This is a genomic window from Rhodococcus sp. 05-2255-1e (assembly GCF_002259025.1).
Taxonomy (GTDB): Bacteria; Actinomycetota; Actinomycetes; order Mycobacteriales; family Mycobacteriaceae; genus Rhodococcoides; species Rhodococcoides fascians.
Window position 1 is genome coordinate 57,672 of sequence record NZ_NOZE01000033.1, and the last position, 57,671, is coordinate 115,342.

Annotated in this window: 53 protein-coding genes (2 of these 53 cut by a window edge); 26 read left to right on the top strand and 27 right to left on the bottom strand. The window is 65.4% G+C overall.

Annotated elements, in window-relative coordinates:
- Both CH262_RS19245 and CH262_RS19250 read right to left on the bottom strand, forming a co-directional pair.
- Positions 1-194, bottom strand: partial view of a mannitol dehydrogenase family protein gene (locus CH262_RS19245; protein WP_094718193.1) — the 5' end (the start) only. It extends 1,282 nt beyond the left edge of the window; the window shows 194 of its 1,476 coding nt (coding positions 1-194); it begins with the start codon at positions 192-194; the stop codon falls past the left edge of the window.
- Positions 191-1,225 (bottom strand): NAD(P)-dependent alcohol dehydrogenase, encoded by a 1,035-nt coding sequence (locus CH262_RS19250; RefSeq protein WP_027495334.1) that lies wholly within the window; start codon positions 1,223-1,225, stop codon positions 191-193. Before CH262_RS19250 ends, CH262_RS19245 begins: the two co-directional genes overlap by 4 nt.
- A 116-nt stretch (positions 1,226-1,341) precedes the next feature.
- Here CH262_RS19250 and CH262_RS19255 point away from each other — a divergent pair, with 116 nt between their 5' ends.
- Genes CH262_RS19255 through CH262_RS19275 form a run of 5 tightly spaced genes read left to right on the top strand, consistent with a single transcriptional unit; the run spans position 1,342 to position 6,647 of the window.
- Positions 1,342-2,367: a sugar-binding transcriptional regulator gene (locus tag CH262_RS19255; RefSeq protein ID WP_032367122.1), complete on the top strand. Its 1,026-nt coding sequence runs from the start codon at positions 1,342-1,344 to the stop codon at positions 2,365-2,367.
- Positions 2,364-3,716: an ABC transporter substrate-binding protein gene (locus CH262_RS19260; RefSeq protein ID WP_441344194.1), complete on the top strand. Its 1,353-nt coding sequence runs from the start codon at positions 2,364-2,366 to the stop codon at positions 3,714-3,716. The genes CH262_RS19255 and CH262_RS19260 overlap by 4 nt, the downstream gene beginning before the upstream one ends.
- The gene (locus tag CH262_RS19265; protein WP_032367121.1) at positions 3,713-4,663 is read left to right on the top strand and encodes a carbohydrate ABC transporter permease; all 951 of its coding nucleotides are present in this window, start codon (positions 3,713-3,715) and stop codon (positions 4,661-4,663) included. The genes CH262_RS19260 and CH262_RS19265 overlap by 4 nt, the downstream gene beginning before the upstream one ends.
- Positions 4,663-5,529 (top strand): carbohydrate ABC transporter permease, encoded by an 867-nt coding sequence (locus CH262_RS19270; RefSeq protein WP_027495337.1) that lies wholly within the window; start codon positions 4,663-4,665, stop codon positions 5,527-5,529. Before CH262_RS19265 ends, CH262_RS19270 begins: the two co-directional genes overlap by 1 nt.
- Before the next feature lie 11 nt (positions 5,530-5,540).
- Complete coding sequence (locus tag CH262_RS19275) at positions 5,541-6,647, top strand: ABC transporter ATP-binding protein (RefSeq protein ID WP_094718194.1); 1,107 nt, start codon at positions 5,541-5,543, stop codon at positions 6,645-6,647.
- Here the strand turns inward: CH262_RS19275 and CH262_RS19280 are convergent.
- Entirely contained in the window at positions 6,644-7,117 is a 474-nt protein-coding gene (locus CH262_RS19280) for a DUF3995 domain-containing protein (RefSeq protein ID WP_218829314.1), read from the bottom strand. The genes CH262_RS19275 and CH262_RS19280 overlap by 4 nt on opposite strands.
- Positions 7,118-7,194: 77 nt before the next feature.
- Here CH262_RS19280 and CH262_RS19285 point away from each other — a divergent pair, with 77 nt between their 5' ends.
- Positions 7,195-8,910: an AMP-binding protein gene (locus CH262_RS19285; protein ID WP_373453791.1), complete on the top strand. Its 1,716-nt coding sequence runs from the start codon at positions 7,195-7,197 to the stop codon at positions 8,908-8,910.
- Between the two features lie 288 nt (positions 8,911-9,198).
- Here the strand turns inward: CH262_RS19285 and CH262_RS19290 are convergent, their stop codons facing one another.
- From CH262_RS19290 to CH262_RS19300, 3 genes are all read right to left on the bottom strand, one after another.
- Positions 9,199-9,984, bottom strand: coding sequence for an alpha/beta fold hydrolase (locus CH262_RS19290; protein ID WP_094718416.1), 786 nt, complete (start codon positions 9,982-9,984; stop codon positions 9,199-9,201).
- A 64-nt stretch (positions 9,985-10,048) separates the two neighbouring features.
- Positions 10,049-11,668, bottom strand: coding sequence for an ABC-F family ATP-binding cassette domain-containing protein (locus tag CH262_RS19295; protein ID WP_094718195.1), 1,620 nt, complete (start codon positions 11,666-11,668; stop codon positions 10,049-10,051).
- Positions 11,669-11,801: 133 nt separating this feature from the next.
- Positions 11,802-12,347: a hypothetical protein gene (locus tag CH262_RS19300; RefSeq protein ID WP_032374791.1), complete on the bottom strand. Its 546-nt coding sequence runs from the start codon at positions 12,345-12,347 to the stop codon at positions 11,802-11,804.
- Positions 12,348-12,437: 90 nt separating this feature from the next.
- On the opposite strand from CH262_RS19300, the gene CH262_RS19305 reads away from it, so the two are divergent.
- From CH262_RS19305 to CH262_RS19315, 3 genes are all read left to right on the top strand, one after another.
- Entirely contained in the window at positions 12,438-14,267 is a 1,830-nt protein-coding gene (locus tag CH262_RS19305) for a penicillin-binding transpeptidase domain-containing protein (RefSeq protein ID WP_094718196.1), read from the top strand.
- Positions 14,268-14,374: 107 nt separating this feature from the next.
- Positions 14,375-16,036, top strand: coding sequence for an NTF2-like N-terminal transpeptidase domain-containing protein (locus CH262_RS19310; RefSeq protein ID WP_179275081.1), 1,662 nt, complete (start codon positions 14,375-14,377; stop codon positions 16,034-16,036).
- 33 nt (positions 16,037-16,069) lie between these two features.
- Positions 16,070-16,816 (top strand): sulfite exporter TauE/SafE family protein, encoded by a 747-nt coding sequence (locus CH262_RS19315; RefSeq protein ID WP_027495346.1) that lies wholly within the window; start codon positions 16,070-16,072, stop codon positions 16,814-16,816.
- Positions 16,817-16,891: 75 nt separating this feature from the next.
- Here the strand turns inward: CH262_RS19315 and CH262_RS19320 are convergent, their stop codons facing one another.
- The 12 genes from CH262_RS19320 to CH262_RS19375 all read right to left on the bottom strand — a co-directional run bounded on the left by CH262_RS19320 (position 16,892) and on the right by CH262_RS19375 (position 28,224).
- On the bottom strand, positions 16,892-18,214 hold the full coding sequence (locus CH262_RS19320) for an FAD-dependent oxidoreductase (protein WP_094718197.1): 1,323 nt from the start codon (positions 18,212-18,214) through the stop codon (positions 16,892-16,894).
- Positions 18,211-19,266 carry an ArsO family NAD(P)H-dependent flavin-containing monooxygenase gene (locus CH262_RS19325; protein WP_094718198.1) on the bottom strand — a complete coding sequence of 352 codons (1,056 nt, stop codon included), beginning with the start codon at positions 19,264-19,266 and terminating at the stop codon, positions 18,211-18,213. Before CH262_RS19325 ends, CH262_RS19320 begins: the two co-directional genes overlap by 4 nt.
- Positions 19,267-19,271: 5 nt before the next feature.
- Positions 19,272-19,688, bottom strand: a complete 417-nt coding sequence (locus tag CH262_RS19330; RefSeq protein ID WP_048317869.1) for an arsenate-mycothiol transferase ArsC — start codon at positions 19,686-19,688, stop codon at positions 19,272-19,274.
- A complete protein-coding gene (locus CH262_RS19335; RefSeq protein ID WP_032383195.1) occupies positions 19,685-20,107 on the bottom strand; it encodes an arsenate reductase ArsC in 423 nt (140 codons plus the stop codon). The genes CH262_RS19330 and CH262_RS19335 overlap by 4 nt, the downstream gene beginning before the upstream one ends.
- The gene (gene arsB, locus CH262_RS19340; RefSeq protein WP_032374798.1) at positions 20,107-21,195 is read right to left on the bottom strand and encodes an ACR3 family arsenite efflux transporter; all 1,089 of its coding nucleotides are present in this window, start codon (positions 21,193-21,195) and stop codon (positions 20,107-20,109) included. The genes CH262_RS19335 and arsB overlap by 1 nt, the downstream gene beginning before the upstream one ends.
- Positions 21,192-21,557, bottom strand: coding sequence for an ArsR/SmtB family transcription factor (locus tag CH262_RS19345; protein ID WP_027495352.1), 366 nt, complete (start codon positions 21,555-21,557; stop codon positions 21,192-21,194). The genes arsB and CH262_RS19345 overlap by 4 nt, the downstream gene beginning before the upstream one ends.
- 31 nt (positions 21,558-21,588) lie before the next feature.
- Positions 21,589-22,842 (bottom strand): APC family permease, encoded by a 1,254-nt coding sequence (locus CH262_RS19350; RefSeq protein WP_094718199.1) that lies wholly within the window; start codon positions 22,840-22,842, stop codon positions 21,589-21,591.
- A 79-nt stretch (positions 22,843-22,921) separates the two neighbouring features.
- Complete coding sequence (gene nhaA, locus CH262_RS19355; RefSeq protein WP_027495354.1) at positions 22,922-24,238, bottom strand: Na+/H+ antiporter NhaA; 1,317 nt, start codon at positions 24,236-24,238, stop codon at positions 22,922-22,924.
- 134 nt (positions 24,239-24,372) lie between these two features.
- Positions 24,373-24,747 (bottom strand): DUF3054 domain-containing protein, encoded by a 375-nt coding sequence (locus tag CH262_RS19360; protein WP_094718200.1) that lies wholly within the window; start codon positions 24,745-24,747, stop codon positions 24,373-24,375.
- Between the two features lie 194 nt (positions 24,748-24,941).
- Entirely contained in the window at positions 24,942-25,493 is a 552-nt protein-coding gene (locus tag CH262_RS19365) for a YceI family protein (protein ID WP_094718201.1), read from the bottom strand.
- A gap of 112 nt (positions 25,494-25,605) precedes the next feature.
- On the bottom strand, positions 25,606-26,739 hold the full coding sequence (locus tag CH262_RS19370; protein WP_032367107.1) for a lysylphosphatidylglycerol synthase transmembrane domain-containing protein: 1,134 nt from the start codon (positions 26,737-26,739) through the stop codon (positions 25,606-25,608).
- Between the two features lie 9 nt (positions 26,740-26,748).
- Positions 26,749-28,224: an adenylate/guanylate cyclase domain-containing protein gene (locus CH262_RS19375; protein ID WP_027495358.1), complete on the bottom strand. Its 1,476-nt coding sequence runs from the start codon at positions 28,222-28,224 to the stop codon at positions 26,749-26,751.
- A gap of 73 nt (positions 28,225-28,297) precedes the next feature.
- Here CH262_RS19375 and CH262_RS19380 point away from each other — a divergent pair, with 73 nt between their 5' ends.
- From CH262_RS19380 to CH262_RS19395, 4 genes are read left to right on the top strand one after another with little or no spacing between them, the layout of a single operon-like run.
- Complete coding sequence (locus CH262_RS19380) at positions 28,298-29,545, top strand: AI-2E family transporter (RefSeq protein ID WP_373453792.1); 1,248 nt, start codon at positions 28,298-28,300, stop codon at positions 29,543-29,545.
- On the top strand, positions 29,532-30,701 hold the full coding sequence (macS, locus tag CH262_RS19385) for a MacS family sensor histidine kinase (RefSeq protein WP_094718202.1): 1,170 nt from the start codon (positions 29,532-29,534) through the stop codon (positions 30,699-30,701). The genes CH262_RS19380 and macS overlap by 14 nt, the downstream gene beginning before the upstream one ends.
- 35 nt (positions 30,702-30,736) lie before the next feature.
- The gene (locus CH262_RS19390; protein ID WP_027495360.1) at positions 30,737-31,363 is read left to right on the top strand and encodes a response regulator; all 627 of its coding nucleotides are present in this window, start codon (positions 30,737-30,739) and stop codon (positions 31,361-31,363) included.
- A 37-nt stretch (positions 31,364-31,400) separates the two neighbouring features.
- Positions 31,401-31,619, top strand: a complete 219-nt coding sequence (locus tag CH262_RS19395) for a hypothetical protein (RefSeq protein ID WP_032367104.1) — start codon at positions 31,401-31,403, stop codon at positions 31,617-31,619.
- 3 nt (positions 31,620-31,622) lie between these two features.
- Here CH262_RS19395 and CH262_RS19400 read toward each other — a convergent pair whose 3' ends face one another.
- On the bottom strand, positions 31,623-32,012 hold the full coding sequence (locus CH262_RS19400) for a hypothetical protein (protein ID WP_027495362.1): 390 nt from the start codon (positions 32,010-32,012) through the stop codon (positions 31,623-31,625).
- Positions 32,013-32,122: 110 nt separating this feature from the next.
- Between CH262_RS19400 and CH262_RS19405 the strand changes: the two genes are divergently transcribed.
- The 4 genes from CH262_RS19405 (at position 32,123) to CH262_RS19415 (ending at position 35,895) form a co-directional block, all read left to right on the top strand.
- Entirely contained in the window at positions 32,123-33,235 is a 1,113-nt protein-coding gene (locus tag CH262_RS19405) for a glycosyltransferase (protein ID WP_094718203.1), read from the top strand.
- A gap of 21 nt (positions 33,236-33,256) precedes the next feature.
- Positions 33,257-33,907: a DUF1707 SHOCT-like domain-containing protein gene (locus CH262_RS19410; RefSeq protein WP_032367103.1), complete on the top strand. Its 651-nt coding sequence runs from the start codon at positions 33,257-33,259 to the stop codon at positions 33,905-33,907.
- Positions 33,908-33,982: 75 nt separating this feature from the next.
- The gene (locus CH262_RS28355; protein WP_306436789.1) at positions 33,983-34,657 is read left to right on the top strand and encodes a hypothetical protein; all 675 of its coding nucleotides are present in this window, start codon (positions 33,983-33,985) and stop codon (positions 34,655-34,657) included.
- Positions 34,540-35,895: a DUF2339 domain-containing protein gene (locus CH262_RS19415; protein WP_306436796.1), complete on the top strand. Its 1,356-nt coding sequence runs from the start codon at positions 34,540-34,542 to the stop codon at positions 35,893-35,895. Before CH262_RS28355 ends, CH262_RS19415 begins: the two co-directional genes overlap by 118 nt.
- A gap of 116 nt (positions 35,896-36,011) precedes the next feature.
- Here CH262_RS19415 and CH262_RS19420 read toward each other — a convergent pair whose 3' ends face one another.
- The 3 genes from CH262_RS19420 to trmB are packed head-to-tail and all read right to left on the bottom strand — an operon-like array spanning position 36,012 to position 40,891.
- Positions 36,012-39,413: an MMPL family transporter gene (locus tag CH262_RS19420; RefSeq protein ID WP_094718204.1), complete on the bottom strand. Its 3,402-nt coding sequence runs from the start codon at positions 39,411-39,413 to the stop codon at positions 36,012-36,014.
- Entirely contained in the window at positions 39,414-40,100 is a 687-nt protein-coding gene (locus CH262_RS19425) for an NYN domain-containing protein (RefSeq protein ID WP_228139387.1), read from the bottom strand.
- Positions 40,101-40,114: 14 nt separating this feature from the next.
- Positions 40,115-40,891, bottom strand: coding sequence for a tRNA (guanosine(46)-N7)-methyltransferase TrmB (trmB, locus tag CH262_RS19430; RefSeq protein WP_370878763.1), 777 nt, complete (start codon positions 40,889-40,891; stop codon positions 40,115-40,117).
- A gap of 229 nt (positions 40,892-41,120) precedes the next feature.
- On the opposite strand from trmB, the gene CH262_RS19435 reads away from it, so the two are divergent.
- From CH262_RS19435 to CH262_RS19450, 4 genes are all read left to right on the top strand, one after another.
- Positions 41,121-42,203 (top strand): hypothetical protein, encoded by a 1,083-nt coding sequence (locus tag CH262_RS19435; RefSeq protein ID WP_143547134.1) that lies wholly within the window; start codon positions 41,121-41,123, stop codon positions 42,201-42,203.
- Positions 42,200-43,750, top strand: a complete 1,551-nt coding sequence (locus CH262_RS19440) for a hypothetical protein (RefSeq protein WP_032387601.1) — start codon at positions 42,200-42,202, stop codon at positions 43,748-43,750. The genes CH262_RS19435 and CH262_RS19440 overlap by 4 nt, the downstream gene beginning before the upstream one ends.
- A gap of 58 nt (positions 43,751-43,808) precedes the next feature.
- Positions 43,809-44,111, top strand: a complete 303-nt coding sequence (locus CH262_RS19445) for a DUF6802 family protein (protein ID WP_052057394.1) — start codon at positions 43,809-43,811, stop codon at positions 44,109-44,111.
- Between the two features lie 308 nt (positions 44,112-44,419).
- Complete coding sequence (locus CH262_RS19450) at positions 44,420-46,249, top strand: phosphoenolpyruvate carboxykinase (GTP) (protein WP_094718205.1); 1,830 nt, start codon at positions 44,420-44,422, stop codon at positions 46,247-46,249.
- Between the two features lie 66 nt (positions 46,250-46,315).
- Here the strand turns inward: CH262_RS19450 and CH262_RS19455 are convergent, their stop codons facing one another.
- Together CH262_RS19455 and CH262_RS19460 are read right to left on the bottom strand one after the other, a co-directional pair.
- Positions 46,316-47,194 (bottom strand): ROK family protein, encoded by an 879-nt coding sequence (locus CH262_RS19455; RefSeq protein ID WP_032387603.1) that lies wholly within the window; start codon positions 47,192-47,194, stop codon positions 46,316-46,318.
- Between the two features lie 9 nt (positions 47,195-47,203).
- A complete protein-coding gene (locus CH262_RS19460) occupies positions 47,204-48,010 on the bottom strand; it encodes a class I SAM-dependent methyltransferase (protein ID WP_230591265.1) in 807 nt (268 codons plus the stop codon).
- 83 nt (positions 48,011-48,093) lie between these two features.
- Between CH262_RS19460 and CH262_RS19465 the strand changes: the two genes are divergently transcribed.
- A complete protein-coding gene (locus CH262_RS19465; protein WP_032387736.1) occupies positions 48,094-49,326 on the top strand; it encodes a glycosyltransferase family 4 protein in 1,233 nt (410 codons plus the stop codon).
- Here CH262_RS19465 and CH262_RS19470 read toward each other — a convergent pair.
- Positions 49,261-50,988 (bottom strand): hypothetical protein, encoded by a 1,728-nt coding sequence (locus CH262_RS19470; protein WP_094718206.1) that lies wholly within the window; start codon positions 50,986-50,988, stop codon positions 49,261-49,263. The two genes, CH262_RS19465 and CH262_RS19470, sit on opposite strands and share 66 nt — an antisense overlap.
- A gap of 25 nt (positions 50,989-51,013) precedes the next feature.
- Between CH262_RS19470 and CH262_RS19475 the strand changes: the two genes are divergently transcribed.
- Positions 51,014-52,240, top strand: coding sequence for a polysaccharide biosynthesis protein (locus tag CH262_RS19475; RefSeq protein WP_179275050.1), 1,227 nt, complete (start codon positions 51,014-51,016; stop codon positions 52,238-52,240).
- On the opposite strand, the gene CH262_RS19480 is transcribed toward CH262_RS19475, so the two are convergent.
- Positions 52,209-53,285 (bottom strand): substrate-binding domain-containing protein, encoded by a 1,077-nt coding sequence (locus CH262_RS19480; RefSeq protein WP_027495375.1) that lies wholly within the window; start codon positions 53,283-53,285, stop codon positions 52,209-52,211. The two genes, CH262_RS19475 and CH262_RS19480, sit on opposite strands and share 32 nt — an antisense overlap.
- Before the next feature lie 103 nt (positions 53,286-53,388).
- Here CH262_RS19480 and CH262_RS19485 point away from each other — a divergent pair, with 103 nt between their 5' ends.
- The 3 genes from CH262_RS19485 to CH262_RS19495 all read left to right on the top strand — a co-directional run bounded on the left by CH262_RS19485 (position 53,389) and on the right by CH262_RS19495 (position 57,153).
- Positions 53,389-53,826, top strand: coding sequence for a MarR family winged helix-turn-helix transcriptional regulator (locus CH262_RS19485; RefSeq protein ID WP_032387738.1), 438 nt, complete (start codon positions 53,389-53,391; stop codon positions 53,824-53,826).
- Between the two features lie 169 nt (positions 53,827-53,995).
- Positions 53,996-55,438 carry a purine-cytosine permease family protein gene (locus tag CH262_RS19490; protein WP_032387605.1) on the top strand — a complete coding sequence of 481 codons (1,443 nt, stop codon included), beginning with the start codon at positions 53,996-53,998 and terminating at the stop codon, positions 55,436-55,438.
- On the top strand, positions 55,435-57,153 hold the full coding sequence (locus CH262_RS19495) for a nitrilase-related carbon-nitrogen hydrolase (RefSeq protein WP_032387606.1): 1,719 nt from the start codon (positions 55,435-55,437) through the stop codon (positions 57,151-57,153). The genes CH262_RS19490 and CH262_RS19495 overlap by 4 nt, the downstream gene beginning before the upstream one ends.
- A 101-nt stretch (positions 57,154-57,254) precedes the next feature.
- On the opposite strand, the gene CH262_RS19500 is transcribed toward CH262_RS19495, so the two are convergent.
- Positions 57,255-57,671: the end of a DUF3068 domain-containing protein gene (locus tag CH262_RS19500; RefSeq protein WP_094718207.1), read on the bottom strand. It continues 708 nt past the right edge of the window; the window shows 417 of its 1,125 coding nt (coding positions 709-1,125); its start codon lies beyond the right edge, outside the window; it ends in the stop codon at positions 57,255-57,257.

Below are 57,671 nucleotides of genomic sequence, written 5' to 3' on the forward strand. Positions count from 1 at the left end.
ACGCCCACTCCACAGATGCCCCACTCGGACCCTTGCCCCTGTTGCAACAGCCGGTCGATGTACATCGCCTGATGTGCTCGATGGAAACCGCCGACACCGAAATGCACGATGCCCACGGTGACGTCGGAACGGTCGTAGGTGGGAACGGCCACGTCCTCGATGAAGTCGTCGAGATTGCGCGAGTTCAACTTCATACGTTCGTCTCCTTCGATGGGCTCTGGGAAAGACCGGGAATCACAACGGCTTTGATGCTGCCGGGTTGCTTGTCTGCATTCAAGGCATCCTCGACGCGATCGAGGCCGAAACGCGCGGTGACCATAGCATCGAGGTCGACGCGACCGGCCAGGACGAGCTCGCGCGCGATCGGCCACGTGTTGGCGTACCGAAAGACGCCGGTGAGAACCAGTTCTCGGTTCTGAATCAGTGAGATGGGGAGCGGGTAATCCGAACCGCCCATGCCCACCAGTACGACGGTACCCGCCGGCCGCACAGCATGAATGCCGTCGACGACGGCCCGAGCAGCACCCGATGCGTCGATGAACGCGTCCACTTCCAGCGCACGCACGTCGTCCACTGCTGGATCGAGCACCCGCGTCGCACCGAGTTTCGCGGCATTGTCACGTCTCGGTGCGTCGATGTCACTGACGATCACCTCGGTGGCACCGAAAGCACGGGCCACCTGGGCGGTGACGATGCCGACCGGGCCTGCGCCGGCGATGAGCACGCTGGATCCGGCGGTGATTCCTGCCTTCTGCGCCGACGCGATACCGACCGACAGTGGCTCGAACAGTGCTGCGGCCTCGTCGGAGATCGAGTCGGGGACGTCGTGGGCGAATACCGACTGGATCAGTACGTACTCTGCCAGCGCACCGTCGATCGGCGGCGTGGCGAAGAATTCCATGGCCGGGCACAGGTTGTAGCGGCCGGCGCGCGACTGGGCGCTGGTGGGATCGGGACGCTGCGGTTCGATGGACACCCGCTGCCCGACGCGGGCGTCGGACACATCGGAGCCGACCGCGACGATCACACCGGCCGCCTCGTGACCGAGGACCAGCGGGCCGTCGACCACGTACTCGCCGATGCGTCCCTCCCGGTAGTAATGCGCATCGGACCCGCACACGCCGACGGCGGTGACCTGGACCAGTACCTCGTCGTGGGCTGGGGTCGGCACCGGCCGGTCTTCCATTCGTATCTCGTGCACGCCGGTGAGCACGCTGGCCTGCATGGTCTGTGGCACGGGCCGCTGGATGCGAGGGGGTGTTGTGTAGATCACACCTTAATGTTAGCTTAGTGAGCAGATGAACACGAGCTGAGCATTTGCTCACTGGTCAGGGAGGCGTCATGGACGGATCGGAGCCCGGTGGGGCGAAGTCCGCGCGGTCGGGAGAAGATCTCCGGCTGGCTCTGCGCGCCGCCACGATGTACCACCTCGAAGGCGCGACGCAGGCCGAGATCGCCGTGAAACTGGGCGTCTCGCGCCCGACTGCAGGACGGTTGGTCGCGCGGGCTCGTTCCCAGGGGCTCGTGACGATCGAGATCAACGTCCCCGACGATCTGCAGGGCACCGTGCACGCGGACGTCGAGCGTGAGCTCGAAGCGAAGTTCGGACTCACCGAGGTGTTGGTCGTCTCGGACGTCATCGACGGCACGGACACCGGCTACGGATCCCTCGGCCGAGCGGCAGCGACGTTGCTCTCGCGTCGACTCAAGGATCGCGACGTCCTGGGGTTCACCTGGGGCCCCGAAACGGTGGCGGTGGCGAGCTCGCTGAAGACCCGATCCACCAAATGTGCTGCGGTGGTACAACTCGACGGCTCCATCACCTCGGCCGACTATCAGACCGGTGTCGAGTACACACTCGGACGGTGCGCTGCGTACCTGCAAGCGACACCCATCAGGCTCAACGCGCCGCTGTACGCCGATCAGGCGACAGTCGTTGCGTTGGAGCAGGATTCCGTGATCTCTCGCGCCCTCAAAGCCGGGACCGATGCCGATGTGATGATGTACGGCATCGGTCCCGTTTCCACGTCCACCACCTTGTTCGAGGGCAGCTTCATCGACCTCGACGTGCTCGAAGAATTGCGCCGCCTCGGTGCAGTCGGCGAGATCGGCGGACGGTTCTACGACGCCGACGGCATCGATACCGGAGGATCACTCCCCGGCCGAACCGTGTCGGTGGGGCTCGACGCCATCAGGGCGTGTGATCGGGCTGTGCTCGTCACCGGTGGGCAACGTAAACACGAGGCGCTCCTCGGTGCTCTGCGCGGCGGACTGGCCTCGATCCTGGTGACCGACATCGAAAGTGCACGCTGGCTCGTTGCGCAAGCTCCTGCAACGGCGACCTCCAATGGAAAGGTATTTCAGTGAGGGTTTTACCGAAAGTGGCTGTCGCGGCATCGCTTGCGACAACCTTGGTGCTGTCCGGCTGCGCCGGAGCCGGCTCGTTCGGTGGTGACGGTGACGGCAAGACGATCACCGTCGCGATCGTCTCCAATTCACAGATGTCCGACGCCATTTCGCTCGCTCCGGAGTTCGAGGCGGAGAATCCCGGCATCAATCTGAAGTTCGTGTCGCTGTCGGAGAACGAGGCGCGGGCCAAGATCACCGCCTCGGTCGCCACCGGCGGCGGCGAGTTCGACGTGGTGATGATCAGCAACTTCGAGACCCCGCAGTGGGCCGAGAACGGCTGGCTGACGAACCTGTCCGAGTATGCCGACGCAACACCGGGCTACGACGAGGACGACTTCATTCCCACCCTGAAGGAGTCGCTGTCGTACGAGGGGAGCATGTACTCGGTGCCGTTCTACGGCGAATCCTCCTTCCTGATGTACCGGAAGGACCTGATGGAGGCTGCCGGCATCACCATGCCGGAAGAGCCCACCTGGCAGGAAGTCGCCGACGCCGCCGCGAAGCTCGACAGCCCGGACGTATCGGGAATCTGTTTGCGCGGCAAACCCGGTTGGGGTGAAGTACTGGCCCCGTTGGATACCGTCATCAACGCATTCGGTGGCCGGTGGTTCGACGAGAACTGGAACGCACAGCTCAACAGCCCAGAGGTGGAACAGGCCGTTCAGTTCTACGTCGACCTGGTACGTGAGCACGGTCAGGCAGGCGCAGCGACGAGCGGTTTCAGCGAATGCGGAACGCAACTGTCGCAGGGAAATACGGCAATGTGGTACGACGCCACATCTGCAGTGTCGGTCCTCGAAGACCCGACGTCGTCGAACGTCGTCGGCAAGATCGGATACGCCAAGGCACCGTCGGCCGCCAAGGGCGACAACGGGTGGCTGTACTCCTGGGCCCTCGGAATCCCGAAGACGTCCGAGAATCCGGACGACGCCTGGAAGTTCGTCTCGTGGATGACCAGCAAGGAATACCTGAACAAGGTCGGCAACGAATTGGGTTGGGAGCGAGTGCCTCCCGGCAGCCGTCTGTCGACCTACCAGATTCCCGAATACGAGGAGGCGTCCGCTGCGTACGGTCAGGTCACCCTCGATTCGATCAACGGCGCGGATCCGAACAATCCCACTGTGGATCCGGTTCCGTACACCGGAGTGCAGTTCCTGACCATTCCCGAGTTCCAGGACCTCGGAACCCGTGTCAGTCAACAGATCAGCGCCGCAGTAGCAGGACGAATCAGCGTCCACGACGCGCTCGAACAAGCGCAGCAATACGCCGAAGTGGTCGGTAAGACGTACCAGGAGGACCAGGGATGACCACCACCGCAACACGATCGGCGCAGGCCGATTCCGAGGAGTTCGTACCGAGACCGAGGACGATCTCCAAGGCCGAAGGGTGGCGTCGCCGCGGCCCGCTGCTGCCGGCCATGGTGTTCGCCATTCTCGTCACCCAGGTTCCGTTCCTGTTCACGTTGTACTACTCGACGCAGTCGTGGAACCTCGTGCGACCGGGTTCGCAGAAGTTCAACTGGCTCAACAACTACGTCGCGGTGTTCCAGGACAGCCAGTTCCGTGAGGTCGCCCTCAACACGGTGATCATGATCGTCGGAACCGTCATCATCTCGGTGGTTCTCGGGTTGTTCCTGGCTCTGCTGTTGGACCGGAAGTTCATCGGCCGCAGCCTGATTCGCACCCTACTGATCACCCCGTTCCTCATCACCCCGGTAGCCGGCGCGTTGATCTGGAAGACCACGATGTTCGATCCCGTCTTCGGCCTGATCAACTTCGCGCTGAGCCCGTTCGGTGTCGATCAGATCGACTGGGTCTCGCGCTACCCATTGCCCGCCGTCATGGCGAACCTGATCTGGCAGTGGACCCCGTTCATGATGCTGCTGATCCTGGCCGGCCTGCAGTCGATGCCGAAGGACATCGCCGAGGCGGCACGGGTCGACGGGGCAGGGCCGGTCAAGCTCTTCCGTGAGCTGACCCTCCCGCATCTGCGCCGATTCATCGAGCTCGGCGCGGTGCTCGGGGCCATCTATCTGGTCAACACCTTCGACGCGGTCTACATGATGACCTCCGGCGGACCGGGTGTGGCGAGTGCGAACCTGCCGTTCTACATCTACCAGCGAGCGTTCCTCGGCTTCGACATCGGTCAGGCCGCGGCCATGGGCGTCGTCACCGTCGTGGCCACCATCATCGTCAGCACCCTGGCGCTGAGACTGATCTTCAAGAGCTTCAGCGGAACCGAGGAGGCTGCGTGATGAGTACCGCAACTGTGGACAAGACAACTACTTCCGCGCCGATCAAGCGCAAGAGCAAGTGGGGCCCGGGTTCCATCTGGTCCTTCGTCGCCTGGGTCGCAGGCATCGCGTTCTTCTTCCCGGTGCTGTGGATGGTCCTCACCGGTTTCAAGCAGGAGGCCGACGCCTACTCCGACCCGCCCAAGCTGTTCTTCACACCTACCCTCGATCAGTATCGAGGGGTCCTGGAGAGCGGCATCGGCACGACGTTGCTGAACTCGGCGTTCGCGACCGTCGTCTCGACGATCTTCGTTCTGCTGCTGGGTGTTCCGGCTGCCTTCGCGCTGTCGCTGCGTCCGGTCAAGAAGACGAAGGACGTGCTGTTCTTCTTCATCTCCACCAAGATGCTGCCCGTCGTCGCCGCGATCGTCCCGCTGTACGTCATCGTCGGTGACATCGGAATGCTCGACAACATCTGGACTTTGGTCGTGCTGTACACCGCGATGAATCTTCCGATCGCCGTGTGGATGATGCGATCGTTCTTCCTCGAAGTGCCGAGCGAACTGCTCGAAGCCGCGAGTATGGACGGCGCGTCACTGTGGACCTCGGTACGTGAGGTGATCCTGCCGCTGGTCTCGCCCGGCATCGCGGCCACGTCGTTGATCTGCGTCATCTTCTCGTGGAACGAGTTCTTCTTCGCGGTCAACCTCACTGCCGTTCAGGCCCAGACGATTCCGGTGTACCTCGTCGGATTCATCACCGGTCAGGGCCTGTACTGGGCCCAGCTTTCCGCAGCTGCGACGTTCGCAGCACTTCCCGTCGTCCTTGCCGGATGGTTCGCGCAGAACAAGCTCGTGCGCGGCCTGTCCTTCGGCGCAATCAAGTAGGAGAAAGTCTCATGGCTGCAATCACGTACAAGAAGGCATCCTGCGTCTACGAAGGTGCCGACAAGCTCGCCGTCGATTCACTCGACCTCGACATCCAGGACGGCGAATTCGTCGTGCTGGTCGGGCCTTCCGGCTCCGGCAAGTCCACTGCTCTGCGGATGCTCGCCGGTCTCGAGGAGATCGACGGTGGTGCCATCGAGATCGGTGGCAAGAACATGGTGGGTGTGCCGTCGAAGGACCGCGACATCGCGATGGTGTTCCAGAACTACGCCCTGTACCCCAACAAGACCGTCGGGGAGAACATGGGTTTCGCCCTGAAGATGCGTGGGGTGTCCCTCGAGGAGCGCACGAAGAAGGTGGCCGAGGCCGCAAAGATCCTTGACCTCACCGAGTACCTGGATCGCAAGCCCGGCAAGCTCTCGGGTGGTCAGCGTCAGCGAGTTGCCATGGGGCGTGCCATCGTTCGTGAGCCGCAGGTGTTCTGTATGGACGAGCCCCTGTCCAACCTCGACGCGAAACTGCGAGTCCAGACGCGAACGCAGATCGCGGCGTTGCAGCGTCGACTCGGCACCACGACGGTCTACGTCACCCACGACCAGGTCGAGGCCATGACGATGGGTGATCGCGTTGCCGTGTTGCGCGGTGGCAAACTGCAGCAGTTCGCCTCTCCCACAGATCTGTACGACAACCCCGTCAACGCATTCGTCGCCGGCTTCATCGGTTCGCCTGCAATGAACCTGATGACGGTTCCCATCGGCTCGGGTGGCGTTCAGATCGGCTCGTTCCTGCTTCCGCTCGAACGCGACGAGCTGACCAAGCTCGCGAGCCTCGGCCTCGACAACGTCACCGTCGGGCTACGCCCGGAGCAGCTCGGCATCGTGCAGGGCGGCGGCGAAGGCTTCGAGGGCAAGGTGGATCTGATCGAGGAACTCGGCAGCGAGTCCTACCTCTACGCACACCTCGACGACCCGAAGGTCAGGGGGCTCGACGGCGGGCCGGTCTCACTCGTCGCCCGCTCGGCCGTCCGAGCTCCGGCCAAGATCGGCGAGAGCATCGGGCTGACGCGACTCGACGGTGCGATCCACCTCTTCCACCCTGAGACGGGGGAGCGCATCTAACGCGGTTGGTACGGGGCTTTTCTGGACAGGATCAGTGCCGTCAGAAGCGCTGCGCCCCAGAGCAGGAAGATGCCGTCGAAGAACAGGTGACCGTACTTGACCGATCGGTTCTCGTCCGAGACGACCAATCCGATCACCGCTCCGATGAACGACGCACCGCCCCAGAGAATCAGCAGTACCGAGCCGGGCCAGGATATGCCGAAGATCAACGACGGCACCCTCGTCCGGTTCTGTGCTGCCAGGCGCGGCCGGTTCAGATAGGCGAGGGCCGGAAGAATTGCTGCGGCGAGTTTGACGAGGGCAAGCACCAGCAGTGCCGTTCGTGCCGTTGCCGGTTCGAAGTCGGCCCACTCCGTGGCGAAGGCACCGACAGTGTCGAGCATCCATCGACCACCCGCAGCCCAATAGGCGGAGAACGCGGCGTGAATGATCCCCAGTACGCACGCGATCGCAAAGAATCGGATGGCCACGGTGATCGAGGCTAGCCGAGTTGCCACCCCCGTTCAGGGGTAGCGAGGAATTGTTCATCTCCCCTACCGTGGCGGTGATGGGCATCACAGGCGCAGGAGGAAACATGGTCGACTCGGCATATACGGCATTCAGAAACGCACGCGATCTCTTGCTCGACACCTACGGCGATTACGACCGTGCGGTAGCGACTTTCGAATGGCCGTCGTTCGGCGAGACGTTCAACTGGGCCATCGACTGGTTCGACGCGATTGCCCGTGGCAACGACGGCACCGCGCTGTGGATCGTCGAAGAGGACGGCAGCGAGGCCAAATACAGTTTCGACGACATGGCGCGTCGCTCCGATCAGGTGGCTCGTTGGCTCGAACTGCAGGGAATCGGCCGCGGCGACTCGGTGATCCTGATGCTGGGCAACCAGGTGGAACTCTGGGAGTCGATGCTCGCGGTGATGAAGCTCGGAGCGGTCTTGATGCCGACGACCACGGCCATCGGGCCCGCCGACCTGACCGACCGAGTGGTGCGCGGCAATGCGCGCGCCGTGATCGTGAACCCCTCGGACACCGGCAAATTCGACGACGTGCCCGGAGACTATCTGCGAATCGCCACTACCGCCCACGACGGTTGGGTCGACTATTCGGATGCCCGCTCCGTCGAGGCCAGGCCGTTCGAGTCCGTCACCGCACCCACCGACCGCCTGCTGATGTACTTCACCTCCGGTACCACCAGCAAGCCGAAACTCGTCGAACACACTCAGATATCCTATCCCGCAGGGCATTTGAGCACGATGTACTTCCTGGGACTACGCCCGGGCGACGTGCACCTGAACATCAGCTCGCCGGGCTGGGCCAAGCATGCGTGGAGCTGCTTCTTCGCACCGTGGATCGCCGAGGCGACCATCTTCATCTACAACTACGGCAAGTTCGACGCGAAGGCATTGCTCGAGCAAATCCGCCGGGCCGAGGTGACGACATTCTGCGCGCCACCGACCGTGTGGCGCATGCTGATTCAGGCAGACCTTGCCGGCGGGGGTGGTTCACTGCGTGAGGCAATCGGTGCCGGTGAGCCGCTCAACCCAGAGGTGATCTCGCGGGTGCAGCAGGACTGGGGCCTGAACATCAGGGACGGCTTCGGCCAGACCGAAACCACTGCACTGGTTGCCAATACGCCGGGTGCGGTGCTGAAGTCCGGATCGATGGGTCGGCCACTGCCCGGCGTCCCCGTGGTGATCGTCGACCCCACCACCGGCGAACTGGCCGACGAGGGCGAAATCTGCCTCGACCTGGCGCGGCAGCCGTTCAACCTGATGACCGGCTATCTCGGCGACCCCGAACGCAACGCTGCCGTCATGGCCGACGGTTACTACCACACCGGTGACGTCGCATCGCGGGATTCCGAGGGCTACATCACCTACGTCGGCCGCACCGACGACGTGTTCAAGGCCTCGGACTACAAGATCTCCCCGTTCGAGCTCGAAAGCGTGCTGATCGAACACCCCGCGGTGGCCGAGGCGGCCGTCGTTCCGGCTCCCGACGAGACGCGGTTGGCCGTCCCCAAGGCGTATGTTGCGCTCGCAGCTGGATGGGAACCCAACGAAGACACGGCATTCGAGATCTTGAAGTACGCCCGCGAGCACCTGGCCCCGTTCCTGCGAGTTCGGCGTATCGAGTTCTTCGAGCTACCCAAAACTATTTCGGGCAAGATCCGCCGCGTGGAGTTGCGCGCCCGCGAGGACGCGGCCGTCGGACCACTGGACAGCGAGTGGCGTGACGACCAGTTCCCCGCGCTGAAGAGGTGAGGTGAGCGTCCACTTTTCGCGGTGGGAGGCGGGATCCCGATTCTGGACGGGAATTGTGGGCGCTCAGATCAGTGGTGGGTGGGGCCGGCAGGGTCGGTTGTCGTAGGTGACGTGAGCGCCCACTATTGGTTGTTGGTGGCGGGATCCCGATTCTCGACGCGAATTGTGGACACTCAGATCAGTTGTGGGTGGGGCCGGCAGGGTCGGTTGTCGTAGGTGAGGTGAGCGCCCATTATTGGCTGCTGGAGGCGGGATCCCGATTCTGGAGGCGAATTGTGGGCGTTCAGATCAGTTGCTCCAGAACCGCTCGAGGAATTCGAGCACCTCGGCCGATGCGGCCATCGTCGTCGCATGGTCGAACCCGCGAACGATGTGCAGTTCGGAGTCGGGCACCAGCGCGGCGGCGGCACGGGTGTCGCCCAGTCGGGTTCGATCCTCGCTGCCGACGTAGAACAGCGACGGTTGCGTGAAGTGCTGCAGGACGTCGTCGGGTAGGCCGGGATCGGCGTCGCATGCGCGGATGTACGCGGCCATGGCCTGAGCGTCGTTGGCGGAGAACACCGCTCGTGTTCCCGGGTCGATGGGGAACATGCGGTGCTCGTTCCACGCCTCGAGGAACCCGTCCATGCCGCTGCGCTCCAACACGTCCGCGCAGCCCGGGAAGAAGAGCCTGTCGAACGCTCCCGCCTGAGCGCCGTGACTACCGCCGCCCACCGCGAGGGAACGCACGCGTTCGGGCCTCGCCGCCATCAACGCGAGACCGGCCCGCGCACCGAACGAATAGCCGAGATAGTCGACGGTCGGAGCGCCGACCGCGTCGAGAACCGACGTCAGATCTCCGACGATATTGGCCATGGCATAGGCGTCGGGAGTATGGGGCTTCTCGCTGCGGCCATGACCGCGACTGTCGACCAGTATGAGCTGCCGAGTCCCGCGCAACGCCTTGACGTACCCGAACGTCCGCCAGATCGTGTGCGTCAGGAAACTGCCGTGCACCATCAACAACGGCGGCCCGGACCCCACCACCGTGTACGCGATCTGCGTCCCATCATCTGCATTCGAGGCGTATTCCACCTTCCGATTCTGACCCTGGAAGTCCACTCAACGTGACATTGACCCCCGAAAAGGCCACCGAACGTCACATTGACTCCTCCCGGGTGGGTGTTTCCGCGGCCGACTCGGCCGACTCGGTGGGCTGGGCGATCGGCGTCAGGTCGATGGTGCGGGTAGGGGCGATCGCGTCGAGGAACGGGCGATCGTGGCTGGCGATGATCAGTGCACCCTCGAATGTGTTCAGTGCGTCGATGAGGTGTTGGCGGCTGGTGATGTCGAGGTTGTTGGTGGGCTCGTCGAGCATCAGAAGTTTCGGTGCAGGCTCGGCCAGCAGGATTCGTGCCAGTGCGGCTCGCAGTCGTTCGCCTCCGGAGAGGGTGGAGACGACGGCGTCGGCGTCGGATCCGCGGAAGAGGAATCGTGCCAGTTGTCCACGGATCTGTTCGGCGGTGGCGTGCGGTGCCACGTCGGCGATGTTCTCGGCAACGGTGCGTGATTCGTCGAAGATGTCGAGGCGTTGCGGAAGGTATTTCCACGGCACTTCGGCCTCGGCGGTGTCGAGACTGCGCAGCAGGGTGGTCTTGCCACTTCCGTTCGGCCCGACGAGCGCGATGCGTTCGGGACCGACGATGTGAACGTCGTCATGAGTCAGAACTACCTGTCCCGGATGAACTTTCGTTGCGGGTAGGTCGACGCGTATCTCGCGGTCGTCGCGAAGAAGATCCTCGGCGGCAGACAGTGACGTTCGGGCATCGTCGACGCGATCGCCGTGGGTACCGCGTAGTTTGCCGGCCGATTCCTGCGCGGCCCGCTTGCGTCGGCCCGCAAGGACCGGCGGTACGCGCTTCTGCTCCGCCATCTTCTTGCCGTAGCGCAACCTGCGATCCAGTTTGATTTGTGTGTCGACCAATTCGCGTTCCTGCTTGCGCACGTCGTTCTTGGCGTCTCGGACGCTCGCCCGAGCGGCTTCCTGCTCGGCGTCGATCACCGATCGGTAGTGCGTGTAGTTTCCACCGAACAGGCGTACTCGAGAGGTGCCGCTGCGTTCGGCGCGGACCTCGGCGATGGTATCGACACGCTCGAGCAATTCGAGGTCGTGGCTGCAGACGACGAGCACCCCCGAGTATCCGTCCACGGCCGCATACAGTCGTTCTCGTGCAACGCGATCCAAGTTGTTCGTCGGCTCGTCCAACAGCAGTACGTCTGGTTCGGCGAGCAACTGCGCGGTGAGAGCCAGCAGCATCGCTTCGCCACCGGACAGCGTGCCGACCGGTCGATCCAGGTCGTCGAGGGTGCCGACGATGCCGCCCAGACCGAGCTTGTTCAGCAACGCCAGCGCGCGCTCCTCGACGTCCCAGGCCGATCCGACGATGGCGAAATCGTCCTCGGAAGATGTACCGGATTCGATGCGATGCAATGCCTCTCGGACCGAATCGATGGCCAGCACGCGATCCACCGGGAGCTCGGGGTCGAGTGCGATGTCCTGACGGAGATAACCCAGGACGCCGGGCATCGAGATCGAACCGCGCTGCGGTGTCAGTTCTCCGGCGAGCAATCTCAGGAGGGTCGACTTTCCGGCACCGTTCGAACCGACGAGACCTGTTGTGCCGCTGGGGAAGATGGCCGACAACGCGTCGAACACGGGGTCGCCGTCGGGCCAGGAGAACGTCAGATCGGAGACAGAGAGGGAAGATGAATGAGGCATGGATGCTCCAAAGGTGTGCGTGCGGTCGAACTGCAGGCGTCTAGAACCTTTGGAAGAGCAATGGCCTCTCCGAATCTGTGGGCAACAAGGCGATCTCCACGCTAATGCCGAACGTGGGCAATTCGCAAGCGATTTAGACCGAGGGTCCCTTCTTGCGTAGTTCGTCCACTGTCGACATGGCTCCGCGCAGTTCGTCCAACCAGTCTTGTGTGTGCTCGCCGACCAACTTCACGGCCCACGACAGAGCGTCTGCACGAGACCGCGCGACTCCGGCATCGACGAGGGTGTCGAGGACGCGTCGTTCGGGCTGACGCAGGCGGGTCATGACCGGGACGGCCAGATGGGTGAATAGGACTACCTCGGAATCGGTCCGAACGCCCCAGGCGACCTTGCGTCCGTAGCGCTTCTCGGCCTCGTCGGCAATCTGCATGCGCTCGGCCCGGGTGCCTTCTCGGAATCGGGCGATGCGGCCTTCGGTGGCGGCAGGTGAACTGCCCTCCTCGGTGGCCAACGTCCCGACCACAACGATCTCTTCGCGATCCACCTCGACCGACGCGGTGCCCTCGAACCAGCTGTCGGGCAATCTGCCGCCGAACCAGTCGCCGGCATCGGTGGCGTCGGGAACATCTGCGTGCTGCCAGCCGCCGGGGCGACCGAACGAGCGTCCATTGGGTTTCATGGTGACTCCTCTGTAGGTTCGTAATACTGATTACATGATTACACCCCATCTCGGGTTCGCGCCACCGCCGATTCGTCGGAGGCCTGGGGCATGATCGACTCCGTGCGCACAACGAGAAGACCGACGACTCTGGCCGCAATCGTGTCCGTACTGGCGCTGGTGGTCGCTGCCTGCGGAAACAGCGGGCCCGATCAGCCGCAGACGGTCGCCGAGCAGTTCGCGGCCGCCGTCAGCAGCTCGAACATCGATCAGGCAGCCGCGCTGACGACCGATCCCGCGGGCGCGAGCGCCGCTCTCACCCAGCTGTACGACGGGCTGTCCGGCGGCGGAACGGTGACGGCCACTCCCGATTTCGAGGCTGTCGACGCGAACGAGGATGCGGGCACGTTCACGCTGAACGCCGGTTGGCGCTTCTCGACCACCACCGACGGCACGGCGGAACCGGACGGCCAGCCGAAGGAGTGGAACTACACGACGTCTGCGACCGCGGCAGAGACTCCGCAAGGGTGGAAGATCACCTGGGACCCGGCCATCTTGGTCCCCGGACTGACGGCCGATTCCTCGGTCCGATTCACCCCGACCGACGCGCTGGTCGCGCCCAGGGTGTTCGATGCCAACGGCGGCGAGCTCATGTCGCAGCAGGTCGTCACCCTCGTCAACGTCGATGCGACGGCCGATCCGGTGGCCGTCGCCGCTCTCGTCGGATCCGTCGTTCCCGGGATCACCGCCCAGTCTGTTGCGTCGTCTGTTGCTGCTGCACAAGGTAATTCGGCGACCATAGTCTCGCTCCGTCAGGCGGATATCGATCCCATCGGAGCGCAGCTCGCGGCCGTTCCGGGAGTCACCCTGGCGCCGCAGACTCGCCTGCTGGCCACCGATCGCAATCTTGTCTCGCCGGTTCTCAGCGACCTGACGACGCTGTGGGAACAGGAGCAGGCGGCCAATCGAGGCTGGGCGATCCAATCGGTCGCTGCCGACAACACCGTCACCCAGCTTGCCGGTCGCGATGCCTCCACCGGTGACGACATCGCGACCACCGTCGACTCGGCGTTGCAGATCAAGGCCGAGAACGCCCTGGCGTCGGTGCCGCAGCAGGCTGCGATCGTCGCGCTTCGGCCGTCCACCGGAGAGGTTCTCGCCGTCGCACAGAACGCCGCAGCGGATGCGGAGGGCCCGATTGCTCTGACCGGTCTCTACCCGCCCGGGTCGACCTTCAAGACGGTGACCACCTCGGCTGCTCTGCAATCCGGTGCCGTCACCCCCGACACCGTGTTGCCGTGCCCGGCGACGGAAAACATCGAGGGACGTCAGATTCCCAACGACGACAACTTCGCGCTCGGCGACGTTCCACTGCACACTGCCTTCGCGAAATCGTGCAACACGACGATGGGCAGACTCGGCGTCGCCCTGCCGCCGAACGGTCTGACCGACGCGGCCGCGCAGTACGGCCTCGGCGTCGACTACGTGACCCCGGGCCTGACGACCGTCACCGGTTCGGTGCCGTCGGCCGACACCCCGGCGCAGCGCGTCGAATCCGCCATCGGCCAAGGGCAGGTGACTGCGTCACCGTTCGGTATGGCGCTGGTCGCGTCGTCGATCGCGAACAACGGATTGCTCCCGCCGACGGTCGTCTCGGGCAAGCCCGGCGTGGGAAACATGCAGCCGGCAGCGGTGAACCCACAGGTCACCGAGCAGATCAAGGCCATGATGCGCGAGACCATCACCGGTGGTACGGCCACGGCACTGAACGACATTCCGGGTCTGCTCGGCAAGACCGGAACCGCCGAATTCGGGCCGAACAACGAAGGAGCGCACGGCTGGTTCGTCGGAATCTCCGGTGATCTCGCGTTCGCGGTCTTCGTGAACAACGCGGGAAGTTCGGCACCCGCCATCGAGGCTGCAGGACGCTTTCTGAGGTAACAGCCCGAGGTAAACGGACCACTCCGTATCTCAATCGTGACCGGCTTGTATGAATCCCGTGCTTGTTACTCGTGTGACTACAGTGAATATTGTGACTCATGAGTTCTATGAGTCGTGTCCGTCGTGGCCCGCGCAAGGTCCGCGGTCGCTACCTCGTCGCAGTTGCAGCATCGGCGACGCTGTCGGTCTCGGCCGTGTTCTGGATGGTCGACCGCCCACCGAGCGAGGCCGAGGTATTGGTCTCCAAATTCGTCGACGCGCTGGACAACCGCGATGTCGCGGCGGCGGCCGCACTGACGACGTACCCGAACGCCGCGACGGCAGCTCTGAATCAGATGTTCGACGGTTTGTCGGCCGACGGTAGATCGACGGGCGACTTCGACCTGACTCAGTACATGGATCTCTCCGACGAGAGCGGATTCTTCACGCTCGCGTCTGCCTGGAATTTCGGCGAGGGCAAGGACTGGAAGTACAGCGCTCAGGGCGCAACCAAGAAGCTCAGTGTCGGCTGGCGTATCGCGTGGGATCCGGCCACGCTCGTTCCGGATCTGACCTCCGGTGGGTCGGTTCGCTACACCCGCACCGACGCCGCTCCGCCGTTGATCTTCGATTCCGCGAACAACGTGCTGATGAGTGAGCGGACCATCAACGCCATCTCTCTCGACCCCGCCCAGATCAGTGATCCGGCGGCGTCGACTCAGCAACTCGCCGATGTCATCGACGTCGTCGCGCCGCTGATCACCTCCGAATCGCTACTGAAGGAACTCGATTCGGCCCACGGAGCTCCGATCACCGCAGTGACACTGCGCGACGACGACTTCGCCGTTCTCGAAGACGATCTGCGAGCGGTGCCGGGAGTGGTGGTCGCCCCGCAGCCGAAGCTCATCGTCGACGACCGTCGAATCACCTCCCCTGTGCTCGACTCCCTGCGCGCCGCATGGCAATCCGGCCGCGACGCCACCGCAGGCTGGGCCGTCGACACCTACACCGTCGACGGAACCGGTGAACGACGCGTGGGATTCCAAGGACCGGGCGGACCGGACCTGCACGCAACGCTCGATCCGCGCGTCCAACTCGCGGCCGAGAACGCTGTGGTGATGGCGGGTACATCCGCGTCGATCGTGGCGGTGTCCACGTCGACCGGTGCGATTCTTGGTGCGGCACAGAACAGTTACGCCAACGAGCAGGGCGACGTGGTGTTCGCCGGCTCCTATCCGGCCGGCACCGCGTCGGAGTTGATCAAAGCCGTACAGGCCGACCGCGGCGACGACAGTGCGGAAGACGCGGCGGCACGCCTGGGTCTGGGAATTCACTATGCGATGCCCGGTCTCGACGCCTACACCGGCACCCCCGCCGACAGCCGGAGCGCGATCGACGGTATTCGGAACGTCTCCACCGCGTCCGGAGCCGAGGCGACGGTGACACCGTTCGGACTTGCCCAGATGGCAGCAGCGATCTCCCGCGGCAGCGCGCCCACGCCGGCCATCGTTGCCGGGCAGACTGCAGTGGCAGACCGCGCAGCCGAGCCCATGGGCCCTGACGCTGCAGCCCGCTTGCATGAGATCGTGGCCGCATCGTCGAACAGCAGTGGTCTCGATACGTTCGACGGCGTGCAGGGATTTGCCGGAGAGAGCGGCGATGATCGCTTCGTGCTCGCGACCAGCGGCGATGTTGCCTTCGCCGTCTACATCGAGGACGCCGACGGTGGGGATCAGGCAGTGCGGATGACGAGCCGCTTGCTGCAGGAGATGGCGAACCCCGTCGAATAGGGGCTCGATCGTTAGGCACGGTAGTTTTGTCCGGTGACTGTGCTCGATTTCGGACTACTGGTGGTGGCCGGGTTCTTCGCCGGCCTCATCGGGTTCGTCACCGGGCTCGCATCCCTCGTGTCCTATCCGGCGCTGTTGGCGGTAGGGCTTCCCGCGGTCTCGGCGAACGTCACCAACACCGTCGCGCTGGTTGCTGCCGGAGTGGGTGCCACTACGAGCTCGTCGGCCGAACTCGCCAAGGACGGCAAACAGCTGATTCGCTACGCCGTCTACTCGGCGCTCGGCGGGACCACCGGGGCCATCCTGTTGCTCGTCACTCCAGAGGGATCGTTCGAGGTGATCGTGCCGTTCCTGGTCGCGATGGCTGCGATTGCGCTGCTGCTGCAGCCGAAAATCCGAACGCTGTCCGGCGGCAGGCAATTTCCGACGCTGTACCCGCTGGCGTTGTTCGCCGTCGCCATCTACGGGGGCTACTTCGGAGCCGGTGCCGGGGTCATCTTCCTGGCTCTGGCGCTGATCTGTACGTCCGATACGTTCTGGCGCGCAAGCATTCTGAAGAGCTTCTTCCTCGGCATCGCCAATCTCATTGCGGCGATCATCTTCTCGTTCTCCGGCCACGTGAACTGGTGGGCCGCTCTGGCTCTCGCAATCGGCTGCTTCGTCGGCGGTGCCTGCGGGCCACCGACCGTCAAGGTGATCTCACCGATCGTGCTCCGCGTCGGCGTCGGCATTCTGGGACTCGGCCTCGCCGGCTGGTTGGGATACCAGGCATTCGGCTGACGTCGTAGGTGATCTGAGTGTCCACCATTTCAGCCGGGAGGCGCGATCCCGCTTCCGGAACGAAATAGTGGACACTCAGATCAGTTGTGCCTCAGCTTCCGGAGCCGCCGGGGCACCGCAGCATCCACCGGTCGTGGGGGCGTCGGGCTCGTCGAACAGGCCGGCCCCACCGCAGACGCCCGTGTCGGGCAACGACAGCTCCACTTTTCGCGCGCCCTCGTGATCGCCTGCCAGTTCGGCGGCGATGCTGCGCACCTGCTCGTATCCGGTCATCGCCAGGAATGTCGGCGCGCGGCCGTAGCTCTTCATGCCAACCAGGTACAGGCCGGGCTCGGGCTGAGTGAGCTCCTCGACTCCGTGTGGTGACACCGAGCCGCAGGAGTGGATGTTCGGATCCACCAGTTCGGCGACGAACTTCGGTGCCTGCAGAGTGGGATCGAGATCGAGGCGCACTTCGGACAACCACGAAAGATCCGGACGGAACCCGGTCAGTGCGACGACGCGGTCGACGTTCTCGATACGGGTGCCGCCGTCGCCCACGAGGGCGAGCCGATCACCCTGCACAGCAACGGCTTCGGTGCGAAATCCGGAGACCACGGTGAGGTAACCGTCGTCGACGGCCTTCTTCGCGCGCTGGCCGAGTGCGCCTCGCGCCGCGAGTTCGTCGGCCGCACCGCCGCCGAAGACCTCCGCGGTGACGCCTCGACGCACGGCCCAGGTGAGCGTCGTGCCGGGCTCGTCGGCGGCGAGCTCTGCGAAGGTGATGATGGCGGTCAGCGCGGAGTGGCCGCTACCGGCGATGACGGTGTGCTTGCCCGCGAACTGGGAGCGAATCGCCGGATCGGCCAGATCGGGGACTCGGTAGTCGATGCGGTCGGCGGCGGCCTTCTCGCCGATGGCCGGAAGTCCCTCGCTTCCCAACGGATTCGGCGATCCCCAGGTGCCCGACGCGTCGACCACGGCGCGAGCGAGGATGCGTTCCTCGCTGCCGTCGGAGTGGCGAACATGCACCGACAGTGGTTCGGTGTCGCGTCCGGCGTCGACGACGCGGTCGCGTCCCCGGCGGGCGACGCCGACCACTTCGGAGTCGACTCGGACGGTATCGCCGAGCACAGCAGCGAGGGGCGCGAGATAGTGCTCCACCCATTCGCGTCCGGTGGCGTAGGTGTCGCCGTCCGGCGGAGTCCAACCGGTGGGTTCGAGCAGTCGGGCGGCAGCCGGGTCGACGATCTCGGACCACGGAGAGAACAGCCGCACGTGATTCCATTCGGACACTGCCGATCCGGCCAATGGTCCACGTTCGAGAACGATGACGGCAGAACCGGTTTCGGTCAGGTGCGCCGCGGCAGCGAGACCGATGGGGCCTGCGCCGACCACCACTACGGGGTATTCGTTCATGACTGATCTACCTTTCCTCGTCGAACGAGAGTGTCCACTGCTGCGCGTGCGGTCCGGCCGACGCCGATGAGCGTCGCCGAGGCCGGGCCGGTCCAGTCGCCGTAGCCCAGGAACACCAGCGTCGGTTCACCGCGGACGTGATTGCCGTCCAACATGATTCCCGATCCTTCGGTGTGCAAATGCAGCGGCTGCAGATGCCGCAGTGCGGGTCGGAATCCTGTGCATAAGAGGATTACATCCAGTTTCTCCGTCGTTTGTCCGTCGGTGACACCGTCGGTGGTGATCGCGGTGAACATCGGCCGGGCGTGCAGCACTCCGCGATCCCTGGCCTCCCGCACCGGCGGGACCATGACGATGTCGCCCAGACCGGCGACCCCTCCGGTATCGGGCCCGCCTGCCGCCAGAGTGCGGGACCGATCGCTGGCCACATCGAACAGCACCCGACCGTCGACGTCGTCGGGCAGAAACCTCGGCTCGCGGTTGGTGAACCACAGGGTCTGCGCGACCGTGGAGATCTCGGCGAGTATCTGAGCCGCCGAGTTTCCGCCGCCGACAATTCCTACTCGCTTGCCCACGAACTGATCCGGCGTTCGGTAGTCGGCGGCATGCAGTTGCGTGCCCCCGAAATCACGCATACCCGGGTAGCTCGGCCAGAACGGCCGAGACCACGTTCCCGTCGCACTGACGACTGCTGCGGCACCGTACGACTCGCCGTCGGTGTCGACTCGATAGCCCTCGGTCGTACTATGCACGGACTTCACGTCGACGGGCCTGTGCACCGGCAAGTCGTACTTCTTCTCGTACGCCCGCAGATAGTCCACCACATGCGATGCCGGAGGAAAACCACTGTGCCACGGCGGCATCGGCCAACCGGGTAGTCGCGAGTACTCGGTTGGCGAGAACAGATGTAGCGACGGCCAGTAGTCCTGCCAGGAACCGCCGGCGTGCGTCTGGTTGTCGAGGATGACGAAGTCCAGCCCGGCTCGTCGCAGGTAGTAGCCGGCGGCCAGTCCTGCTTGACCGCCGCCGATCACCACCACCTCGGTGTTCATTCGGATCAGGTTTCCGCGCTGCGCAATCGGGATGCCAGTTCTCCGACGCGGCCTGCGATGTCGTCACGCACCAGACGCATTCGCTCGATGCCGTCGATACCGCGTTCGGACGGTTCGTCGGTGTCCCAGTTCTCGAATCCGGGGCCGTCGACCACGTCTACCTTGGCCTCACCGCCGAGGGTGACGACGTAGTCCATCCGGGCGAGCAGAGCGGGGTCGATCGGTTTCGGTACTTCACCCGACAGATCGACGCCGACTTCGAGGAGTGCCTCGGCGGACAGTGCGTTGACTGCGCTACCGGGTTCGGTTCCGGCAGAGTGCACTTCGACCGAATTGCCGACCGTCTTGCGCATCAGGCCGGCCGCCATCTGTGATTTGCCGCCGTTCTTGACGCAGACGAACAGCACGCTGGGTGTCGTCATGATGCCGAACTCTGCTTCGCTGGAACCAGTTCGGCGATCAGGTCTTCGATCCGACGCTTGATCTCGTCGCGAATCGGGCGCACTGCCTCGACGCCTTTTCCTGCCGGATCGGCCAGTGCCCAGTCGCGGTAGCTCACGCCAGGGAACACCGGGCACGCGTCGCCACAGCCCATGGTGATGACGACGTCGGACGTCTCGACGGCCTCGGTGGTCAGGATCTTCGGCGACTGCGACGAGATGTCGATACCGACCTCGGCCATGGCCTCCACCGCTGCCGAGTTGATGGTGTCCGCGGGAGCGCTACCGGCAGAACGTACCTCGACGGTATCGCCGGCAAGATGAGTCAGAAATCCGGCGGCCATCTGAGAGCGGCCGGCGTTGTGGACGCAGACGAACAGCACGCTGGGTGTCTCGGACATCAGGAATCCTTCGATGACGTGGTCGTGGAAAGGCTGGGGGAGAACCGCTTCCGCAAGGCGAGGGAGACATAGACGAGGCCGACCAGGACCGGCACCTCGATGAGCGGACCGACGACTCCGGCGAGCGCCTGCCCGGACGTTGCGCCGTAGGTGGCGATGGCGACGGCGATGGCGAGCTCGAAGTTGTTGCCCGCAGCGGTGAATGCGAGGGTGGTAGTGCGTTCGTAGCCCAGGCCCATGGCGGCCCCGAGTGCGTAACCGCCGCCCCACATCACCGCGAAGTAGACCAGCAGGGGCAGCGCGATGCGCACCACGTCCCAGGGCTGTGACGTGATCCGATCACCCTGTAGCGCAAAGAGAACGACGATGGTGAACAACAGCCCGTAGAGAGCCCACGGGGCGATCCTCGGGATGAACTTCTCCTCGTACCATGTGCGGCCCTTGGCGCGTTCACCGAAGAAGCGCGATGCAAATCCGGCTATCAGCGGGATTCCGAGGAAGATCAGCACCGATTTCGCGATCTGCCACGGCGACGCTTCGATCGTGGTCTGCTCCAGGCCGAGCCAGCCGGGCAGTACCGAGAGGTAGAACCATCCGAGGACGGCGAACATGAAGACCTGGAACACCGAGTTGATCGCCACGAGCACGGCCGCGGCCTCACGGTCTCCGCAGGCGAGGTCGTTCCAGATGATGACCATCGCGATGCATCGAGCGAGGCCGACGATGATCAGGCCGGTCCGGTACTCGGGCAGGTCCGGCAGGAAAAGCCATGCGAGAGCGAACATCAGCGCCGGTCCGAGGATCCAGTTGAGAACGAGCGATCCGATCAGCAGTCGCCTGTCCCCGGTGACGGTGTCGAGGCGGTCGTAGCGGACCTTGGCCAGTACCGGATACATCATGACGAGCAGGCCGACGGCGATCGGCAGCGACACCCCGTCGACGGAGATGGAGGACAACGCGTCGTTCAGCTCGGGGATCATGCGTCCCAGGATCAGGCCGACGACCATGGCGACACCGATCCACACCGGGAGGAACCGATCGAGCGTGGAGAGTTTGCCGACGACGGCGGTGTCCGTGGTGGTGCTCATACCGTGACCACCGTGGGGTCCGCTGCGGTGAGTACCGACGACAGTTGTTGCAAGGCAGCTGGAACGACCCAGTAGTACACCCAGGTTCCGCGTCGCTCACAGTCGAGCAGCCCGGCTTCGCGGAGCACCTTGAGGTGGTGGGAGATCGTCGGTTGCGACAGGTCGAAAGCAGGGGATATGTCACACACGCACGCTTCGCCGCCGGCATGACTGGCGACGAGGCTGAGCAACCGCAGGCGCACAGGATCGCCCAACGCCTTGAACATGCGGGCCAGATCCCCGGCCCAGTCCACGGTCAGCGGTTCGTGGACGAGCGGCGAACAGCATGCGCCGGCCGAGGAGGTCAGGTCCTGATTCGACATTGGTCTATATTGACCCTTGTCGAATCAGCCGTCAAGTGAACAGTCGCTGAACCCGGACCAGACGGTAGAGGACGCCGAGCAGTACGACAACGGTGCCGATCGCGATCGACGACAAGGGCAGCGTGGCAATGAGAACCAGGCACCCGAGCGCTCCGAGCGCCTGCAGGGGGCGCGGATAGCGTCGGTGTTCGGTGCCCTGGGTGTACGCGCTGACGTTGGCGACGAGGTAGTACAGCAGCACCCCGAAGGACGAGAAGCCGATGGCGTCACGAAGATCCACGACGAGAATTGCGGCACCGACGATCGCCGCCAGAGTGATCTCGGCCCGGTGCGGCACCGAGTAGCGAGGGTGGACCGCGGTCAGATACGACGGCAGATCATGGTGGCGGGCCATCGCCAACGACGTGCGTCCGATACCGGCGATCAAGGCCAGTAACGCTCCGAGCGCGGCCAGTCCGGCACCGATGCGCATGACGGGTGATGCCCACGAATACCCGGACGTCACAACGAGATCGACCAGCGGAGCCGACGACGAGGCCAGCAGGTCCGGGCCCAATACCGTCAACAATGTCACGGCAACCGCTGCATAGATCAGCAACGCGATGCCGAGTGCAGAGACGATGGCCCGTGGAATGGTGCGCTCGGGCCGCACCACTTCCTCGCCGAGGGTGGCGATGCGCGCGTAGCCGGCGAAGGCGAAGAACAGCAATCCCGCGGACTGCAGAATTCCGTACCAGCCGTCCCCGGTGAGGGATCCCGAAGCGCCGATGCCGTTGCCCGGCGAGCCGGCGAAGCCCAGAACCACCCCGACGACGAGGATGGCGAGCACCGCGGTGACGAGGATCTTCGTCAGGAGCGCCGTGCGAGTGATGCCGAAGTAGTTCACCACCGTCAACGCGACAATGGCAAGAATCGCAACGACTTTCGTATAGCCGGAAGGGGCGACGTAGGCCGCGAACACCATCGCCATGGCCGCCGAGCTTGCGGTCTTGCCGATGACGAAGGTCCAGCCGGCGAGGAAGCCGGGCCACTCACCGAGTTGTTCACGACCGTAGATGTACGTCCCGCCCGACGTCGGATACTGGGCGGCGAGTTGCGCGGACGACGTCGCGTTGCAGAACGCGACGACAGCCGCGATGGCGAGGCCGATCAGCAAGCCGGCACCCGCTGCGGCCGACGCGGGAGCGAACGACGCGAACACCCCCGCCCCGACCATCGAGCCGACACCGATGACGACTGCATCGACAAGGCCCAGTCGACGGGCCAGCGGCTGTGGGTCGGTCATGCCTGGACCCGGATGTCGATCACGGCGACAACTGTAGAGGCCCTACACCAGTGGCAACAGACCAGATGTCGGCCGCGGTCTACTTCTTCTGCTGATACACGTCCGGAATTCCGTCGTGGTCGTCGTCGCGTGTCTCTTCGATGTAGAAGTCGCGGTACGCCTTGTTGCGGGTACGCAGAATGATCGACGCGATGGTTGCGGCGATGATCGAACCGGTCAGCACACCGACCTTCACGTGGTCGTCGCGCTCTGTTCCTTCACCGAATGCCAGATCGCCAATCAGCAGCGACACCGTGAAACCGATACCGGCGAGCATCGCGACGCCGAAGACGTCGAGCCATTTCAAGCCGGCGTCCAACGTGGCCCGGGTGAAGCGTGAGACCAGGTAGGTGGTGCCGAAGATGCCGATGGCCTTGCCGATGACGAGGCCGGCAATGATGCCGATGGCAATCGGGTCGGTCAGGGCGCTGGCCAGGCCGGAGAAGCCGCCGACAGTCACACCGGCTGCACAGAAGGCGAACAGCGGCACAGCGATACCCGCGGAGATCGGCCGGATCTTGTGCTCGAAATGCTCGGCGAGACCGGGGCCCGCATCGGGGCCGCCGTTCGCCTTGCTCCGGATCACCGGGACGGCGAAGCCGAGCAAAACGCCTGCGACGGTGGCGTGGACACCCGACTCGTGCATGAGCACCCACGTCACCACGGCCAGGGGGATGAGCACCCACCACGAGCGGACGCGCATCTGCACGGCGACCGCAAACAGCGCGAGCGGGATCAGCGTCAGGCCGAGGGCGATGAAGTTGATGTCATCGGTGTAGAAGATCGCGATGACGCTGACGGCCAAAAGGTCGTCGACCACGGCCAGAGTCAGCAGGAAGGTTCGCAGCGCTGTCGGCAGATGCGTGCTGATCACGGCGAGAACGGCCACCGCGAACGCGATATCGGTCGCGGTGGGAATGGCCCAGCCGAGCAGAGCGCCATCCCCGGTGCCGAGGTTGAACAGCACGAAAATGACTGCGGGAACTACCATTCCGCCGACAGCAGCGGCCACCGGCAGTGCGGCGCGTGCCGGATCGCGCAGATCACCGGCAACGAACTCGCGTTTGAGTTCGAGCCCGACGACGAAGAAGAAGATGGCCAACAGCCCATCGGCGGCCCACGTCGACAGAGTCAGATCGAGATGCAGAGCCGACGGCCCGACGCGAGTGCTCATCAATGAGTCGTAGGCGGCGGACCACGGTGAGTTGGCCCACACGAGCGCGACCACGGTGGCAACGAGAAGCAATGCGCCGCCGACGGTCTCTTTGCGCAAGACCTGTGCGATGCGGTCGGCCTCGGACCAGGAACCGCGAGAGAACAGCGGCAATCTCTCTTTGGGAATCGGTGAATCAGACACGGGAACAACGCCTTTCGGTAGCAACGTCGTGCTGAGCGCGTCCGCCGAGTCGACGGACATGTGCGCAGCACAGAACAATTGCCGACCAGACTTCCCGGCGCACCGTGAATGATCCTATCGCGAAAAGGTCCCTGTCACCGAACCGAGGGAATGAATCTGGCGATCGCGCGCCAGCCGAGCAGCAGAACCGCGGTGGAGATCGTCGCAACGACGATGAACGCGGTTGCGGTTCCCTGACCTGTCGCCGTGCGCAGGATCATGCCTCCGACGACCGTGGTGACCCACACCAGAATGCCCGTCGGAACAACGAGGAACGCGTCGAACTTGTTGCGGTACAGAGCGAACGTCGCGATCCAGCCGATAGCGGCACCGACGACGAACGGCCACGCGGTGTGGAACAGGCCGGACAGCGCGGTGGCTTCGTCGTGACTGCGACGGCCGATCGCGGCGAACAGCACGATCATGACGAGATCGAGGACGGCAGCGACGGCCGGGGAACGAAACTTCACGGGCCCACTGTAGGACACCGATGCGAACGGCCCGCGCCTACGAGTGCAGGTGCGGGCCGTTCGATGCCACTGGATCCCGCCCCCCCAGGTCCGGATCACCCCTCCCCTTCCGGATCAATGCGCCTTTGTTGCAGTCCAACCGACTGAAACCCACATTGATCCGGACCTGGGGGGGCGGGAGGCGGGGGTGAAACTTACGCCTGGAGGCCGGCCTCGATGTCGAGGTTCAGTGCGATCTTGTCGCCGACGACTGCGCCGCCGCCTTCGAGGGGCATGTCGATGCTGATGCCGAAGTCCTTGCGGTTGATGGTGGTGCTGGCTTCGAAGCCTGCGACCGGTCCGTTGCCCATGCCGGCGTTGACGCCGTTGAACTCGAGCTTGAGGTCGATGGACTTGGTGACGCCGTGGAGGGTGAAGTCTCCGGTGACGACGAAGTCTCCGCCGTCGGCCTTGACCGAGGTGGACTTGAACGTCGCGGTCGGGAACTTCTCGACCTCGAAGAAGTCGGCGGTCTTGAGGTGGCCGTCGCGCTGCTCGTTGTCGGTGGTGATCGAGGTGACGTCGATCTGGGCGTCGACGGACGGGGTGCCGTCGGCGGCGACGGTGACGGTGCCGCTGAAGTTCTGGAAACGGCCGCGGACCTTGCTGACCACCAGGTGGCGGACGGTGAATCCGACGGTGGAGTGGGTGGGATCGATGGCCCAGGTGCCTGCGGTGAGCTCGGGAAGCGCGATGGCGGTGGTCATGAGGACTCCTTGTTGGGTTGAAGTTTCAAACTCATAGTACACAAGCGGACCGGGGTCCGTATATATTCCGGGTGAACGAAAAGTGACGGATGCCATACCGAACGGCACGGGGCTACGCGGTCTCCGGATCGCCTTTGGAGTCGCGATCGTGCTCGGCGGCTCGGCCGAGATCGGAGGTCTCCTGCCGCTCGAGGGCGATGTCGAATTCGAGATCGGCGTGCTGGTGCTTACGGAACAGGACGAGGAACACGATCCACCCGACGATGGCGACCAAGATGAAGCTGACCCCGCGATAGACCAGGGCCGACGCCACTGCCTGAGATGCGGTGATGGACGCGGCGCTGGTCAGGAACGCGATGAGGGTGGCGTCGACGACCACCAGGCCACCGGGTGCGAGCGGGACGGATCCGACGGCCTTGCCCGCCGCGAATGCGATGAACAGCCCGGACAGCCGTGGATCTGCGCCGACGGCGAAACATGCGAACGCCAGGCACGCGACGTCCGCGAGCCGGTGCACGGCCGACCAGGACAGTGTGAGCGCGCCGTCCCGTTTGCCGAGCTGTACGGATTGGATCTGGCCGATGACCTTGTCGATGGCCTCGGCTCCGGCGTCGAGATCGTGGTTGCGGAACGCGTTGTACTTGCGCAGACCCCAGCGGGCGAACTGTTTGATGGATTCCGGGTGGTTCGAGATGTATCGGACAGCGGCCACGATCGCGATGACGCCGATGATCGGGAGCACCACGGTGAAGGTATTGAACGAACTACCGACAACCAGTCCGCCGGCAACGCCGAGCACCGCCAACCCGGCCGCGGCGATGACGCCGGAGATGGCGAGCTGCCACGAGGCGACAACCGGACTCGCACCCCAGCGTCGGGTCTCGCGGTAGGTGAAGGCCGTCGAGAACACCTGGCCGGCGGGCAGAGTGAGCGACATTGCGGTGCTGCCGTAGATGACGGCCACGGACTTGCGTTGCCGCACCTGCACGCCGCCCGCGTCGAGCAGCTGCTTCTGGACTCGGCCGAACGCGCTGAGCGACACGGCTTGGGCAAATACGCACGCAGCCAGCCAGCCCCAATGGATTTCTCGTACTGCTGTCCAGGATTCGTGCAGCCGTGGCCACAGGTAGATTGCCTCGCCCACCAGCAGAGCGACCAGGGCAATTGCGGCGATCCACTTGACCCATCTCAGCCGGTTTCGCGGGCGCCGCGCTGCGGGTCCGCTGGTCGAGCTGGGGTCGGGCATCCTGTCAGACTAACCGTCACTCGAGGGGGAGTCGGGATACTCCACCGGCCAGGCCAGGTGGGTTGCCCGTCGTCGGCCACGCAGTTGCACCTGGTCGCCCAACTCCCACTGTTCCTGCTCCTCGTCGTCGGCGAAGTACAGGGCCGAGGTGGATGCCAGAACGCGTCCGGGCCGCAGTTTCGCCAGTTCGGTGAGCCGCGACGCCTCGTTGACCGGGTCTCCGATGACCGTGTACTCGAAGCGCTCGGACGCGCCGATGTTGCCGGCGACGGCCAGTCCCGCCGACACCCCGATGCCGATGTCGAGTCCGGTGATCTCGTCCAGAGCGAAACGCAGTTCACGCGCCGCGGCCAAGGCCGCGGTGGGAGCGTCGGGACGGTCGAGTGGTGCCCCGAAGATCGCCAGCGCCGCGTCGCCCATGAATTTGTTGACGAAGCCGTGGTGGCGTCCGACGACGTCGACGACCACCCGGAAGAACTCGTTGAGCAACACCACGACCTCACTCGGCGGGCGTTCCGACGCGGTGGCGGTGGATCCGACCATGTCGACGAACAGCACGGCGACGAATCGTGTCTCGCCACCCAGCTCGGTACCGAACTGCAGTGCTCGACGCGCCACGTCCTCGCCGACGTGCTGGCCGAACAGCTGACGCAGGACGCGTCGCTCGGCGGATTCCTCCATCATGCGGTTGAAGCCGACCTGGAGGCGACCGATCTCGCTGCCGTCGAACACGTCGACCTCGACGTCGGTCTCGCCGCGCTGCACGCGTTCGATGGCGTTGTGCAGTTGGCTGATCGGGTCGGAGATCTGGCTCGCCGTGAGCATCGACAGGACGAAGGCCTGCACGATGGCCAGCACGCTGAGCAGGATGATGGCCACGGCCAGTGCGTTCGGCGAGAACACCAGGTCGGTCGTCAGCTGGGTGGCACACAGCAAGATGATGCCGATGACGGGCATCAACGTGCCCAGGCCCCACGTCATGGCCATGCGGGTACCGACGCCGGGCGTCATCGTGCGGTCGAAGCGGCCTTCGCTCAGTGCCAGTGCTGCGACCGGGCGCAGAATGCGTTCGCCGAGCATGTAGGTGAAACCGAAGGTGACGGTGGCGGCCATGCCGACGGTGACGATGACGGCGATGGACAGCGACGGCATCTCCGCGATGGTCAGCAGCACGAAGATGATGCCGCCGATGATCCACAGAATCAGGTGCACGATGGCCTGACGCAGCGGCGCGTGCAGCGTCGTCATCTGTTCCTTGCGGGTGGGCGGGCCGCCGCGGAGCTGCCACCTGATGACCGAGCGCAGCAGTGTGTACGCGTAGATCAGGCTGACCACGAGCGCCACACCGAGGTATGCCCCGAAGATGTACACGTTGCGGACGCGGTCGGCGACGATCGATTGCGACTCCGGAATGGGCAGACCGTAGCGAACGAAGGCGAATACGAGCACGGCACCGAACACATTGGCGATGAGCATCGAGAGCATATAGAGCGGCCAGCGACTCTTCAGGGTGAGCGAGACCGCTCGGAAAGATGCCAGCACAGGTTAAATTTAGCGGGTGAGCACCGACGAGTTGCGGGCGCAAGGTACGGGGGCGTCCCCGCGCCTCACTTCGGCCGCAGATTCGGTGCATCCGCTGGTACGGGTTGGGGCGGAATGGACGTGGCGACTGCTGGTCCTGTTTGCCGGATTCATCACTTTTGCGTATGTGATCGCCAAACTGAGCACGGTGGTCATCCCGCTGGGTCTGGCGCTGCTGGCGGCCGCTCTGCTGGTGCCGATCGTCGATTGGATGCAGCGTCGAGGAGTGCCGCGTGTCGCTGCGGTGATCATCGTGATCATCGCCAGCATCGGCGTCGTCGCCGGAATCATGACGTTCATCGTCGAGCAGTTCATCGAGGGGCTGCCGCAGGTGGGCGATCAGTTCACCCAATCGATCAACAGCGTCGAGGAGTGGCTCAGCAACGGGCCGCTGCACATCAGCGAAGACCAGATTCGGCAGGCGACCGACAATCTGGTCAAGGTCATCCAGGACAACCAGGAGGCCGTCACCAGTGGGGCGTTGACCACGGCGACGGTGATCGGCGAAATTCTGACCGGGGCGTTGCTGACGCTGTTCACGCTGATCTTCTTCCTGTACGGCGGTGATCAGATCTGGCAGTTCGTCACCCGGCTCGCACCGACGACGGCGCGCAAGAAGATTCGCACAGCCGGCATCCAAGGCTTCGGGTCGCTCGTGGGATACGTTCGCGCGACGGTGGCCGTCGCCGCAGCCGACGCCGTGGGCATCGGAGCCGGGCTCGCCATTCTCGGTGTACCGCTGGCACTTCCGTTGGCCTCACTGGTGTTCATCGGTGCCTTCATTCCGATCATCGGTGCCGTGCTGACCGGATTCGTCGCAGTGTTCATCGCGCTGGTGACGAAGGGGCTCATCACCGCCGTCATCACCCTGGGCATCGTGATAGCGGTCATGCAGCTCGAAGGCCACGTGCTGCAGCCACTTCTGCTCGGCCGCGCCGTTCGGCTGCACCCACTGGCCGTCGTGCTGTCCATCACCGTCGGCATTCTGCTCGCGGGCATCGTCGGCGGCTTGCTGGCGGTCCCGATCGTCGCGGTGCTCAACACCGCCGTCCGGTCGCTGCTCGCCGACGACCCCGACGAGGTGTACGAGGAACTCGATGTCAGCGACACGCTGTACTCCGCCGAACCCAGCGACCCGGACACCCCTCCCGGTTCGTCCGAGCCCGATCGACTTGCCAAGGGGGAGCTGAACACTGCAGACCCGAAGACCGATGCGGACGACTGACCGAGTGCGGCCGACGCTGAACTCGGCCGATCCCGACAGCCCGCTGTGGCGGGCCTCGCAGGCCTTCCGCCTGGTCACTCTCGTGTACGCCGTCAGCTATCAGGCTGCGACCGTCGACAACTACACCAACCCGCGGCTGAGTTGGGCGTTGGTCGCCCTGATGGCCGTATGGTCCGGGGCTTCGGCACTCCTGCTCTCGCGGGCCACCCTGCCGCGCTGGCAGGTGGTGCTCGCAGATCAGATCATCGTGATCGCCCTGATGGCGTCGACGCGGTTGGTGGCCGACTACGATTGGTACAGCACCCGCCAGACCCTGCCCACCACCCTGTGGGCCACCAACGCCGTCATCTCCGCCGCAATTCTGTTGGGGCCCAAGGGCGGTATCGCCTCGGGTGTGGTGATGTCGTTGGTCAGTGCCCTGGTACGAGACCGGTTCGACACCGACCTGTGGTCGGACGCCACCGCCCCGGTGCTGCTGTCGGCCGGGCTCGCGTTGGGATTGGCGTCGAACACCGCCCGGCGCGCCCACGAGGAATTGCGCAGTGCGGCACGGTTGGCCGCGATCACCGAGGAGCGTGAGCGGCTGGCCCGACAGGTGCACGACGGGGTTCTGCAGGTGCTGGCCCTCGTCCGCCGTCGAGGTCTCGAAATAGGCGGGCCGGCAGCCGAACTCGCGGAGCTCGCCGGTGAGCAGGAAGTCGCTCTGCGCGTACTGATCTCCGAACAGTCGGCTCCGCGCGACGATCACACCGGATCGATCGTCGACGTGCGCGCCCTGCTGCGCACCCAGGCCGGCACGTCGATCTCGGTGTCGACTCCCGCCGACCCGGTGCTCGTCGAATCCGACGTCGCCGAGGAACTCGCTGCCGTCGTGACCACTGCCCTGTCCAACGTCGAGCTTCACGCAGGTGCCGATGCGAAGGCCTACGTACTGCTCGAAGACGTCGACGGAGAGCTGATCCTGAGCATTCGTGACGACGGCCTCGGAATACCCGCCGGACGGCTCGCCGCCGCCGAGGCCGAGGGCCGGATGGGCGTCTCGAAATCCATCCTCGGCCGGGTCGAATCTCTCGGCGGTACTGCGATACTCGACACCGGAGAGGGCGAGGGCACCGAATGGGAAATTCGGGTTCCGCGAACGAGAGGAGCGAGATGACCGGCGACGAGAATCCGAATGCCGAGATCGCGGTGATGGTCGTCGACGATCACCCCATGTGGCGTGACGGCGTCGCCCGGGATCTCGAGGCCGCCGGATTTCGGGTGGTCGCCACCGCGGACGGAGTAGCCGCGGCCGGACGCCGCGCCCGAGCGACCACTCCCGACGTCGTCCTCATGGACATGCATCTGCCCGACGGGAACGGTGCCGATGCCACCGTCGCAGTGCTCGACGCGTCCCCGAAATCCACGATTCTGGTGCTCTCGGCGTCGGCGGAACGCAGTGACGTGCTCGACGCGATCAAGGCAGGTGCGACGGGTTACCTCGTCAAGAGTGCCTCGGCGGAGGAACTGTTCGACGCCGTCCGCGCTACCGCAGCCGGACAAGCGGTGTTCACCCCGGGTCTGGCCGGTCTGGTTCTCGGCGAATTCCGGCGGATGTCGTCGTCGCCGGAGCCGGAGTCCGATACCCGCCCCACGTTGACCGAGCGCGAGACCGAGGTGCTCAGACTGGTCGCAAAAGGGCTCAGCGCCAAGCAGATTGCGACCCGTTTGACGCTCAGCCACCGGACGGTCGAGAACCACGTGCAGGCGACACTGCGAAAACTGCAGCTGGCCAACCGCGTCGAATTGACCCGGTACGCCATCGAAAAGGGTCTGTAGGGGTTTGCGACCCGGCCCGACGGGCACTCTTGACCCCATGACCGACAACGAAGCAGTGGACACGACAGTCGATCCGGCCGAGCACACGAAGGGTGTCGACGCCGACCAGGATCAGACCGGTGACGAGCGCGCCGAGGCCATCGACGAATTCGACGGCCATCTGGACGGGTCGGGCGAGGAGTCCGAGCTTCCGACGCCGGAGCCGACCGAAGTGGCCGACAAGAGCGACGAGAAGACCGTCACCCGGTCCGAGTAGCCCCTACTGGGCACACAGCCTGCCGAGCGCGAATTTGGCGATCGGCAGGTAGGGCAGAACCAGCGGCAGCGGGCCGTCGATGGTGATCCACGCCCTGGTTCCACTGGGTCGTGAGACGACTCCGTGTGTCAGATCCACGCCGATGGCTCGGTTCTGGAACCACGCCGACCACGCCCACGTCCACGAGTGTTCGTCCACCGAGTGCACCTCGAAGTCGATCGGCACCCCCAACGGCCCCAGCACTCGGCCGGAGGTATCGGAGTCGAGGCGTTCACCGCGGTATTCGACGCCCATGATCTGCGGAGCCCAGGTCTTCCAGACCGTCGGGTCCATGTAACGCTCCCAGACCTCGGGTGCCGGGGCGTCTCCGGTGGATTGCAGTGTCACTCGCATAGCCCTCACCTACCCGCTGGTAGCCGTCTCCACACGGATATTCGCCGAACGTTCGGTCACCATCCACCGCCGGGGCATCGGGTGGACGTCCGGCTGGAGAGACTGAGCAGGTGCGCATCGTTCAACTGGCGAACTTCTACGGGCCGCGGTCCGGCGGTCTGCGGACGGCCGTCGATCAGCTGGGATCGGGCTACGTGGCCGCTGGTCACGACGTCACGCTGATCGTGCCGGGTGCCCGGTGGAGTGAGACGACGCTGCAGTCGGGAGTGACGCGCGTCGAGGTGCCGGCACCGAAAGTTCCGTTCACCGGCGGCTACCGTGTGGCCGACCCGCGGCGAGTGGCCTCGATCGCGTCGGGTCTACGTCCGGACGTGATCGAAGTGTCGGACCGGCTGACCCTGCGCGGAATGGGCAGGTGGGCGTCGCGTCGCGACATCCGCAGCGTGATGATCTCTCACGAGCGCCTCGACCGTCTGTTGGCTCAGACGATGCCGATGCGATACGCCCGGCCCCTCGCCGACGCGGCCAACCGACGCACTGCCGAGTCGTACGACGCCGTCGTCTGCACCACCGAGTTCGCACAGCAGGAATTCGATCGAATCGGAACGCCCAACGTTCGTCGAGTCCCGCTCGGCGTCGATCTCGAGCTGTTCCATCCCCGACGACGCCGAGCCGGCGCGCGCTCGGCATGGCTGGGTAGCGCCGACCGGCTGCTGGTCCACTGCGGCCGACTGTCGGTGGAAAAGCATGTCGAGACCAGCATCGATTCGCTTGCCGCGCTCTGCGATTCGGGTATGCGGGCTCGGTTGGTCATCGCCGGCGACGGCCCCCGACGAGCGGGCCTGGAACGACGCGCCCGCGGGCTGCCCGTCGACTTCCTCGGCTTCGTCGACGGCAGGTCGGCCGTCGCCGAGCTGCTCGCCTCGGCAGACATCGCTCTCGCGCCGGGGCCGCACGAGACATTCGGCCTCGCGGCATTGGAATCGCTCGCCGCGGGCACGCCCGTCGTCGTCTCCGAAACCTCGGCACTGGCCCAGATCGTCACCCCGCAATGCGGTGGATCCTCGATCAACACCGCCGACGGCTTCGCAGCGGAAATCCAACGGCTGCTTCGACTTCCGGCCGACGGACGCCGGATCGCGGCGAGAGTACGCGCCGAAGAGTTCGGCTGGCCCGCATCGGTACACGGAATGTTGTCGGTTCTCCGCGGGCACGCCGCCTGAGAACTTCGCTACCCTGGGCCCATGGAGGCAAGGGATCTGCGAGTGTCCGATGCCGAACGCGAGCACGTCGGGCAGCTGCTGCAACGAGCAGTCGGCCAAGGCATGTTGTCGCTCGGTGAGTTCACCGAAAGAATGGACACCGCTCTGGCGTCGAAGACCCGGGGCGAACTGAACTCGGTACTCGCCGATCTACCGGGCATGCAGATCGCCGGCGAGCACCTCCCGTCGCCGAAACCCTTCGCCGATCCCACCCCACAACCGACGCCGCGCCGCGTCGTGCAGGAGCACTGGGGACACGGCGGCGGTACCCCGGACACGGTGCGCGGCAGCATGTCCACCATCACCCGCAAAGGCCCGTGGAACGTACCGCGCCGGTTGAACGTGGTGACGCGGCTGTCGTCGGTGACACTCGACTTCACGCAGGCCGTCATGGTCAGCCAGGTCGTCGACATCCACGTCGACGACTACTGCAGCTCCGTCACCGTGATCCTCCCGACGGAAGCCACCGCCGACGTCAACGGCGCCGAGGCCGTCGCAGGTACCGTCACCAACAAGGTGCGCACCGGCCCGCCGTACGGACCGCTGCACGTGGTGCTCACCGGGAAGGTCCGCTTCGGTTCCCTCACCGTCAAGCACCCCTTCGGTAGCTCGTTCCGTAAAATTTTCGGATAGTCGGGCTGGACTACTCGAGGGATCCGAGTAGCACTACTCAGGCTATCGAGCCGCCCGGCCCGCAGGATCTATCCCATGACTTCTTCCCAGAACTCCGGGCTGGACCCGCAACTCGTCGCGCGCCTGTCCAGCCGCTTCGATTCCTTGGGCGACCACATGCGTCAGGTGGCCGTCGACCTGCATACATTGCAGTCGCAGCTCGGTACCGCACCCACTTCCGTGCCCGTTTCGGCTCCCGCCAGGCCACAGCCGGTACCGCGGTCGTCTGCGCCGACCGTCCCTCCGCAGACGTTCTCGCCGCCCCAGATGCCTGCACCGCAGCAGCCCTATGCCGCGCGCGGCCCGGTGTCGGCACCTCCGGTCACGCCGCCTCCTGCGGTCGGCCGGTCCATGGCAGCCCCGCCGTTGCGAGGGCCGGTGGTCGCGCCGCGGCCACCCGTTCCACCTCGTGAGCCGTGGTGGCAACGGGACGGCGTCATCAGTCGCCTGCTCGCCGTTGCGGGCGCAGGTGTGACGCTCGTCGGCGTCGTGATGCTGCTGGTTCTGGCCGCACAGGCCGGGTGGTTCGGGCCGCCTCTGCGCGTCGCCGCAGGCGGGGTGTTCTCCCTCGCACTGATGGTTCCGGCGTGCGAGTGTTCGGTCGCTCCGGAGGACGCGTCGGCGGAATTGCTCTGGCCGCTACGGGTATTGCGGGTCTGTACCTCGACGTTCTGGCGACGTCCGTCCTGTACGGCTGGCTCGATCCGATGATCGGGTTGATTGCTGCATTCGGAATTGCCGCTGCGGGAACAGCTCTCGCAGTGCAGTGGAAGTCGCAGCCGATGGCGGTGTTGATCCTCGCCGGAGTCGCGGCGTGTGGCCCCGTCCTGACCGACGGTCCGACCCTGGCCCTGATCGCGTTCTTCGTCGCCACCTACATTGCGAGCTTCCCGGCTCAGATCGGCCGTGATTGGCCGCTGCTGCAGATCGTCCGAACCCTTCCCCTCGTAAGCACGGTCCTGATTGCGCTGGTCGGAACCGACCTGTCCGAACCGACCGACTATCGACTGCTTCTCGTCGTCGTCCTGGTGGCCGCGTCCGGAATGGGTATGTCTCTGGAACTGCTGCGCCGCAACGTCTCCGACGTGGTAGCCACCGTCATGACCGCTCTTGCCGCGCTACCGCTTCTGATCTCGGCGAGCGTGTTCGATCGGTGGACCACCGTGACCGTGCAGTTGGTTCTGGTGGCCGCGGCACTGGCGATCGTGCTGCTGGTGCACTGGCTGCCGGCGCATGCCCGCATCACCGTCGCGATCATCGGTGCCGTGGCAATGCTGCAGGCCGCTGTCGAATCGACGACGGTCGACGTGCGTCCGGTCGTGCTGTTCGCGGTTGCCCTGGCGCTGTTCGCCGCGGCCCACCGCACTCGCTCGTCGTTGGCGTACCTGATCGGAAGCGCGTTCGGTGTGATCGGCGCGTTGACCTTCGTCTCGATCTCCCCGCCGGAGGCTCTCCTGGACTCCGATCACGCTGCCGGGAACGCGGGCATCATCATCGGCGGAATACTGCTCGCTGCAACAGCATTCGCGTTCGCCTATGTCCTGACCGAACTGAAACTCATTGACGACGGAATGCAGACCCTCGCCATCGTCTCCGGTGTGCTCGCCCTGTACGGCCTCACCTCGGCCACAGTGAGCCTGGGAACCTCGATCGGCGGCAACACCACCGGATTCACCGCCGGGCACACCGCCGCCACGATCGAGTGGATGATCGCAGCATTCGCCCTGCTGGCCTTCGGCTTACGGAGTATTGCCCACGCTCACCTGGCACTGCTGGCCGGACTTTCGCTGACCGCCGCCTCCATCGCCAAACTGTTCCTGTTCGACCTCGTCGCCCTGGACGGCCTGTTCCGCGTCATCGCCTTCATTGCAGTCGGCTTGTTGCTGCTGATCGCGGGGACCCGATACGCCAAGGTATTCGCGGACCGAGAGGGCGCGGTCACCTCCTGACCCCCGCTGCTTCCTGACCCCCGCTGAGTGAACGGACCACTGCACACGTCTCGACGGTGCAGTGGTCCATTCACGCGTTGCGGGGGAGGGGTGGCTCCCGGCTGTGACGGCTCGCGTCAGCGTGAGCGGTTGCGCTCCCGAGCCAACAGTTCGCTGACACTGAGCACCTGGCGGTTGTCGCCGCCGCGGTGGCGGCCACTGTCGCCGCCTTCGGTGGACGGAGCGGCACGACGACCGGACGGCTTCTCCTCGCGATCCGATTCCGAACTGGCCCCGACACCGTTGCCGTTGCTTTCGGTGTCATGTCGTTCCGAGGTGCGGTGGTCGGAACCACTGCTGTTGGAGCCACTGCTGTTGGAACCACTGCTGTTGGAACCACTGCTGTCCGAACCGTTGCGGTCGATGCCGTTTCCGTTCGAGCCACGGCGTTCGGACCCGTTGTCGGCGTTGCCGTTTCGCCCGGAACCGTTGCGTCCGCCAGCTGTGCCGCCGTGGGTGCCGGTGCTCGAGCCGTTGGTGCCGTGCTTGTCGGCCCCGTTCGTGGCAGCCCCGTTGGTAGCAGCGCCGTTGGTAGCAGCCCCGTTGGTGGTCGAGCCGTTGGACGAGGACCCGTTGGCACCGGCGCTGTGACCGTTCGAGCCGTGACCATTCGAGGCGTGGCTGTCAGAGCCGTGGGAGCCGTTGGTGGGCGACTCGCTTCGCGGAGTGCTCGGCCGTGGTGCCTGCGATGCGCTCGGGGCTCGCAGATCGGCCAGCCAACTTTCGATGGATCGCGAATCCGGCTCCTCGGCCCGTCCCGCTCGCGTGCCGCGGGTGCGGCTCGGGGGTGCACTCGGCGGTTGAGGCGACTGTTCGGGTGCGGGTGCGGGTGCGGCACTCGGGGGAGCGGGTCGAACGACGTCCGCTGCCTGAGTCGGTTCGGGTTCGACGTGCGGACGCGGCGGAACTTGCTGAGCCCGAGTCGGCCCGGATACAGGTGGGCGCGGTTCGGCAGGACGCGGCGGAGTGGGACGCGCCGCGGGTGCCTGCGGCGAGTAAGCCTGCGACGGGCGAGCCTGGGGCGAGTAGGCCTGCGACGAGTACGGCTGCACCGAATCGGGCTGGGGCTCAGCCTGCTTCGGGGGAGTGGTCGGTGCCGCGCGGGTCGGCTCGGGTGGCGTCGCCGGCCGGCCGGTCACGCTTCGACGCGACTCTTCCTTCGCGGCGTGCGTGGCACGGATCGGTCCGCCTCCGTGCGGTGCCACCACCGGGATGGGTTCGGTGAGGGGCTCACCGCGGCGCGGTGTCGGACGCATCGGGGGTGCGACGGTCGACGAGGGTGCGCCGCCCGCGAGGGCGAGTTCGGGCACGTCTCCGGTGGGCAGCAGCTCGTCTTCGAGGATGGTCTCGCCGAGGCCGAGCTTGCGCTGAATGCGCTTCATCCACTGCGGAGCCCACCAGCAGTCGTCGCCGAGCAGCTTCATCGTGGCGGGCACGAGGAACATGCGAATCAGCGTCGCGTCGATGATGAGGGCGGCGATCATGCCGTAGGCGATGTACTTCATCATCACCAGATCGGAGAACGCGAACGCGCCGGTGACGACGATGAGGATCAGTGCCGCCGCGGTGATGATGCGTCCGGTATGCGAGGTTCCGATGCGGATGGCTTCGCTTGTGCTGGCACCCTTTTCGCGTGCCTCGACCATTCTGGAGAGTAGGAACACCTCGTAGTCCGTGGACAGGCCGAACACAATCGAGATGATCAGCACCAGCACCGGAGCCATGATCGGCCCCGGGGTGAAGTTCATCAGCCCCGCCCCGTGACCTTCGATGAAGATCCACGTCAGGATGCCCATGGTGGCACCGAGGCCGAGAACGGTCATGAGCACCGCCTTGATCGGCAGCACCAGCGATCCGAACGTCAGGAACATCAGCATCGTCACGATGAACACCACCAGCACGGCCATCAGTGGCAGCTTGTCGATGAGTGCGCTGATCGAGTCCTGCTCGATTGCCGGGGTACCTCCGATCATGACCGTCGCGCCGTCGGGCACGTCGATGCTGCGGAGGAAGTCGATGGCCGGTTTCGAGTCGTTGCGATCGGTCAACCCGGCCTTGAAGACGATGACGCCGTCCTTGCTGGCACCGACGGGGGTGAACTTCTCGATCAATCCGGGAGCGTTGTTCGCCTGCGTGGTGATCGCGCCGAGCGTTGGACCCTGCGCGCCCTCGATGACCATCTTGATGGGTTCGGTGCGCTGGCCGGGGAACAGGCTGTCGAACTCTCCCTGCGCGACGCGGGTGACGTTGTCCGGCGGTAGATAGGTCTCGTTGATGCCACCGAATTTGATGTTGCCGACGGGCAGCGTCAGAAGGACCAATCCGAGCACGATGGGCACGGTGACCTTGACGGGGTTGCGCATCACCCAGCGGGTGAGCTTGCCCCACATGCCGTTCTCGATCTCTTCGCTCGACTTGGTCTTGCGCATGAACTTCAGACCGAGGGCGTCGACGCGTGGGCCGAGGATGGCGAGCATCGCGGGCAGGATCGTGATGGCCGTCAGCGCTGCGAGCGCGACGGTGGCGATGGATCCGTATGCGACGGATTTCAGGAAGCCCTGCGGAAACAGCAGCAGGCCACCGAGGGAAGCGACGATCATCGTCGCGGAGAACACCACGGTGCGACCCGCCGTCATGACGGTACGGCGCACGGCCTGTGGCGTCGTATGTCCGTCACCGAGTTCCTCGCGGAATCTCGAGACGATGAAGAGTCCGTAGTCGATGGCCAACCCGAGTCCGACGAGCGAGACCACGGGCGCGACGAACGAGTTGACCTCGGTGAAGTTGGTGAACACCTTGACGATGCCGTTGGCTCCGACGACCGTCAGACCGCCGATGATCAGCGGGAGCGCCGCAGCGACGACGCCGCCGAAGATGAAGAACAGCAGGACTGCGACGGCGGGAATCGCCAGCAGTTCCATGCGGTGGATGTCGCCGGCCATCGTCGACTGCAGTGCGCCGGCCACGGCCTGAAGCCCGGTCACCTGCACGTCGACGCCGTCGATGTAGAAGGCGTCCTTGACGGCCTGGAAGTTGTTGGTCAGTTCGGTGTCGTCGGCACCCTTCATGGCGATGCTGGCGATGGCATGTTGCTTGTCGTTGGTACCGAGAGCCGCGAGGTTGGGTGCGCCGGGCACCTTGAAGTAGGTGCCGTTGACCTTCTCGATCTGGTCGGGATGGTCGACGGGGAGCGATTCGAGGCTCGAGACGACCTTCGACTGGAATTCCGGATCGTCGATCGACGACCCTTCGGGCGCGGTGTAGAGGACGATGACGTCACCCTGCTTGTCGCGTCCGAACGTCGTGTCCGCCAGACGGGCAGCCTGGGCCGATTCCGAGGTCGGATCGTCCCAACCGCTCTGACTGAGATGGCTGTTGAGATCGAGACCGTAGGCAGCGAAGCCCAACAGCCCGGCCACCATGACACCGATAACGGTGTACCGCAGGCGGTAGACGATGTCTCCCCATCTGGCGAACACTTAAGAAACTCCTTGGCGCCCGACGAGCAGGGCGGACAGCGGTCGGAAGGGCTGCAGCCACGCGCCCTCGTCGGGGAGCGAATCGAGACTCACCCGAGGCAGTGGCTCACGGAAGACGCCGGGAATGTCCTCGAGGTCGAGGAATTCCAGGATGTCCGACGTGACAGCCCAGCTTGCGTGCTCCCGGAATCCCAGTACCTGAACGGGTACTCCGGTTGCTGCGATGGCCTCCAACGGCCCCTTGAACGCCTGACCGTCGGCGGACGCGACCATGACACCGGCGAGGCCGCCGTCACGGTTGCGGAAGTCGATGTGGTCGAGCATGTCGGCGTCGACATCACTGTCTTCGTCGACCTTGGGCTTGGCGAACACCGCGAAGCCCACGTTACGCAATGCTTCGACCCAGGGGCGGACGACGTCGGCGCTGCCGGGTGCAATGTTGGTGAACACCGTTGCCTCGGGCTCGAGCGTCGCGGTGCCCGAGGTGGACAGTTCGGCGGTGCGGCTGAGCAGCCATCGGCCCAGCGCATCGAATCGTGGGCGGTAGGCAGCGGTGGGCCGGCCACCCAGGATCGCGCCGAGACCCATGTCCAGGTTGGGTGCATCCCACACGAGCAGGACTCGCTTGCTGTGGCGGGACTCACCGATCGCCCCGAGCTCGGCGGGATCGATCACGGTGTCGGGCATGTCCGTACTGACGCTCATGCTGTCTTCTTTCCCCAGATCAATTCCGTCACCGAGCTGCCCACCTGCTGGGCCTTGCCCTCGAACTTGGTCACCGGCCGCTCGTGCGTCATGGGCGACTCCCAATCGAGAACGGTCAGGCCGGGCTCGGCGTTCCCGGCCTCGGCAATCCACTCAGCGTATTCGGCGTGATCGGTGGCCACGTGCAGAACGCCGCCCGGCTTCAGGCGATCCGCGATCATCGCGAACGTGGGGCCCTGCAGGAGACGACGCTTGTGGTGGCGCACCTTGGGCCACGGGTCCGGGAAGAAGACGCGAACGCCGGTCAACGACTCCGAGGTCAGCATGTTCTCGAGGACGTCCATCGCGTCGCCGCGGAACAACCTGACGTTCTCGATGTTCTCGCGCTCGATCTGCTGCAGAGTCTGCGCGAGCCCGGGTCGGTAGACCTCGACGGCCATGAGGTTGACGTGCGGCTCGGCCATCGCCATTGCCGTGGTGGCCGTGCCCGTGCCCGACCCGATCTCGAGAATCGCCGGACCGCTGCGCCCGAACCAGGCGTCGATGTCGATCTGCTCGTCGGCGACATCGCGGCCGATGCGCGGCCACAGGTTGTCCCAGGTGCTCTGCTGAGCGTCGGTCAGCGCTCCGCGGCGGGAGCGGAAACTGGTCACTCTGGGGTACAGCCGCGAGCCTCGTTCCTGGGTCTGCACCGAGTTGTCTCCGGTGTCGGCAGAGGTGTCCTGTGGCTCGTTCACCGGTCCATTGTCGCGCATCGGCGGAGTGTGTGACAGGTGGGTCTCGAGTTGAAGTTGAGACTTGCCGTTCCATCGCTGATCAGCGGTAGGACCGCGTCCTATAACTACAACGGTGTAATTCTCGACGGCCCGTCCGGAACGGCCGTCGTGTGCCAGAATCGGTGCCGCAGCAGGGGGCTGCGGGCCACGTGGCCGATCGTGCTCGACGAGCCGATCGCACATCTCGATGTGGCCGTTCGGTGGGTCGTTTCCGGGGGGATCGATGATGGACGGTGCCGAGGCAGGTCTGGGGCGATTGCGTGTGCGCTCGGAAGAGGTGGACGCGGCCGGGGCCGGCGCAGGCCGGAAGGCTGTCGAGAATGCTGTCGAGCGGCGTCTGCGGCCGCTGGAGGTGCACGTCTCCGGCCGCGTCGGAGTCGGGAAGTCGGTGATTGTCTCGGTGCTCGATGCCGCGCGACTGCATACCGACGGGTTCGAGGTCCGGTTGCACGAGAGCGGATGGGCCGATATCCCGCGTGCCGCGGAGGTGCAGCAGAGGCGCACCGCATCCGATGTCGACGTGCTCGTCCACGTGCTGGCCGGTGCCGTGTCCCCGGACGACATCACCTTCCTCTCTGCTCGACCCGGCGGACCGCCGGCACACACCGTGATCCTGCTGAACAAGGCCGACACTCTCGACGAACCTGCGGCGACGGCCGCAGCGGCATCCGAGCAACTGGGGCGAAAAGTGCTGCCGGTGATGGGATCTGTTGCAGCGGGCCTGGGCGGCGCGGCCCGAGGCTTCGCTGTGGACATGGCCGATGTGCGGGCCGTCGCGGCCGGTGCGCTGCGTACTGGGGATCTGATGACGGTCGATCGGTTTCTGAGTGCTGATATTCCGCTCTCGACGCCGCGCCGAGAGGCACTGCTGGACCGTGTGGAATTACGCGGTCTCGCCCTGCTGGTCGAGGCGCTCCGGCGGCGCAGCGGGGTGTCCGACGCAGATGTACTGCGTGAGCTGTGGGAGGCCACCGGCGTCGACGCCGTGACGACGGTGGTGTCCGACACTGTCTCGGCTGCTGCGACGGCCCGCGACGACGACCTGCACGAACAACTGCTGCAGATATCCGCCCGTCACCGTGACGTTCGAGGGGCCGTCGAATCCTATCTGGCTTCTGACGAGGCGGTGGCTGCCGATATGCGCTGTGCTGCAGCGCGATTGGCGGTGCCGATCGAGACGGGCTCGGAGCAGGCCCTGCTGGAGCAGGCATTGGTGTGGAAGCGGTGTGCCGCCACCTCGGAGGACGACTCCGTCCGGCGCTCCGCCCTGGCCCTGTGCCGCGGCTATGTGCGGATGCTCCGACCGTGACCGATCCGAACCGGTTCCCGCTGCCGGACGATCTGAAAGGCGTTCTGCGTCGACGGAACTCGGAATCCCTCGTACGCATCGACCGTGCACGCAGCAGCCGACCTGCGGGCATTCACGTCACCGGCACCGCAGCATCCGGCAAGACCGAGATATGCCATCTGCTCACCCGGCGCGACGGCGCGGAGATCGGGTTCGCCGACTCGGTCGAGGAGGCCGCGGTGGTCGTGATCGTCGTCGATGCGTCGGCTCCGGTCGGCCGTGCCGACGTCGAGCGCTGGCGTCCTGCCTTCGAATCGACACCGGTTGTATTGGTGGTCAACAAGATCGATGTGCATCGCCGGTGGCGCGAAGTGGTCGACGCCGATATCGAGATCGTCGCCGAGCGTGTTCCGCGTGCGGTGGAACACTCCGTTCATCCGGTCTCGGCACGGTTGGCACGAGCCGGTAGGGAGAGCGGCGATGCTGCCGTGTTCGCGGAGTCGGGTTTCGGGGCAATCGCCGACAGCATCGACGCGTTGCTGATGCAGGCCGCGGCGGTAGGGGCCCAGCGTAAATACGTTGCTGCAGTGCAGGAATCTGCCGCAGAGGCGAAGGCCGCCATCGTGGCCGAAGCTCGCGCAGTGACCGGAGGTGGTGACACCGCCCCTCTGCGTGCCCGGCGGGCGCGGCTACTCGATGAACGTGAACATCTCGGTGGTGACCGAAGAGCATTGCTGCACAACCGTATTCAACGGGTTCGGGTCGACTGTCTTCACGCTGCGGCCGAGGACGTTCGGATGCTCGGCGCGCGGGTACGGCAGACGATAGAGGGATCGCGGCGGGCCGAACTCGGCCATCTGCCCGGGCACCTCGCCGAATCCGTACAGGCAGTTCGAGCACGCGCCGACGCTGCCTTGTCCACCGGTCTCCGCGCCGTGGAAGTCGAACTCGGGCTCGTCGACACGGTGCCCGAATCCGGTACTGCAGGCGGTGAGATCGACATCGGCGAACCGACCAGGCGACGCGGGATCGAGGACGTCCTGATGGTCGCACTGGGGGCCTCGGCAGGGGTGGGACTGGGTCGGCTCGTCGTTTCGCCCCTGGCTCTGATTCCTACCTTGGCCGTCGCCAACACGATCGTCTCACTGGCCATCGGTGCCGCGATCGCGTGGTGGTTGACCCGCTCACGCGCACTCGTCGCCGACCGTGCGCACCTTCGCGGCTGGACCCAGGAAAGTCTGGCTCGCGTGAAATCGGACGTGGAACAGCGGCTGCTCTCTCGCATTCTCGACGCCGAGTCCGCACTCGCGTCGGCGTTGACCTCGGCGGACCGGGAGGCGGCGGCACGTATCGATCTGTCGCTGGCCGAGATCGACGCCGAACTTCGCACGCTCGCCGATCACAGATCGGCGCTGCTCTCGGCCTGCGATCGGGATCTGGCTGCACTCGAGCGCGGGCTGGAGCGATTTCGCGGGTCCGGGCGCGACTCGGTCGTGCCGTCGAAGCCCGTCGAATTCTCTCCCGGCGATCCGGAACCGATCGGCGCACCGATGCGTCGAAGCGGGTAGGTGCACGTCCGAACAGGTTCGCAGGCGGCGAACAGGGACCCGACAGTGAGGAGCGTCGATGATCGCGGTGGATGGCTTCGCAGTGGGCGGTTTCGAGACGAACGAGCCGGCCGAGGACGCGTCGGGCGATGGTGGCGGATACGTCTCGACGGACTGGTTCGATCTCGACGGCGACGGTCGTCACGAGACTTCCGTTCGGACGACGGAGGCCGGAACGACGGTGGGAACGGATGTCGATGGAGACGGTGTGACAGACAAGTTCACCGCCTTCGACCGTGACGGGCACTACGAATCCTGGGAGATTTTTCGGGAAGCGAACGGTTTCGGGCAGGGCAGATCGTCCGAATCCGGCCGACTGTAGGCCATTCGGTCTGATTTGCATCGGCGCTGGTGGATGGCTTCTTGCGTCGGTCTTTCCCTATCTGAATCGGTCTTGTGACCAATCGGACAACACCCTGTTTCTGGAATCACGTCGCTCGGCGTTAACCTGATCAACAGGACATCCGGCGCTCGGTCCTCAGCTTGCTGTATCCAGTAACATGGTGTACTGCAGCTCGAACGGCCGAGCAGCGCCCCGCCGAGAGGGGAAAACCGAGATCTACTCGTGCGTGCTTGCCCACAGCGATCGTGCGAATTCTTCCCGGTTCCGGCTAACCCCAGGAGAGTTAGATGACCTCAGCGACCATTCCCGGTTTGAGCGGCACCGACAGCGTGCCGACTCGACACAAAGAACTGCTTGCCTGGGTTGCTCAGGTAGCCGAACTGACCGAACCGGACTCCGTGGTGTTCGCTGACGGATCCGACGCCGAATGGGAGCGCCTGACCGACAAGCTGGTCGAGGCAGGAACCTTCACCCGTCTCAACGACGAGAAGAAGCCCAACTCGTTCCTCGGCAACTCCGATCCGTCGGACGTGGCCCGCGTCGAGTCGCGCACGTACATCTGTTCCAAGGAAGAGATCGACGCCGGTCCCACCAACAACTGGATGGACCCGTCGGAGATGCGGTCGTTGATGACCGAGCTGTACCGCGGTTGCATGCGCGGACGGACCATGTACGTCGTTCCGTTCTGCATGGGACCGTTGGACGCTGCCGATCCCAAGTTGGGCGTCGAGCTCACCGATTCGGAGTACGTCGTCATCTCCATGCGTGTGATGACCCGCATGGGTCAGGCCGCTCTGGACAAGATCGGCGACGACGGGTTCTACGTGAAGGCGCTGCACTCGCTCGGTGCTCCGCTGGTCGAGGGTCAGGCCGACGTGCCGTGGCCCTGCAACGACACCAAATACATCACCCACTTCCCCGAGGACCGCGAGATCTGGAGCTACGGATCCGGTTACGGCGGCAACGCGCTGCTGGGCAAGAAGTGCTACTCGCTGCGTATCGCGTCGGCCATGGCCCACGACGAGGGCTGGCTCGCCGAGCACATGCTGATCCTCAAGCTGATCTCCCCCGAGGACAAGGCGTACTACATCGCGGCGGCATTCCCGTCCGCGTGCGGTAAGACCAACCTCGCGATGATTCAGCCGACCATTCCGGGCTGGCGTGCCGAGACCATCGGTGACGACATCGCGTGGATGCGCTTCGGTGAGGACGGTCGTCTCTACGCCGTCAACCCGGAGTTCGGTTTCTTCGGTGTCGCTCCGGGCACCAACTGGGATTCCAACCCGAACGCGATGAAGACCATCGATCAGGGCAACTCGGTGTTCACCAACGTCGGCCTGACCGACGACGGCGACGTGTGGTGGGAAGGCCTCGAAGGCAAGCCCGATCACCTGATCGACTGGAAGGGCAACGACTGGACGCCCGAGTCCGGAACCGATGCCGCACATCCGAACTCGCGGTACTGCGTGCCGATGGCTCAGTGCCCGTCGATGGCTCCCGAGTGGGACGACCCGCAGGGCGTGCCGATCTCGGCGATCCTGTTCGGTGGACGACGCAAGACCACCGTTCCGTTGGTGACCGAGGCTCGCGACTGGCAGCACGGAGTGTTCATGGGAGCCACCGTCGGCTCCGAGCAGACCGCTGCCGCCGAGGGCACCGTCGGTACCGTCCGACGCGACCCGATGGCCATGCTGCCGTTCCTCGGTTACAACGTGGGCGACTACTTCCAGCACTGGATCGACCTCGGCAAGAACGCCGACGAGTCCAAGCTGCCGAAGGTGTTCTACGTCAACTGGTTCCGTCGCGGCGACGACAAGCGCTTCCTGTGGCCCGGATTCGGTGAGAACTCGCGCGTGCTCAAGTGGATCGTCGAGCGCATCGAGCACAAGGCCGCGGGCGTCGAGACCCCGATCGGTGTCGTCCCCACGGCCGAGGCACTCGACATCGACGGCCTCGACACGACCGTCGACGACGTCGCCGAGGCACTCGTGGTGAACACCGACGAGTGGAAGGCCGAGATCCCGCTGATCCAGGAGTGGTTCGACTTCGTCGGCGAGAAACTGCCCACCGGAATTCAGGACGAATTCGACGCCCTCAAGCAGCGTCTGGGCGCGTAGTATTCACGAGACAGAACGGGGCTCACCGAGGGGTGGGCCCCGTTCTGGCTTTCGAAGTATGCAAGATCAGGCGGTGAGAGCGGCCGCGCCGTGCAGGGTGCCGAGTCCGCCCAACGCAGCCGGCACCACCTGCAGGCCGTCGAGGAACTTCAGGCGCGCGTGCAAGGCGATCGACTCCCGGATCGGATCCCACAGCGGGGGGCCGGCCTGAGCGAAGCCGCCGCCGATCACCACCATCCGGACGTCCACCAGTGCGACCGCCGATGCGATGGCCTGACCGAGAGCCACTCCGGCCCGTTGCAATGCGGTGACGGCAAGCGGTTCGCCCGCGGCGGCATCCGCAGCCAGTTCGACACCGGTGTTCCCCGGCCAGCCCTGCTCCCGAGCCCACCGCACCGCCGAGGGGCCGCTGGAGACGGTCTCGACGCACCCGATTCCGCCGCACGCGCAGGGCGTCGTCGAACCGGGAACGACGATGTGGCCGATGTGCCCGGCATTGCCCGTGGCGCCGGCGACGATTTTCCCGCCCAGCACCAGGCCCCCGCCGATGCCGGTGGACACCACGAGGCTCAGCACGTCCGGTATCCCGACAGCGGCACCGAATCGATGCTCACCCAATGCTGCTGCGCTGCCGTCCATGGCCAGACGTACCTCGGCGTCGGGCAGTGCGGCGGAGATGTGCTCGCGCAGGCCGAACCCGTTCTTCCACTCGTCGACGTTGATCGGCGCGACCGACCCGGTGACGAGGTCGACCGGACCGGAACACGCGACCCCGACCCGCGTCACGTCGACGCTTCCGACGACCCCGTGCAGCAGTTCGGCACAGGCCTCCCACACGCCGGTGGCCGGTGTCGGAACTGTCTCCGGGTGCTGCGGACGTCCGTCGTCGCCGACGAGTGCCGCTGTCATCTTGGTGCCGCCGATGTCGAGCGCGAGTGCCGTCATCGATCCAGGTTATGCGGGAGTGGAGCCTGCGGAATGACCCATTGGGTATGCGTTCGGTTTCAGGACCAGGACGAGGTTGCTGCCGAGGAACTCGCGGAGTATCGGTACGCGCATCATCCACCATGCCCAGCGCGGGTGATAGCGCGGAAACGCGGCCAGTAGCGTTGCATCGGGAGTGCTTCGCGCCCAACGCAATCCGTCTGCCGCGCTGATGTCGAACAGGGATTCGCCGAATCGGTTCTTGGGTTCGTGCCCGGTGGTGCGGGCGTAGCGTCGGGCCGCGTATTCGCCGCCGAGATAGTGCCACGGCCGGGTCTCGTGGCCGCCGAACGGGCCGAACCAGATGGTGTACGAGAGCACCGTGAGGCCGCCGGGTTTGGTGACGCGCAACATTTCCTCGGCCATGGTCCACGGCTCGCGGACATGTTCGGCGACGTTCGACGAGAAGCAGATGTCGACGCTGTCGTCGCGGAAGGGCAATGCCATGCCGGAGCCGCGCACCGAACCGGGGATCTGCAGTCCGGCGGCGTGCATTTCCGAGGCGTCGGGTTCGACGGGCAGATAGCGCGCGCAACTCGCGCCGAAGACGTCGGCGAAGTATCCCGGTCCGCCGCCGACGTCGAGCACGGTCGCTGCCGACATGTCGGTGCCGGTCAGGCCGCGGTACAGGTCTCCGATCAGTTCGACGGAATCACGGGCCAGGGCACCGTAGAAGATGTCCGGAGAACTCTGCTCGTGCCCGAAGTCCTTCAGGAGCTTCACCGAGCGACGCAGTGTCGCGCGAGAGGCGAACAGTCGTGTCACGGCGGAAGTCACGAAAACGAACCCTAGCGGTTAGTGTGGCAGCGGTATTCGACGACGGTCGAGAAGCGAGCACGGTGGATGGGGTGAAGCGAGCGGTGCGCGAGGTTCTGTTGCTGTGCTGGCGCGATACCGGGCATCCGCAGGGCGGCGGCAGCGAGCGCTACCTCGAGCAAGTAGGCGCGGGCCTGGCTCGACGCGGTGTCCGCGTCACGCTGCGGACGGCGTCCTATCCCGGTGCTCCGGCCGAGGAGATCGTCGACGGCATCCGGATCAGTCGCGGTGGTGGTCGCCTGTCGGTGTATCCCCGCGCTCTGGGCGCCATCGCCGCCGGCCGGCTCGGTTTCGGGCCGCTCAAGGGGATCTCCCCGGATGCCGTGATCGACACCCAGAACGGCATTCCGTTCTTCTCCCGCGCAGTACTCGGTGTGCCGGTGACGCTGCTGGTGCATCACTGTCACCGCGAGCAGTGGCCGGTGGCGGGCCCGATGATGGCAAAGCTCGGCTGGTGGCTCGAGTCGACGATCTCGCCGAAGGTGCACCGCCGCAATCAGTACCTGACAGTGTCGTTGCCTTCTGCAGACGAGCTGATCGCTCTCGGTGTCGACCGGGAGCGCATCGCCGTGGTCCGCAACGGTGCCGACGACATCCCAGTGTCTGTACCGGAAGGCGGCGAGGACACCCGCACGCCGCACCCGTCCTTGTCCGTGCTGTCGAGGCTGGTTCCACACAAGCAGATCGAGGACGCGATCGACGTCGTGGCTGCACTGCGCGGCAGCATTCCCGACATCCATCTCGACGTCATCGGCGGCGGATGGTGGGAACGGAATCTTCGCGAGTACGTCACGAGCCTGGGCGTCGATCGATACGTCACCTTCCACGGTCACGTCGACGAGGAGCGCAAGCATGCACTGCTCGGTCGGTCGTGGGTGCATGTGATGCCCTCCCGCAAGGAGGGCTGGGGCCTCGCCGTCGTCGAAGCTGCCCAGCACGGTGTTCCCACGGTGGGCTATCGCAGCTCCAAGGGACTCACCGATTCGATCATCGACGGCGTCACCGGTGTTCTCGTGGGTGGTTCGACATCCGGAGCGGAGGACCGCGATGTGTCCGCGCTGACCGGTGCCGTCGCCGAACTGCTGCAGGATGCCGAGGCCCGCACTCGCCTCGGTGAGAAGGCACGAGTCCGCGCGGGTGAGTTCTCCTGGGGCCAGTGCGCCGACGGCGTGTTCTCAGTGCTCGACGGGACGACGCGCGGCACCTGGTCGTCAGGCCTGGTGGGGGCGGCCGACGCGCACACGCCTGCCGAATCGGCTCAGGAGTCCTACCGCTAGTCCGCCGAGCATCAGCAGTGCCCACGCCAGATGTGCGAGCACAACGGCTGTCGCCGAACGACTTTCGAGCATCGCCGGATCCGGCACCCGATAGAGGGTCAGTTCCTCGTCGGAGTAGACGGCGTCGAGTCGGTCCAACGTCTGCTGCGCATTGCCGAGCTCGCCCGGAGTCGTGCTCTCCACCAGTACCCAGCCGACCCCCAGGGCCGCCAGAGTGTCCGCGGAGTCGCCTGCGAGCAGGGCGTTCTGCACGTCCGTCGCCCGTTTTCCTTCCCCGCGGACCGTGCCGCCTGCGACGAGGAGTTCACCGGTCTGCAGCACGTCGACCGGCAGCATGCGGGGTGCGGGATCGAGAACGGGTGCTGAGCCGCTGTAGGGAAAGCGGCGAAACATTCCGGCGGGAAGGACGGCCACGTCGCCGTCCTGGTCGGCGAGTTCCGCCGACACCGCTTGCCACGACTGCGGGTACGTCACCGGTTTCAGTGCGCTGCCGACGCCCCAGCCGAGGTCGGGGAGCGCAACGAGCAACGCCAGCACGGCAACGCCCCCCGGGAGCCACGCGTTGCCGAATCGGGTGCGTCGGGACGCCAACCAGCTGATACCGGCCGCAGCGGCGAGGGCGTACATCGGCATGGCCAGCGCGACCCACTTCTGCGAATCGCGGAGCAGACCGGCCCCGGGGACGGTGTCGCCCAGTACGCGAGCCGCCGCCAACCCCGGTCCGGTTGCTGCCAGCGCAGGAAGCACGATGGCAGCGAGTGCAACGACACCCAGGCCCACGATCACCGGATTGCGTCGACGGCGATACAGCGGCCGTATCCCGAGAGCGACGACGGTCAGCAACAGGACCGTCCCCATGACAGCGAAAAGTCCTGTCCGAGAACCGGGTACGGCGTCTGAGTTCCAGATGCCGCCGAGACCGGCCAGACTACCCACCGTGCCCAGACCCGGTTCGGCGCGTGCTGCGAACGCGGCCCAACCCGCCGGATCCGCCGGTTCGACGCCACCGCCCGACACCATCGTCGCCGCCAGCCACGGCACCGACGCGACGGCGGCGATCGCGAGGGTGGCGACCACGCGCAGGCCGCGTCGGGCACCCCCGGGGAGGGCGACGACGAGTAGCGCGACGGTTGCCGCCAGCAGCGCGCCGGTGGGGGTGAGCCCGGCCGCGGCCAGGCAGACGGCGAGGGCCCACCAGGAGCGACCGGACCTGACCGCGAGTGCGGCGACCACCGTCCACGGGAGGGCGGCGTAGCCGACGAGCAGACTCCAATGTCCCTGCAGCAGGCGTTCGGCGACGTAGGGGTTCCACACGGCCACCGTCGACGCGACGAGCAGGGCCGGCAGTGGCGCGGTGGGCAGCATCTTCTGCGCCATCACCGCCGCGCCCCAGCCGGCCGTCCACAACGCCAGCAGCAGAACGGCCTTGACCACAAGGCCACCGTCGAACACCGTGGTCAGGGCCGCGATCGCGGCATCCTGCGGCACGGCCCGCGCGGCCGCGTCGGCGATTCCCCAGGCGGAGTCGGTGAAGTAGGAACGGGGGGTGCTGACGGCGTCGCGCAGCAGGAGATACCCAGGGCCGAGCAGTGGCCCGAGAACGACGAGCGAGAGCAGCAGGCTGTAGAGCGGCGGCGTCCACCTCGACCTCGACCACGCCATGATCGGCACCCTATACCGTGGACGCATGTCGTTTCGCGCCTCGTCCGAGGCAGACCACCCGGCGGGTGCGTCCGTCGCCGGGATGGGGATGGTGACGGCCGGCTCGATGTTCGCCAATGTCGTGGCGTATCTGCTGCAGGTGCTCGCGAGTCGCATGCTCGGCGTCGAGGGATACGGCGAGTTCGCGAGTCTTCTTGCGGTGCAATTGGTTCTGGCGGTCCCGGCGTTGGCGTTGCAGTCCGTCGTCGCGCGCGAGGTGGTGCGCGGCCGCAGTTCGCGCGAGCTGCGTGGCGTCGGCTACCGCTGTGCGGCGGTCGTGGGTGTGCTGGCTCTCGCTGTGTCCCCGGCTTTGTCGGCGGCCATGGACGTCTCCGCAGCGGCCACGGTGTCGGCCGTGATCGCTGCGCCGGTGCTGGTGCTGTTGGCCGCGGAGCAGGGGCTTCTGCAAGGACGCGGCCGGTTCGGCGCACTGAGCGTGGTGTTGGCGGCGGCCGGTTTCGGCAAGGTGGCGCCGGCGGTGGTCGTGTTGCTGCTCGGCGGCGGCCCGGGTTCGGTGCTGCTGGCCACGGCGGCCGGTATCGGCGTGGTGGCCGTCGGCGCGCGGTCGGCCGCCGGAGCGCCGGTGAACGCGGTGTCGGAAACCAGGGTGACCGTTCTGACGGTGCTGCAGGCCTCGCAGGTGCAGTTGGTGCTGATCGCGATGTCCGCAGTGGATCTGGTGCTGGCTCGGTCGTTGCTCAGCAGTACCGAGGCCGGGCTGTACGCGGTCGGTGCCGTCGCGTCCAAAGCGGCGTTCTGGCTGCCGCAGGCGGTCGGAGTGGTGTTGTATCCGCGCATGGCGAACCCGCTGCACTCGGCTGCCGCAGTGCGATCGGCGCTGACCGTCGTCGCCGGACTCGGCACGGTACTGGTACTCGGGGGCGCGCTGGCGTCGCCGCTACTTCCTTTGGTTGTCGGTGACACGTATTCCGGTGTGCAGCAATACGTGTGGCTCTTCGTGTTGCAGGGGGCGTGCCTGGCGGTACTGCAGAGCGCGCTGCTGTGGGCAATCGCGGGGGAGCGCACCCGCCTGGCCCTCGTCGCCTGGTTCGCCCTCGCGGTCGAGGTGCTGCTGTTGCTGTTCGTGGCCTCCACCCTGGCCCAGTTCGTCACCGTCGCAGCCGTTACCGCCGCGGTCACGATGGCCGTCGTGTGCGGCGTTGTCCTGTTCGGCGACAGAATCAGTCGCGCGCGGGCCGGATCTCGCCGATGATCTCGAAGTCGACAGCACCCGCCAACGCCAGATAGATCGGTTGCGAGACGTGGCCGTCGGACAGAAACAGGTGCCCACGGGCACCGGTGAACGACACCGAATCGGATACGGATTCGATGATGCGAACATCTGCTGTGCCTGCCCTGTTCACCAGCGCGCCCAGCAGTTTGATGCCCTCGTAGCACGACTGTCCCAGTGCGCCTACGATCGGCGCATCGACCCCGAATGAACGAGCGAAACGAGCCGAGAATCCCAAACTTGCTTCGGTGGCGAGGGTTTCGAAATAGCCGGACGCGACGTACAGCCCGTGGGTGTTCTCGCCGCCGGCCGCCAGCAACATGTTCTCGTCCATCAGTGGACTGAGACGGATGCAGTGCGCGTCCAGCCCGGCCCCGGCGAATTGCTGATGAAAATGGACTGCGTCGTCGCCGATGAGGAGGACCACGGTCGCGTCGGCACCCGACCGCTCGATCGCGGTGACGGTCCTTGCGAAGTCGCTCGTGCCGACCGGTGCGAACTCCGCGTGCACCACCGATGCGCCCAGCCCACGGAGCCGAGTTGCCGTGATGGAAGCGCTCTTTCGGGGCCAGACGTAGTCGTTTCCGACTATCGCCCAGCGGCGTCGTCCGAATTCGCGAACGAGGAACTCCAGCGCCGGGACCAGTTGGTTGGCAGGCGTCTCACCGGTGATGAACAGTCCCGGGTAGCGGTCGCCGCCCTCGTACATGGAGGTGTACACGTACGGAATCCGTCCGAGCGTCACCGGAATGACGGCTCGCCGTACCGCCGAGGTGTGCATCCCCGCCACCGCATCGAGGGCACCGGCATCGAGCAGCGTCGCGACCTCGTGGGCCACCGTCACCGGATCGCGGCCGCCGTCGATGGACATCAACTCGACGCGGCGGCCCAACACGCCGGCCGAGGCGTTGAGTTCGTCCCTGGCCAGCTGGGCCGACAGCTCGCTCGACGGTCCGATGATGCCGAACGGTCCGGACATCGGAAAGATCAGGCCGACGCGAAACGTGTCGAACCGATCGCTGTTCATCGTGCCGTCCGTCCGCTCGGTGTCTCTTCGCGGTTCGCTTCACCATAGAATCGCTGAGAGAGACTGTAGCGCCGACGCAGGAACCGAGCAGGGGGACGATCACGTGGATCACCAGGATGCTGCGTCGGCAGCGCGTTTGCTCACCGTGGTCGAGCGGGCCGTGTCGGATCGATTGCGCGCCACCCTCGTGCCGTGGGAATTGGACCTCGAAGAATGGCGAGTGCTGTCGCTGTTGTCCGACGGTGAGGGACACACGATGGCCGAGACGGCGGAGTTCGCATTGCTCTCCCCGCCGACGTTGACCAAGGCGGTCAACCGGCTGGTCTCCAACAATCTGGTGCACCGCCGTACCGGCACCGTCGATCGTCGGCAGGTGCTGATTCGCTTGACTGCCCGTGGGAAAGCGAAGCACGACGCGGCCGCCCCGATGATGAACGACGCCGCGGCGACGGTCTTCCCGTCGGAGTCGGATCGTGAGCTGTTGCAGTCTCTGCTCCGGGCCCTCGAGACCAACGCGAAGACGGCCTCGATCACCCACTGACCTTTCTCGGCGTCCGGTCTCGGACGCGGTCTCCGCCGTAACCTGCCAGGTCGGCCGCTTTCGTGATCTCTTTTTAACATGTTTCACATTGCAATAGTGTCCACGGAAAGTATTGTTTCGATGCAGCGCAGCCAGCGCTCTCGCCGCGAACCGAAGTGGACACCCGTTCATGAACATGAAGAAATACTTCGAGGGGCCAGCGACCAGCCTCGACGATCAGATCGAAAGCTACGCAACCTCCCGAGTGCCCGACGACCAACGCTGGCGGCGGCCGGCGATCCTGCTGGTCCTCACCGGCAACGTGACCGCGATGTTCTGGTTCGCCCTCGGCGGCCAGATCGGGTTTCTGGTGGGATGGCCGATGTTCCTGATCCCCGTGGCGTACATGGTGATCGGTGCGACGCTCGTCGGCAGCCTCATCATGCGTATCGCCAGCCAAGAGGGTCTGTCGCTGCCACTGCTCACCCGCGGGCTCGGGTTCGGAACCAAGGGTTCTGCCGTCGCCTCGCTCGTCTACGCGGTCAACTACGTGTTCTACTTCATCTTCGAGGGCAGCATCGTCTCGCACGGGCTCAGTGAGCTCGCGGGGATCGATATCGACTCCGCCTGGGCCACAGTGGTATTCGCGCTGGTCGCACTCGTGGCGCTGTTCTTCTCCTGGCGCGGTATGCACTCGATGAACATTCTGCAGCGCTTCGGGATGCCGATCTTCCTGATCCTGTTCGCCGTCGGTATGTACATGCTCGCCAGCGGTTACGTACTCGTCGGGCCCGGCGAATGGGAAGCGACCGGTGGATTCACCGCCACCGCACTGTGGCAGGCCTTCAGCCTCGCGAACGGGCAGGTCGTGTTCCAAGCACTCATCGCCACCGACTACGGACGGTTCGTCAAGAAGAGCGTCAGCTATGTGGGAACGGCCGGACTCATGCTGGCAGAACTGCTGATGATCGTCGTCGTGATGATTCTCGGTGTGTTCCTCGGTTTCACGATGCTGCGTCATTTCACCGGAACCACTGCAACACCGGAACTCTCGGCCACCGACCCGGGACTGTACTTCGCCATCGTCATGGGTCTGCTCGGCGTGATCTTCGCGGTGGTCACCCAGGTCCGCATCAACGTCATGAACCTGTACTCCGGATCCCTGGCCCTGTCCAACGCGTGGGATGTGCTCTCGCCCAGAAAGGTCGGGCGTCAATGGTGGATGGTGGCGCTACTGGTGGTGGGCGTGCTGTGCTACCCCGTCAACATTCTGCAGTACACCGACAAGTTCCTGGCCGTCACCGGCATCATGACCAACACCTGGATCTTCATTCTGCTCGCGGACTACTTCGTATGCAGAAGACTGCTCGGCCTGGCACCCCGCGACAACATCGAGTTCCGCGAAGGGCGAGTGCGCAATTGGAACCCCTGCGGCATCGTCGCCATGGCAGCGGGCGTCGCGGTGGGCGGGCTCGGCGTGTTCGGACTCTACCCGTCGTATTACGCGTCGTTCATCGCCATGCTTCTCGGTCCTCTTCTCTACGTTCCGCTCACGATGGCAACCCGCGGACAGTTCTACGAACCACCGAAATCGAACGATACCCTCATCGCCGAAAGGATTGTGGCGTCATGACATTCACTGCAGCAGCCGTACAATTCGAGCCCACGCTGTTCGCGAAGGAATCGAACGTCGCCGCTCTGAGCGATCTCGTGGAGAAGGCGGCGTCGGACGGGGCGCGCCTGATCACGACACCCGAGATGGCAACCACCGGCTACTGCTTCCACGACACCGAGGAAGCGGCAACCGTCGTCGAACAGATCCCCGGCCCCACCACCGAGACGTTCGCCGAGATCGCGTCCCGTCGTAACTGCTACATCGTCGTGGGCATGCCCGAAGTCGATGCGACGAGCGGATTGTTCTACAACAGTGCAGTTCTCATCGGTCCCGAGGGAATCGTCGGCACACACCGCAAGACGCATCCGTACATCGCCGAGCCCAAATGGGCGGCCCCAGGCGATCTCGGGCACCAGGTGTTCGAGACCCCGCTCGGTCGCATCGCACTGCTCATCTGCATGGATCTGCACTTCCTGGAGACGGCGCGAGTGGCTGCGCTTCAGGGTGCCGACGTGATCTGCCACATCAGCAACTGGCTCGCCGAACGCACTCCCGCCCCCTACTGGATCAGTCGTGCCTTCGAGAACAACTGCTACGTCATCGAGAGCAACCGCTGGGGTCTCGAACGAACCGTTCAGTTCAGCGGCGGCACCTGCATCATCGAACCCGACGGAAACGTGGCCGGCCGCCTCGACGTCGGTGACGGTATTGTCCTCGGCGACATCGACATTCGTCGCACACGAGAGGCCGGGCCCGTGCGCAGGCCGAATCTGTACCGTGAACTGCAGACCAACACGTACGCGTGGAACCCGCTCGATTTCTTCACCCTCTACGGCCACTCGCCCTTACCGGCCGGGCGGACTTCGTCGGTGAGCGTCGTGCAATGCACTCCGGGGACGTCGATCGACGGCAATCTCGACGACATCGAGCAGTGGGCCGCCGGCCTTGCAGGCGCGAGCGATCTCATCGTGTTTCCCGAACTGTCCGTCACCGGGCCGGTCTCCGCGGATCGCCCGCCGCGCGAGGTCGGGGAGTCGATCGACGGGACGTCGCTCTCACGCGTCGTCGATATCGCTGCCCGGCATGGTGTTTCGATGGTCGTCGGTGTGGCCGAGCACGACATCGGTTCCGATCGGGTGTACAACTCCGCAGTGCTGGTTCAGCCGGACGGAACCTGCACGGCGTACCGCCAGATCCATCTGTCCGTCGAACACACCTCGCTGTTCGATGCGGGCGACCGCTGGATCGTCGTCGACCTTCCCGTCGGGAGAGTGGGAATGCTCGTCGGTCACGATGCACTGTTGCCGGAGGCCGGCCGAATTCTGGCGCTGCGTGGCTGTGATCTGATCGTTTGCCCGGCCGCACTCGCCGGCACCTTCGTCGGCTCTCACCCGGGAACCGACATACCTCATGCAGCAGAGATTCCCACCGGAGCCGATCCCACGCACTGGCATCACATGCGCGTCCGGGCAGGCGAGAACAACGTGTACTTCGCGTTCGCCAACTCGATCGACACCGACCGCGGAATTGCCGGACACAGCGGAGTATTCGGGCCCGACACCTTCGCCTTCCCCCGAACCGAAGCCCTCGTGGAGAGCGACGCACCGGGCCACGCGACCTGCGTCGTGGACACCACGAGCCTGGGTGGGGCGTACCCCACCAACGTCGTGCGCCGCAAAGACCTCGTACTGATGCGGCAACCACACCAGTACGGAATCCTCTCGACGGCCTGAGTGGCCGAAAACGCCAGTGGCGTGGTCATGTCCCCGCTGGGGCACACAACCACGCCACTGGCTATCTGGTCGTTCCGCAGGCTCCACTCCTGCATAGGCACTTACTCCTTGGAGAGGTTCGTCCTCGGAATCTCTTCCGTACGATCGGTCGTCCAGTCGCGGTTCGGTGCGGTGCCGCCACTGGGGGTCGGGCGGGGACCGGTGTCGGTGCGGGCCGGCTGACGGTGTCCACCGTTGCCGCCGCCGCGCAGCAGCAGAACGACTCCGGCGATCAGCGAGATGACACCGAGGATGCCGGCGACGATCGGAACGGTGCGGCCGAAGAGCGACAGCTTGTCCTGTCCGTCCTTGGCCTGCTGGATCTGGTACTCGACGGTGTTCTCGTCGAACGTGATCGGGGCCTTCAGTACGTCGACCTCGGGACGGCCTGCCTCACGGCCGTAGTACTGGTGGATCTGCTCTTCGCCCTTGACGACGACGCCGGTCTTGGGCTCGACCCACAGGGTGCGGGTGTTCTC

What these genes read in the sequence shown, in the direction of transcription:
- CH262_RS19275 (WP_094718194.1), top strand. Translation starts at nt 5,541, where the DNA reads ATGGCTGCAATCACGTACAAGAAGGCATCCTGCGTCTACGAAGGTGCC.
- CH262_RS19310 (WP_179275081.1), top strand. Translation starts at nt 14,375, where the DNA reads ATGAGTCGTGTCCGTCGTGGCCCGCGCAAGGTCCGCGGTCGCTACCTC.
- CH262_RS19320 (WP_094718197.1), bottom strand. Translation starts at nt 18,214, where the DNA reads ATGAACGAATACCCCGTAGTGGTGGTCGGCGCAGGCCCCATCGGTCTC.
- CH262_RS19270 (WP_027495337.1), top strand. Translation starts at nt 4,663, where the DNA reads ATGAGTACCGCAACTGTGGACAAGACAACTACTTCCGCGCCGATCAAG.
- macS (WP_094718202.1), top strand. Translation starts at nt 29,532, where the DNA reads ATGCGGACGACTGACCGAGTGCGGCCGACGCTGAACTCGGCCGATCCC.
- CH262_RS19435 (WP_143547134.1), top strand. Translation starts at nt 41,121, where the DNA reads ATGGACGGTGCCGAGGCAGGTCTGGGGCGATTGCGTGTGCGCTCGGAA.
- CH262_RS19365 (WP_094718201.1), bottom strand. Translation starts at nt 25,493, where the DNA reads ATGACCACCGCCATCGCGCTTCCCGAGCTCACCGCAGGCACCTGGGCC.
- CH262_RS19470 (WP_094718206.1), bottom strand. Translation starts at nt 50,988, where the DNA reads ATGGCGTGGTCGAGGTCGAGGTGGACGCCGCCGCTCTACAGCCTGCTG.
- CH262_RS19305 (WP_094718196.1), top strand. Translation starts at nt 12,438, where the DNA reads ATGATCGACTCCGTGCGCACAACGAGAAGACCGACGACTCTGGCCGCA.
- CH262_RS19325 (WP_094718198.1), bottom strand. Translation starts at nt 19,266, where the DNA reads ATGAACACCGAGGTGGTGGTGATCGGCGGCGGTCAAGCAGGACTGGCC.
- CH262_RS19455 (WP_032387603.1), bottom strand. Translation starts at nt 47,194, where the DNA reads ATGACGGCACTCGCGCTCGACATCGGCGGCACCAAGATGACAGCGGCA.
- CH262_RS19255 (WP_032367122.1), top strand. Translation starts at nt 1,342, where the DNA reads ATGGACGGATCGGAGCCCGGTGGGGCGAAGTCCGCGCGGTCGGGAGAA.
- CH262_RS19330 (WP_048317869.1), bottom strand. Translation starts at nt 19,688, where the DNA reads ATGACGACACCCAGCGTGCTGTTCGTCTGCGTCAAGAACGGCGGCAAA.
- CH262_RS19495 (WP_032387606.1), top strand. Translation starts at nt 55,435, where the DNA reads ATGACATTCACTGCAGCAGCCGTACAATTCGAGCCCACGCTGTTCGCG.
- CH262_RS19295 (WP_094718195.1), bottom strand. Translation starts at nt 11,668, where the DNA reads ATGCCTCATTCATCTTCCCTCTCTGTCTCCGATCTGACGTTCTCCTGG.
- CH262_RS19335 (WP_032383195.1), bottom strand. Translation starts at nt 20,107, where the DNA reads ATGTCCGAGACACCCAGCGTGCTGTTCGTCTGCGTCCACAACGCCGGC.
- CH262_RS19300 (WP_032374791.1), bottom strand. Translation starts at nt 12,347, where the DNA reads ATGAAACCCAATGGACGCTCGTTCGGTCGCCCCGGCGGCTGGCAGCAC.
- CH262_RS19370 (WP_032367107.1), bottom strand. Translation starts at nt 26,739, where the DNA reads ATGCCCGACCCCAGCTCGACCAGCGGACCCGCAGCGCGGCGCCCGCGA.
- CH262_RS19350 (WP_094718199.1), bottom strand. Translation starts at nt 22,842, where the DNA reads ATGACCGACCCACAGCCGCTGGCCCGTCGACTGGGCCTTGTCGATGCA.
- arsB (WP_032374798.1), bottom strand. Translation starts at nt 21,195, where the DNA reads ATGAGCACCACCACGGACACCGCCGTCGTCGGCAAACTCTCCACGCTC.
- CH262_RS19375 (WP_027495358.1), bottom strand. Translation starts at nt 28,224, where the DNA reads ATGCTCTCGATGCTCATCGCCAATGTGTTCGGTGCCGTGCTCGTATTC.
- CH262_RS19250 (WP_027495334.1), bottom strand. Translation starts at nt 1,225, where the DNA reads ATGCAGGCCAGCGTGCTCACCGGCGTGCACGAGATACGAATGGAAGAC.
- CH262_RS19410 (WP_032367103.1), top strand. Translation starts at nt 33,257, where the DNA reads ATGGAGGCAAGGGATCTGCGAGTGTCCGATGCCGAACGCGAGCACGTC.
- CH262_RS19395 (WP_032367104.1), top strand. Translation starts at nt 31,401, where the DNA reads ATGACCGACAACGAAGCAGTGGACACGACAGTCGATCCGGCCGAGCAC.
- CH262_RS19425 (WP_228139387.1), bottom strand. Translation starts at nt 40,100, where the DNA reads ATGCCCGACACCGTGATCGATCCCGCCGAGCTCGGGGCGATCGGTGAG.
- CH262_RS28355 (WP_306436789.1), top strand. Translation starts at nt 33,983, where the DNA reads ATGACTTCTTCCCAGAACTCCGGGCTGGACCCGCAACTCGTCGCGCGC.
- CH262_RS19445 (WP_052057394.1), top strand. Translation starts at nt 43,809, where the DNA reads ATGATCGCGGTGGATGGCTTCGCAGTGGGCGGTTTCGAGACGAACGAG.
- CH262_RS19490 (WP_032387605.1), top strand. Translation starts at nt 53,996, where the DNA reads ATGAACATGAAGAAATACTTCGAGGGGCCAGCGACCAGCCTCGACGAT.
- CH262_RS19345 (WP_027495352.1), bottom strand. Translation starts at nt 21,557, where the DNA reads ATGTCGAATCAGGACCTGACCTCCTCGGCCGGCGCATGCTGTTCGCCG.
- CH262_RS19285 (WP_373453791.1), top strand. Translation starts at nt 7,195, where the DNA reads ATGGGCATCACAGGCGCAGGAGGAAACATGGTCGACTCGGCATATACG.
- CH262_RS19450 (WP_094718205.1), top strand. Translation starts at nt 44,420, where the DNA reads ATGACCTCAGCGACCATTCCCGGTTTGAGCGGCACCGACAGCGTGCCG.
- CH262_RS19265 (WP_032367121.1), top strand. Translation starts at nt 3,713, where the DNA reads ATGACCACCACCGCAACACGATCGGCGCAGGCCGATTCCGAGGAGTTC.
- CH262_RS19400 (WP_027495362.1), bottom strand. Translation starts at nt 32,012, where the DNA reads ATGCGAGTGACACTGCAATCCACCGGAGACGCCCCGGCACCCGAGGTC.
- CH262_RS19480 (WP_027495375.1), bottom strand. Translation starts at nt 53,285, where the DNA reads ATGAACAGCGATCGGTTCGACACGTTTCGCGTCGGCCTGATCTTTCCG.
- CH262_RS19475 (WP_179275050.1), top strand. Translation starts at nt 51,014, where the DNA reads ATGTCGTTTCGCGCCTCGTCCGAGGCAGACCACCCGGCGGGTGCGTCC.
- CH262_RS19390 (WP_027495360.1), top strand. Translation starts at nt 30,737, where the DNA reads ATGGTCGTCGACGATCACCCCATGTGGCGTGACGGCGTCGCCCGGGAT.